The organism is Clostridium sp. D5 (assembly GCF_000190355.1).
GTDB lineage: Bacteria > Bacillota > Clostridia > Lachnospirales > Lachnospiraceae > Faecalicatena > Faecalicatena fissicatena_A.
Map to the genome: position 1 here is coordinate 43,933 of NZ_GL870823.1, position 57,671 is coordinate 101,603.

Annotated in this window: 52 protein-coding genes and 1 pseudogene (1 of these 53 running past the window's edge); 51 read left to right on the forward strand and 2 right to left on the reverse strand. The window is 46.7% G+C overall.

The genetic code is table 11. The features are described 5' to 3' along the window. Positions 1 to 219, reverse strand: a 219-nt coding sequence (locus tag HMPREF0240_RS22290) for a helix-turn-helix domain-containing protein (protein WP_035312600.1), incomplete at its 3' end; no start/stop codon positions are given. 203 nt (positions 220 to 422) lie between these two features. Between HMPREF0240_RS22290 and ilvN the strand changes: the two genes are divergently transcribed. From ilvN to HMPREF0240_RS22310, 4 genes are all read left to right on the forward strand, one after another. Then, the gene (gene ilvN, locus HMPREF0240_RS22295; protein WP_009005654.1) at positions 423 to 923 is read left to right on the forward strand and encodes an acetolactate synthase small subunit; all 501 of its coding nucleotides are present in this window, start codon (positions 423 to 425) and stop codon (positions 921 to 923) included. Positions 924 to 1,349: 426 nt separating this feature from the next. Next, a complete protein-coding gene (gene ilvC / locus HMPREF0240_RS22300; protein ID WP_009005655.1) occupies positions 1,350 to 2,369 on the forward strand; it encodes a ketol-acid reductoisomerase in 1,020 nt (339 codons plus the stop codon). A gap of 147 nt (positions 2,370 to 2,516) precedes the next feature. Next, entirely contained in the window at positions 2,517 to 3,896 is a 1,380-nt protein-coding gene (locus tag HMPREF0240_RS22305) for an MATE family efflux transporter (RefSeq protein ID WP_009005656.1), read from the forward strand. A gap of 97 nt (positions 3,897 to 3,993) precedes the next feature. Beyond that, entirely contained in the window at positions 3,994 to 4,635 is a 642-nt protein-coding gene (locus tag HMPREF0240_RS22310) for an orotate phosphoribosyltransferase (protein ID WP_009005657.1), read from the forward strand. Between the two features lie 191 nt (positions 4,636 to 4,826). Here the strand turns inward: HMPREF0240_RS22310 and rpsT are convergent, their stop codons facing one another. Further along, positions 4,827 to 5,090: a 30S ribosomal protein S20 gene (rpsT, locus tag HMPREF0240_RS22315; protein WP_035314642.1), complete on the reverse strand. Its 264-nt coding sequence runs from the start codon at positions 5,088 to 5,090 to the stop codon at positions 4,827 to 4,829. A gap of 195 nt (positions 5,091 to 5,285) precedes the next feature. Between rpsT and gpr the strand changes: the two genes are divergently transcribed. The 47 genes and pseudogenes from gpr to gdhA all read left to right on the forward strand — a co-directional run. Then, positions 5,286 to 6,266: a GPR endopeptidase gene (gene gpr / locus HMPREF0240_RS22320; protein WP_009005659.1), complete on the forward strand. Its 981-nt coding sequence runs from the start codon at positions 5,286 to 5,288 to the stop codon at positions 6,264 to 6,266. A 155-nt stretch (positions 6,267 to 6,421) separates the two neighbouring features. Next, positions 6,422 to 7,603 carry a stage II sporulation protein P gene (gene spoIIP / locus HMPREF0240_RS22325; RefSeq protein WP_009005660.1) on the forward strand — a complete coding sequence of 394 codons (1,182 nt, stop codon included), beginning with the start codon at positions 6,422 to 6,424 and terminating at the stop codon, positions 7,601 to 7,603. A gap of 64 nt (positions 7,604 to 7,667) precedes the next feature. Beyond that, a complete protein-coding gene (locus HMPREF0240_RS22330) occupies positions 7,668 to 9,590 on the forward strand; it encodes a DNA gyrase subunit B (protein WP_009005661.1) in 1,923 nt (640 codons plus the stop codon). Between the two features lie 17 nt (positions 9,591 to 9,607). Next, a complete protein-coding gene (locus tag HMPREF0240_RS22335) occupies positions 9,608 to 11,854 on the forward strand; it encodes a DNA topoisomerase (ATP-hydrolyzing) (protein ID WP_009005662.1) in 2,247 nt (748 codons plus the stop codon). 473 nt (positions 11,855 to 12,327) lie between these two features. Continuing rightward, complete coding sequence (locus HMPREF0240_RS22340; protein WP_035314644.1) at positions 12,328 to 12,705, forward strand: hypothetical protein; 378 nt, start codon at positions 12,328 to 12,330, stop codon at positions 12,703 to 12,705. Between the two features lie 374 nt (positions 12,706 to 13,079). Then, positions 13,080 to 13,547: a ribosome maturation factor RimP gene (rimP, locus tag HMPREF0240_RS22345; RefSeq protein ID WP_009005664.1), complete on the forward strand. Its 468-nt coding sequence runs from the start codon at positions 13,080 to 13,082 to the stop codon at positions 13,545 to 13,547. 17 nt (positions 13,548 to 13,564) lie between these two features. Then, positions 13,565 to 14,788 carry a transcription termination factor NusA gene (nusA, locus tag HMPREF0240_RS22350; protein ID WP_009005665.1) on the forward strand — a complete coding sequence of 408 codons (1,224 nt, stop codon included), beginning with the start codon at positions 13,565 to 13,567 and terminating at the stop codon, positions 14,786 to 14,788. Positions 14,789 to 14,811: 23 nt separating this feature from the next. Next, positions 14,812 to 15,087, forward strand: coding sequence for a YlxR family protein (locus HMPREF0240_RS22355; protein WP_035314647.1), 276 nt, complete (start codon positions 14,812 to 14,814; stop codon positions 15,085 to 15,087). Next, a complete protein-coding gene (locus tag HMPREF0240_RS22360; protein WP_035314648.1) occupies positions 15,068 to 15,397 on the forward strand; it encodes a ribosomal L7Ae/L30e/S12e/Gadd45 family protein in 330 nt (109 codons plus the stop codon). Before HMPREF0240_RS22355 ends, HMPREF0240_RS22360 begins: the two co-directional genes overlap by 20 nt. Before the next feature lie 15 nt (positions 15,398 to 15,412). Further along, the gene (gene infB, locus HMPREF0240_RS22365) at positions 15,413 to 18,400 is read left to right on the forward strand and encodes a translation initiation factor IF-2 (protein ID WP_009005668.1); all 2,988 of its coding nucleotides are present in this window, start codon (positions 15,413 to 15,415) and stop codon (positions 18,398 to 18,400) included. A 38-nt stretch (positions 18,401 to 18,438) separates the two neighbouring features. Further along, positions 18,439 to 18,810 (forward strand): 30S ribosome-binding factor RbfA, encoded by a 372-nt coding sequence (gene rbfA, locus HMPREF0240_RS22370; RefSeq protein ID WP_009005669.1) that lies wholly within the window; start codon positions 18,439 to 18,441, stop codon positions 18,808 to 18,810. A 1-nt stretch (position 18,811) separates the two neighbouring features. After that, entirely contained in the window at positions 18,812 to 19,849 is a 1,038-nt protein-coding gene (locus HMPREF0240_RS22375) for a bifunctional oligoribonuclease/PAP phosphatase NrnA (protein ID WP_347462640.1), read from the forward strand. A gap of 6 nt (positions 19,850 to 19,855) precedes the next feature. Beyond that, the gene (gene truB / locus HMPREF0240_RS22380) at positions 19,856 to 20,776 is read left to right on the forward strand and encodes a tRNA pseudouridine(55) synthase TruB (protein WP_009005671.1); all 921 of its coding nucleotides are present in this window, start codon (positions 19,856 to 19,858) and stop codon (positions 20,774 to 20,776) included. 35 nt (positions 20,777 to 20,811) lie between these two features. After that, positions 20,812 to 21,723: a bifunctional riboflavin kinase/FAD synthetase gene (locus HMPREF0240_RS22385; protein ID WP_009005672.1), complete on the forward strand. Its 912-nt coding sequence runs from the start codon at positions 20,812 to 20,814 to the stop codon at positions 21,721 to 21,723. 23 nt (positions 21,724 to 21,746) lie between these two features. Further along, positions 21,747 to 23,399, forward strand: coding sequence for a Na/Pi cotransporter family protein (locus tag HMPREF0240_RS22390; protein WP_009005673.1), 1,653 nt, complete (start codon positions 21,747 to 21,749; stop codon positions 23,397 to 23,399). Between the two features lie 159 nt (positions 23,400 to 23,558). Then, complete coding sequence (gene rpsO / locus HMPREF0240_RS22395) at positions 23,559 to 23,825, forward strand: 30S ribosomal protein S15 (RefSeq protein WP_009005674.1); 267 nt, start codon at positions 23,559 to 23,561, stop codon at positions 23,823 to 23,825. Between the two features lie 1,127 nt (positions 23,826 to 24,952). Beyond that, positions 24,953 to 27,040, forward strand: a complete 2,088-nt coding sequence (locus tag HMPREF0240_RS22410; RefSeq protein ID WP_009005675.1) for a polyribonucleotide nucleotidyltransferase — start codon at positions 24,953 to 24,955, stop codon at positions 27,038 to 27,040. Between the two features lie 593 nt (positions 27,041 to 27,633). Beyond that, entirely contained in the window at positions 27,634 to 28,578 is a 945-nt protein-coding gene (gene spoIIIAA / locus HMPREF0240_RS22420; protein WP_009005676.1) for a stage III sporulation protein AA, read from the forward strand. Further along, entirely contained in the window at positions 28,563 to 29,081 is a 519-nt protein-coding gene (locus HMPREF0240_RS22425; RefSeq protein ID WP_035314655.1) for a stage III sporulation protein AB, read from the forward strand. The genes spoIIIAA and HMPREF0240_RS22425 overlap by 16 nt, the downstream gene beginning before the upstream one ends. Before the next feature lie 16 nt (positions 29,082 to 29,097). Next, positions 29,098 to 29,292, forward strand: coding sequence for a stage III sporulation protein AC (gene spoIIIAC / locus HMPREF0240_RS22430; RefSeq protein WP_009005678.1), 195 nt, complete (start codon positions 29,098 to 29,100; stop codon positions 29,290 to 29,292). Positions 29,293 to 29,369: 77 nt separating this feature from the next. After that, a complete protein-coding gene (locus tag HMPREF0240_RS22435; RefSeq protein ID WP_153917573.1) occupies positions 29,370 to 29,750 on the forward strand; it encodes a SpoIIIAC/SpoIIIAD family protein in 381 nt (126 codons plus the stop codon). Beyond that, positions 29,747 to 30,934: a stage III sporulation protein AE gene (locus HMPREF0240_RS22440; protein WP_009005680.1), complete on the forward strand. Its 1,188-nt coding sequence runs from the start codon at positions 29,747 to 29,749 to the stop codon at positions 30,932 to 30,934. The genes HMPREF0240_RS22435 and HMPREF0240_RS22440 overlap by 4 nt, the downstream gene beginning before the upstream one ends. A 19-nt stretch (positions 30,935 to 30,953) precedes the next feature. After that, entirely contained in the window at positions 30,954 to 31,316 is a 363-nt protein-coding gene (locus tag HMPREF0240_RS22445) for a stage III sporulation protein AF (protein WP_009005681.1), read from the forward strand. Continuing rightward, entirely contained in the window at positions 31,306 to 31,914 is a 609-nt protein-coding gene (locus tag HMPREF0240_RS22450) for a stage III sporulation protein AG (RefSeq protein WP_009005682.1), read from the forward strand. The genes HMPREF0240_RS22445 and HMPREF0240_RS22450 overlap by 11 nt, the downstream gene beginning before the upstream one ends. A 14-nt stretch (positions 31,915 to 31,928) precedes the next feature. Next, the gene (locus HMPREF0240_RS22455; protein ID WP_009005683.1) at positions 31,929 to 32,561 is read left to right on the forward strand and encodes a SpoIIIAH-like family protein; all 633 of its coding nucleotides are present in this window, start codon (positions 31,929 to 31,931) and stop codon (positions 32,559 to 32,561) included. Between the two features lie 211 nt (positions 32,562 to 32,772). Next, entirely contained in the window at positions 32,773 to 34,365 is a 1,593-nt protein-coding gene (locus HMPREF0240_RS22460) for a peptide chain release factor 3 (protein ID WP_009005684.1), read from the forward strand. Positions 34,366 to 34,437: 72 nt separating this feature from the next. Continuing rightward, positions 34,438 to 34,821, forward strand: coding sequence for an Asp23/Gls24 family envelope stress response protein (locus tag HMPREF0240_RS22465; RefSeq protein ID WP_009005685.1), 384 nt, complete (start codon positions 34,438 to 34,440; stop codon positions 34,819 to 34,821). 274 nt (positions 34,822 to 35,095) lie between these two features. After that, positions 35,096 to 35,494, forward strand: a complete 399-nt coding sequence (gene nusB, locus HMPREF0240_RS22470; RefSeq protein WP_009005686.1) for a transcription antitermination factor NusB — start codon at positions 35,096 to 35,098, stop codon at positions 35,492 to 35,494. Positions 35,495 to 35,504: 10 nt separating this feature from the next. Further along, positions 35,505 to 36,725: an exodeoxyribonuclease VII large subunit gene (xseA, locus tag HMPREF0240_RS22475; RefSeq protein WP_009005687.1), complete on the forward strand. Its 1,221-nt coding sequence runs from the start codon at positions 35,505 to 35,507 to the stop codon at positions 36,723 to 36,725. Beyond that, positions 36,706 to 36,936, forward strand: a complete 231-nt coding sequence (xseB, locus tag HMPREF0240_RS22480; RefSeq protein ID WP_009005688.1) for an exodeoxyribonuclease VII small subunit — start codon at positions 36,706 to 36,708, stop codon at positions 36,934 to 36,936. The genes xseA and xseB overlap by 20 nt, the downstream gene beginning before the upstream one ends. Beyond that, positions 36,926 to 37,816: a polyprenyl synthetase family protein gene (locus tag HMPREF0240_RS22485; protein WP_009005689.1), complete on the forward strand. Its 891-nt coding sequence runs from the start codon at positions 36,926 to 36,928 to the stop codon at positions 37,814 to 37,816. The genes xseB and HMPREF0240_RS22485 overlap by 11 nt, the downstream gene beginning before the upstream one ends. Positions 37,817 to 37,829: 13 nt before the next feature. Beyond that, a complete protein-coding gene (dxs, locus tag HMPREF0240_RS22490) occupies positions 37,830 to 39,704 on the forward strand; it encodes a 1-deoxy-D-xylulose-5-phosphate synthase (protein WP_009005690.1) in 1,875 nt (624 codons plus the stop codon). Position 39,705: 1 nt separating this feature from the next. Further along, on the forward strand, positions 39,706 to 40,509 hold the full coding sequence (locus tag HMPREF0240_RS22495; protein ID WP_009005691.1) for a TlyA family RNA methyltransferase: 804 nt from the start codon (positions 39,706 to 39,708) through the stop codon (positions 40,507 to 40,509). A gap of 10 nt (positions 40,510 to 40,519) precedes the next feature. Beyond that, positions 40,520 to 41,353 carry an NAD(+)/NADH kinase gene (locus HMPREF0240_RS22500; RefSeq protein ID WP_009005692.1) on the forward strand — a complete coding sequence of 278 codons (834 nt, stop codon included), beginning with the start codon at positions 40,520 to 40,522 and terminating at the stop codon, positions 41,351 to 41,353. A 4-nt stretch (positions 41,354 to 41,357) separates the two neighbouring features. Continuing rightward, positions 41,358 to 41,816, forward strand: a complete 459-nt coding sequence (gene argR / locus HMPREF0240_RS22505; protein WP_009005693.1) for an arginine repressor — start codon at positions 41,358 to 41,360, stop codon at positions 41,814 to 41,816. Positions 41,817 to 41,825: 9 nt separating this feature from the next. Beyond that, positions 41,826 to 43,502 (forward strand): DNA repair protein RecN, encoded by a 1,677-nt coding sequence (gene recN / locus HMPREF0240_RS22510; RefSeq protein WP_009005694.1) that lies wholly within the window; start codon positions 41,826 to 41,828, stop codon positions 43,500 to 43,502. A gap of 95 nt (positions 43,503 to 43,597) precedes the next feature. Then, positions 43,598 to 44,680, forward strand: a complete 1,083-nt coding sequence (gene spoIVB, locus HMPREF0240_RS22515) for a SpoIVB peptidase (protein ID WP_009005695.1) — start codon at positions 43,598 to 43,600, stop codon at positions 44,678 to 44,680. Between the two features lie 92 nt (positions 44,681 to 44,772). After that, on the forward strand, positions 44,773 to 45,567 hold the full coding sequence (gene spo0A / locus HMPREF0240_RS22520; protein WP_009005696.1) for a sporulation transcription factor Spo0A: 795 nt from the start codon (positions 44,773 to 44,775) through the stop codon (positions 45,565 to 45,567). 85 nt (positions 45,568 to 45,652) lie between these two features. After that, positions 45,653 to 47,102, forward strand: a pseudogene (gene glgA / locus HMPREF0240_RS22525) (glycogen synthase GlgA). A 64-nt stretch (positions 47,103 to 47,166) separates the two neighbouring features. Then, positions 47,167 to 48,036, forward strand: coding sequence for a methylenetetrahydrofolate reductase [NAD(P)H] (gene metF, locus HMPREF0240_RS22530; protein ID WP_009005699.1), 870 nt, complete (start codon positions 47,167 to 47,169; stop codon positions 48,034 to 48,036). Positions 48,037 to 48,048: 12 nt separating this feature from the next. Beyond that, entirely contained in the window at positions 48,049 to 48,699 is a 651-nt protein-coding gene (locus HMPREF0240_RS22535; RefSeq protein ID WP_009005700.1) for a vitamin B12 dependent-methionine synthase activation domain-containing protein, read from the forward strand. Continuing rightward, positions 48,696 to 51,089 (forward strand): homocysteine S-methyltransferase family protein, encoded by a 2,394-nt coding sequence (locus HMPREF0240_RS22540; RefSeq protein WP_009005701.1) that lies wholly within the window; start codon positions 48,696 to 48,698, stop codon positions 51,087 to 51,089. Before HMPREF0240_RS22535 ends, HMPREF0240_RS22540 begins: the two co-directional genes overlap by 4 nt. 133 nt (positions 51,090 to 51,222) lie before the next feature. Beyond that, complete coding sequence (locus HMPREF0240_RS22545) at positions 51,223 to 52,734, forward strand: 4Fe-4S dicluster domain-containing protein (protein WP_009005702.1); 1,512 nt, start codon at positions 51,223 to 51,225, stop codon at positions 52,732 to 52,734. Between the two features lie 161 nt (positions 52,735 to 52,895). Then, positions 52,896 to 55,535, forward strand: a complete 2,640-nt coding sequence (gene alaS / locus HMPREF0240_RS22550; protein WP_009005703.1) for an alanine--tRNA ligase — start codon at positions 52,896 to 52,898, stop codon at positions 55,533 to 55,535. A 125-nt stretch (positions 55,536 to 55,660) separates the two neighbouring features. Further along, on the forward strand, positions 55,661 to 55,837 hold the full coding sequence (rpsU, locus tag HMPREF0240_RS22555; RefSeq protein WP_004054229.1) for a 30S ribosomal protein S21: 177 nt from the start codon (positions 55,661 to 55,663) through the stop codon (positions 55,835 to 55,837). A gap of 310 nt (positions 55,838 to 56,147) precedes the next feature. Beyond that, positions 56,148 to 56,735 (forward strand): putative ABC transporter permease, encoded by a 588-nt coding sequence (locus HMPREF0240_RS22560; RefSeq protein ID WP_009005704.1) that lies wholly within the window; start codon positions 56,148 to 56,150, stop codon positions 56,733 to 56,735. A gap of 495 nt (positions 56,736 to 57,230) precedes the next feature. Beyond that, positions 57,231 to 57,671, forward strand: the start of a protein-coding gene (gene gdhA, locus HMPREF0240_RS22565) for an NADP-specific glutamate dehydrogenase (RefSeq protein ID WP_009005705.1). The gene runs 894 nt beyond the window's last position; the window shows 441 of its 1,335 coding nt (coding positions 1-441); its start codon is at positions 57,231 to 57,233; its stop codon lies beyond the right edge, outside the window.

Genomic DNA, 57,671 nt, shown 5'->3' on the forward strand with positions numbered 1-57,671 from the left:
TGTAAGTTTCCTATGGAGTTTGATCTCCTTTCCGATCGTAGATTTATCCTTACCAAGAGTCTGTGCGATAGCGGTCTTTGTAGAACCGTTGGTAATACCGGTAAGAATGATACGTCGTTCCTGCAGCGTCAAATGGGAAAAAGCATTTTTAGGATTCATATGTATACCAGCCTTTCCGGCGGCCGTCTCATATGATAAGTGTAAGACTAAATGCAACATTTGTGGAGATGGAAGTAGGAGAAAGACTAAAATCCACTTTGCCCCCTTCAAAGTGGAAATAAACTTTTCACTTCACCAATGAAAACAAATAATAAATAATTAAGAAAATCTCTTGACAAAGAAATGGGAAATTGATATGATTAAAAAACAGAACGCACTCTGTTTTTGCACTTCTTAAGTCTTATAGGAAAGTAGGGAAGCATATGAGAAGACAGGTTTATTCATTGCTGGTTGACAACAATCCCGGTGTTTTGAGCAGGATTGCGGGGCTTTTCAGCAGAAGGGGATACAGTATTGACAGTATCACGGCGGGAATGACGGCAGATCCCAGATTTACAAGGATTACGGTTGTTGCCAGCGGAGACGAACTGATTCTGTCTCAGATAGAAAAGCAAGTCCGCAAGCTGGAGGATGTCATTGAGATTAAGGTTCTGAAGGACGGTGAGTCCGTATACAGAGAGCTGATCATGGTGAAGGTACGCGCCGGTGCTTCGCAGCGCCCGGAAGTGATTTCTATCGCAGATATTTTCAGGGCAAAGGTAGTAGACGTTGAGAAGGAATCCATGATTATTGAATTGACGGGTGACCAGTCCAAGCTGGAGGCATTTTTGAATCTGCTGGACGGATACGAGATACTGGAGCTGGCAAGGACGGGAATTACAGGGCTTGCACGTGGAATTAAGGATGTTACATTTATAGACTGACAGACAGTACATAAAGACAGGAAGCTAGAGGCATACAGCCTTTAACTCATACCCGCAGGGCACCCAGCAGCACATGCCCTGCGGCGGGTCTGCGGCTTAGCCGCAGAATAATGTATACCCAAGGGCACCTCGTAACACATGCCCTGCGGGCGGCTCCGCAGTAAACTGCGGAATAAGGTACCTATTGGATTGCAGCTGTTCAGCAAGATAATTGAGGTTTCTCCCACCTCTACAGGTGGAGAGGAATCACTAAAAACAAGATGAACGGCAGTGGCGGGCGGAGAGGAATCGGTATCCCCCACTGACATGAGGTTAATCTACACATCTATATAAGATGTTGTCGTACTCTGTGAAATTACCGAGCGCGGGTTGCAAAATCATAAGATAAAGCATAATGGTGAAAGAAAAATTAGGAGGAATGTCAAGATGGCAGCAAAAATTTATTATCAGGAAGATTGCAATCTTTCCATGCTGGAAGGAAAAACAATCGCAATCATTGGTTACGGAAGCCAGGGTCATGCACATGCACTGAACCTGAAAGAATCAGGATGCAATGTGATCATCGGTCTGTATGAGGGAAGTAAGTCCTGGGCGAAAGCAGAATCCCAGGGATTTGAAGTATTTACAGCAGCAGATGCAGCTAAGAAAGCGGATATCATTATGATTCTGATCAACGATGAGAAACAGGCTGCAATGTATAAAAAAGATATTGAACCAAACCTGGAAGAGGGCAACATGCTGATGTTTGCACACGGTTTCGCAATCCACTTTGGCCAGATTGTACCGCCTCCGTATGTAGATGTAACAATGATCGCACCAAAGGGACCGGGACATACAGTTAGAAGTGAATATCAGGTTGGCAAGGGCGTTCCTTGCCTGGTAGCTGTACAGCAGGATGCAACAGGCAAGGCTCTGGACAAAGCACTTGCATATGCTCTGGGAATCGGCGGAGCGAGAGCAGGTGTGCTGGAGACAACATTCAGAACAGAGACAGAGACAGACCTGTTCGGCGAGCAGGCAGTCCTTTGCGGCGGTGTATGCGCACTGATGCAGGCAGGTTTCGAGACACTGGTTGAGGCCGGATATGATCCGAGAAATGCATACTTTGAGTGTATTCATGAGATGAAGCTGATCGTAGACCTGATCTATCAGTCAGGATTTGCAGGAATGAGATATTCTATCTCCAATACGGCTGAGTTTGGCGATTACATAACAGGACCTAAGATTATTACAGAAGAAACAAAGAAGACAATGAAGAAGATCCTGAGTGATATCCAGGATGGTTCTTTTGCAAAAGAATTCCTGCTTGATATGTCAGATGCAGGCGGTCAGGCTCATTTCAGAGCAATGAGAAAGCTTGCTGCAGAACATCCGGCAGAAAAGATCGGTGAAGAAGTAAGAAAACTTTACAGCTGGAGCGATGAAGACAAGTTGATCAACAACTAATCACAGAGACAGCACAGAAATCATAAGATAAGAACCCCGGCGTTTCTGCAGACGCGCCGGGGTTTTCCCATATTCCTACGGGATTATCCTGTTGCACGGCGGAATATGAGAGGGCGGACGAATTTATTATGGCGAGGAGAGATTTTTTTGACAGATAAGAATGATTTCAGCCAGGGCAGTATTGCACGGAATATTATGGGGTTGGCACTGCCCATGACACTGGCCCAGCTGATTAATGTACTTTACAGTATTGTGGATAGAATTTACATCGGCCATATACCGCATACTTCGGCGGAGGCACTGACTGGAATCGGTCTGACTCTGCCTGTAATAACGATTATTACAGCGTTTGCCAATCTGTTCGGAATGGGCGGTGCACCACTGTGTTCGATTGCTCGCGGCGGACATGAGGAGGAGAAGGCCAGAAAGGTCATGGGCAATTCCTTTTCCATGCTTTTGCTGTCTGGAGCGGCTTTAATGGCAGGGTGTCTGCTGTTCAAAAAGCCGTTGTTGTATCTGTTCGGGGCAAGTGAGGTGACCTTTCCCTATGCAGATGCCTATATTACGGTCTACTTGTTCGGGACCCTGTTCGTCATGGTCAGCCTGGGGATGAACAACTTTATCAATGCCCAGGGGTTCGGGAAGATGGGCATGCTGACGGTTACTCTGGGGGCTGTGACGAATATTGTACTGGATCCGCTGCTGATTTTTGTATTCCATATGGGCGTCAGGGGTGCGGCCATCGCAACCGTCATATCGCAGGGGCTGTCTGCCCTCTGGGTTTTGCGTTTTCTGACAGGGAAAAAGGCCATCCTGAAGCTGGACCGGGAGTCTATGCGGCTGGACAAAGGGCTTGTGAAGGAAATTACTGCGCTGGGGACATCAGGATTTGTGATGTCTGTGACAAACGGGGCTGTACAGATCGTGTGTAACTCTACGCTGTATCGTTACGGAGGCGATCTGTATGTAGGGGTTATGACCGTGATTAATTCTGTAAGGGAGATTATAACAATGCCTGTCACAGGCCTTACATCGGGCGCCCAGCCTGTGATTGGATATAATTACGGGGCAGGATGTTATGACAGGGTGAAGTCGGCTGTAAAATTTATGTCCTGGAGCTGTATTGTCTTTACCTTTCTGGTGTGGGCAGTTCTCTTTTTTGAACCGGCATTTTTCCTGCGGCTTTTTACAAGCGAGACAGAACTGATTCAGGCCGGTGTGCCGGCTATGAGGATCTATTTCTGCGGAATATTTATGATGGCGCTGCAGTTTGCGGGGCAGTCTACCTATGTGGCTCTGAACCGGGCGAAGCAGGCAGTCTTTTTCTCACTGTTCAGGAAAGTGATTATTGTCATTCCACTGACGCTGTTGTTTCCAATGATTGGAAATCTGGGGACTGCGGGAGTGTTCTGGGCGGAACCCGTGTCCAACGTGATCGGCGGGACGGCAAGTTTTGTGACAATGCTGATTACAGTATGGCCTGCATTAAAGGAAAAAAATGGGAACGTTGTCAGAAAATTGGAATAAACAAAAATGATTATACTGCATATTGGACTCTAATGTGGTAAAATAAGAACAACAATAGCACGGATGTTTTTCGTTTTATCAGAAGGGAGATGGCAGTATGGATGACAGGTTAACAAATCTTCGGTCAACGAAGAATCCCAAAGCCCGTATCAAAATTATGAGCGGTCATTTTGCAACGAGACATTCACATGTCAATACATATATTGATATGTCTACGGTCAAGACCCGCCACAACAATGCACGGGAGACGGCCAGAACACTGGCGGCAGAATATCTGACGAATACGATGGTGGATACGATTGTATGCCTCAAGAACACAGAAGTGATCGGTGGATTTATGGCGGAAGCATTGTCGGACAGTTCAAATGTATCCATGAGCGGAGGAAATAATATCTCTGTTGTAACCCCGGAATTTGATTCTTCCGGGCAGATCTTGTTCCGCGATAACAATCAGAGGATGATCGAAGGAAAGCAGGTACTGATACTCACGGATTCCCTTGCAACAGGGGCTCTTGCCTATCAGGCTATAGAATCGGTGCTTTACTATGGAGGCACTGTCTGCGGGATCTGTGCGGTGTTTAGCGCAATCTCGAAGGTTGCTGGATTGGAAGTTAAGACCATATTCACCAGTTCCGACCTGCCGGATTATCATGTGTACAATTCCTATGAATGCCCGATGTGCAGGGCGGGTCAGAAACTGGAAGGCATCATCAACAGTTTTGGGTATGCGAAACTGTAGCCGGGGTGGATAAATGTAAGAATGAAGGGCGGGATCCGTCTGGATAAAAGAGGACGAAAAAGAGGGGAAGCCCTCTGGTTAAAGAAAAAAATATATATGGATGGAGAAGGAGGCGTCTGTGGAGACACGGACGTCTTCCTTTGCGTAAAAAAACATCCGCCTGACGGGAGCGGATGTCTTGCTTTTATTTATTATGCAATGTCGTTAACTGCTTTTGATAAACGGGAAATTTTTCTTGCAACTGTGTTTTTGTGATAAACGCCTTTGCTTCCTGCTTTTGAAATCTCTGTAATAGCAGCCTGTAATGCTGTCTTTGCAGATGCTGCGTCTTTCTGTGCTACGGCAGTCTCAACTTTCTTTACAGATGTTTTTACTTTAGATTTGATTGATTTGTTTCTTGCGGCTTTTGTTTCGTTAACTAAAATTCTTTTTTTAGCAGATTTAATGTTAGCCAATCTGTACACCTCCAAATATGTGAAATTTTCAAATAGTGAATTCATGATTCCGTTAAAATCGGACACGGACGTTTAAACGGAACATACTCATTCATTTTATGATAAGGAACAATGGTTGTCAATACATATTTCTCAAAATATTGCAAAAACTACCTGTAAATTCTAATGATGTTAAGAAAAAGTGAGGACTTGAAGATGGTGGAAAAGTATAGTATTAGGACTGACCTTGCACTTGAGGAAAAAGAACGGTTTGAATCAGATAATGTGGAGGTCCAGGGTGTTGTTCTGGAGGAGGAGTTCGATGAGGAACGGGAAATACGTATCTCTCGGGTCCGCATTGAGACGGAAAAGGGCGCTAAGGTCATGGGCAAGCCGGTCGGTACTTATCTTACTGTGGAGGCCCCGAATCTGGGTGTTCCGGATGAAGGCTATCACAGGGAGATTTCAGAGGAGCTTTCTGGTTATATCAAGGAGCTGATAGAGAAGCTGGGTCTGCTTGACAAAGTGGATTTATCTGTTCTGATCGTGGGCCTCGGAAACCGTCAGGTGACGCCGGATGCGCTGGGACCTTATGTCGTGGAGAATCTTTGTGTGACCAGACATATAGTGAAGGAATACGGGAAGTATGCAATGGGGATGGAGCATGCCAATCTGGTCAGTGCCATCGTACCGGGAGTTATGGGACAGACAGGTATGGAAACCCTGGAGATTGTCAAAGGCGTTGTGGATGAAACCGAGCCGGATCTGGTGATAGCCATAGATGCCCTGGCAGCCAGAAACAGCAGAAGGCTGAACCGCACGGTTCAGATTGCTGATACCGGAATCCATCCTGGTTCGGGAGTAGGCAATCACCGCAGCGGGCTTACAAAAGAATCTCTGGGAGTTCCTGTGATCGGCATCGGCGTTCCAACGGTAGTTGACGCTGCAACCATAGTCAATGATACCATGGAGAATCTGATCAATGCGCTGGAAACATCTGAAATGTTAAAAGGTGTGGGAGATGTACTGCGCACTTACAGCGCAGCCGAGAAGTATGAACTGGTAAAAGAATTGATTTCCCCTCATCTGAATGGAATGTTTATGACTCCGAAAGATGTGGATGACATGGTGAAGCAGATCAGTTATACCATCTCAGAGGGGCTGAACATATTGTTTACCAATGCAGGGCAGGCATAATACGCATCCTGGGCTCATATATATGAAAAGGTAACAAAAGGGATGGGCAAGGGGAGAGTGTAAGGGGGTCTGACCCCTCTGACAGAGGGGTCAGACCCCCTTACCCATCCCTTTTTAACTGTCACGGAAATGTTTCTTTTGAAAGAAGGCGGTATATGAAGCAATCGGCATTAATACGGGTGGTGCTTGCTGCCCTTGGAGGTATAGCATGTATCAGCCTGGTCTGTATAAGCGGCAGAGGAATTATGAAAGAATGGAGATATGACAGCCAGGAGGCTGTTTTGAAATATACAGAAGAAATGTACATGCCGGGCCTGGCCTATATGAAAGAGGATCCAGATCCTACAGCAGTTCAGTGGATTAAGAAAAACGCGATGTCCTGGCTTCCTCTTGTTCAGTATGTGGAACAGAAGAAACCTTATGATTCTGTGATGGAGGATGAAGAGACCATCGCAAAGATTCTGGAGAATCAGGCAAATGACGAGAATATGATAGATGAAAACGGCAATCTGGTGGGGGACAATGCGCTGGATTCCCAGGTGCCGTCTACGGAGCAGGGGCAGTCACCGATCGATATGTCAATAGAAAGGCTGCGGGATTTTGACTACCTGATCAGTAATTTTTATATCGTTGACGGTACGACAATGATCGGGCCGGAGCAGCTGAATGTGGATGACCTTTTGGGCAGAAGCATGAAAATTGACCAGAGTACGGGGGGACCCAAAGTTCTGATCTTCCATACTCATTCCCAGGAAACGTTTGTGGACTCCACGCCGGGAGATACAAATACAAGTATTGTGGGAGTGGGCGAGTATCTTTCGAAGCTGTTAAATGAAAAAGGAATAGAGACTATCCATGACACTGGTGTATATGATATTATCAATGGGCAGCTCGACAGGAGCAATGCTTATGAAAATGCTGAGGCATCCATCCGCCCGATTCTGGAAGCCAATCCGTCGGTTGAAGTAGTCATTGATCTCCATCGTGATGGTGTGGCGGAAGACACGCATCTGGTAACAGAGGTAAATGGTAAACAGACAGCGAAGATCATGTATTTTAATGGATTGAGCCGAACGAGGACAAATGGAGACATCGCCTACCTTTATAATCCTTATATTCAGGATAATCTGGCGTTCTCCCTGCAGATGGAACTGGAGTCCGAGAGCAGTTATCCGGGATTCACCCGGCATATCTATCTGGGTGGCTACAGATACAACCTTCATCTGGTTCCAAAATCCCTTTTGATAGAAGCTGGAGCACAGACAAATACTGTGGGAGAAATGATGAATGCCATGGAAGTCCTGGCAGATACACTACATCATGTACTGACAGAATAACTTTTATTTGAATAACCCTACATTTTGTGATAATATGAAATGAATGTAAAAAGGAGAGGGACGAATGGGAAATAAAAATACATATGATGCGGATAGTATTTCTGTATTAGAGGGACTTGAAGCGGTCAGAAAAAGACCCGGTATGTATATTGGAAGCGTTTCAACAAAAGGGCTTAATCATCTGATTTATGAGATTGTAGATAACGCTGTTGATGAGCATCTTGCCGGTTACTGTACACAGATTCATGTTACACTTGAAAAGGACGGCTCGGCTACCATTGAAGACAATGGCCGGGGCGTCCCTGTCGGTATGCACAAAAAAGGGGTGTCTGCGGAGCGTATTGTATACACCACACTGCATGCAGGGGGGAAATTTGACGATTCTGCGTATAAAACTAGTGGAGGCCTCCATGGTGTGGGATCTTCCGTAGTAAATGCTCTTTCTACCTATATGGATGTACAGGTCAGTAGAGAAGGTGCGGTCCATCACGATAGATTCGAGCGGGGAATTCCAGTGATTGAGCTGGAGGACGGGCTTCTGCCGGTGATCGGAAAAACAAGAAAGACAGGGACAAAGGTGAATTTCCTGCCGGATGATACGATTTTCGAAAAAACAAGGTTCCGTGCCGAGGAAGTAAAAAGCCGTCTGCATGAGACCGCTTATCTGAATCCGGATCTGACGATTATCTTTGATGATAAGAGAATGGAATCTCCGGAGCACATTGTGTATCATGAACCGGATGGGATTCTGGGGTTCATTAAGGACCTGAACCAGAAAAAGGAAACACTTCATGAGCCGATTTATTATAAAGGGGAGTCAGAAGGTATTGAAGTGGAAGTTGCGCTGCAGTATGTGAACGAATTTCATGAAAATGTACTTGGATTCTGTAACAATATCTACAATGCCGAAGGGGGTACGCATCTTACCGGATTTAAGACTACATTCACAACGGTAATGAATCAATACGCACGTGAACTAGGCATCCTCAAAGAGAAAGACGCCAACTTTACAGGTGCAGATATCCGTAATGGAATGACTGCCATCGTATCCATCAAACATCCGGACCCAAGATTTGAAGGGCAGACAAAGACGAAGCTGGACAACCCTGATGCTGCAAAAGCTACTGGTAAAGTGACCGGAGACGAGATTGTCCTGTACTTTGACCGGAATCTGGAAACATTGAAATCAGTACTGTCCTGTGCAGAAAAAGCAGCTAAAATCCGTAAGACAGAAGAAAAGGCAAAGACAAATCTTCTGACGAAACAGAAGTATTCCTTTGACAGCAACGGAAAGCTGGCAAACTGCGAAAGCCGGGATGCAACAAAATGCGAGATATTTATCGTAGAGGGGGATTCCGCGGGGGGATCTGCAAAGACAGCCCGTAACAGAAATTATCAGGCGATCCTGCCGATCCGCGGTAAAATACTGAACGTAGAAAAGGCTAGTATTGATAAAGTACTGGCTAATGCAGAGATTAAAACAATGATCAATGCATTTGGCTGCGGGTTTTCAGAAGGCTACGGCAATGATTTCGATATAACAAAGCTGCGTTATGATAAGATTATTATTATGGCGGATGCTGATGTGGACGGTGCGCATATATCTACGCTGCTCCTGACGTTATTTTACCGGTTTATGCCGGAACTGATTTATGAGGGACATGTATATATTGCAATGCCGCCCCTGTATAAGGTGATGCCGAAGAAGGGCGAGGAAGAGTACCTGTACGACGACAAGGCACTGGAGAAGTACAGAAGGATGCATGATGGACCGTTTACCCTGCAGAGATACAAAGGTCTGGGAGAGATGGATGCACAGCAGCTCTGGGAGACAACTCTGGATCCGGAGACAAGGCTTTTAAAACTCGTGGAGATTGAGGATGCACGGATGGCATCCAGCGTAACTGAGATGTTGATGGGCACTGAGGTACCGCCGAGGCGGATGTTTATTTACGAAAATGCTGCAGATGCAGAGCTGGATATATAGGTAAGAGGAGATAAAGAATGAGCAGTAGTGAATCACAGATTATCAGAACCGAATATTCTGAGGTTATGAAGAAATCTTATATTGATTACGCCATGAGCGTTATCATCGCCAGAGCCCTGCCTGATGTGAGAGACGGCCTGAAGCCGGTTCAGCGCAGGACTTTGTACGATATGTATGAACTGGGAATCCGTTACGACAAGCCGTACAGGAAGTGTGCACGTATTGTCGGGGATACTATGGGTAAATACCATCCTCACGGCGACAGTTCCATATACGAATCACTCGTGGTTATGGCGCAGGATTTCAAAAAAGGAAAGATTCTTGTAGACGGGCACGGCAACTTTGGTTCCATCGAGGGAGACGGCGCTGCCGCCATGCGTTATACAGAGGCTAGGCTGACAAAGTTTACACAGGAAGCTTACCTGGGAGATCTGGACAAGAATATCGTTGATTTCGGGCCGAACTTTGACGAGACCGAAAAAGAGCCTCTTGTTCTGCCGGTGCGTGTACCGAATCTTCTGATCAACGGTGCTGAAGGTATTGCAGTCGGAATGGCAACCAGCATCCCGACCCACAATCTCAGCGAAGTGCTGGATGCCGTCAAGGCTTACATGAAGAACGACCAGATCAGTACAAAACAGCTGATGAGATATATCAAAGGACCTGATTTCCCGACCGGCGGCATTGTTGTCAACAAAGATGACCTGCTGAATATATACGAGACGGGTCAGGGGAAAATTAAAATCCGTGGAAAAGTAGAAGTGGAGGAACAAAAAGGCGGCAAAAAGCAGCTTGTTATTACTGAGATTCCCTACACAATGATCGGAAGTGGTATCGGAAAGTTTTTGAATGATGTATGCGGCCTGGTAGAGTCCAAGAAAACGAATGATATTGTAGATATTTCCAACCAGTCTTCAAAAGAAGGCATCCGGATTGTACTGGAGCTGAAAAAGGGCGCGGATGTCGAGAACCTGAAAAACATGCTCTATAAGAAGACAAGACTGGAAGATACTTTTGGCGTCAATATGCTTGCAGTAGCGAACGACAGACCGGAGACACTCGGGCTCAAAGCAATCATCGAACACCACGTGGATTTCCAGTTTGAACTGATGACCAGAAAGTATACCACCATGCTTGCTAAAGAGCAGGAAAGGAGCGAAGTACAGGAAGGTCTGATTAAAGCCTGCGATGTCATTGACCTGATTATAGAGATTCTGCGCGGAAGTAAATCCGTTAAGGATGCCCGTGCCTGTCTGGTAAGCGGTGTCACCGAGAACATTAAATTCAAGTCCAGCATTTCCAAGAAAATGGCTGCACTTCTGCGATTTACAGAACGCCAGGCGACAGCAATCCTGGAAATGCGTCTTTACAAGCTGATCGGTCTGGAAATTGAGGCGCTTCAGAAGGAACACGAGGAAACCTTAAAAAATATCTCGCGTTACGAAGACATACTGAACAATTACGATTCCATGGCAAATCTGATCATGGAAGAATTGGATTCTTATAAGAGGGAATACGGCAGAAAGCGCCGTACCGCAATCGAAAATGCCGAGGAGGCAGTTTTCGAGGAGAAGAAAATAGAAGAGCAGGAAGTGGTATTTCTGATGGACCGCTTCGGTTATGCCAAGACAATAGACGTAACTGCATATGAAAGAAACAAGGAGGCTGCTGACAGCGAGAACAAGTATGTAGTCCACTGTATGAACACAGGTAAAATCTGTATTTTTACAGATACCGGCAGGATGCATCAGGCCAAAGTCCTGGATCTTCCCTACGGAAAGTTCCGCGACAAGGGTACACCGATCGACAATCTGACCAACTATTCCAGCAGTGAGGAACAGATTGTAATGGTCTGCGATGCTGAACAGATGCGTTTTGCAAAACTGCTGTTTGCCACAAAACAGGGCATGATAAAAAAGGTAGAAGGAACTGAATTTCAGGTGGCAAAGCGGACGATAGCCGCCACGAAGCTACAGGAAGAAGACATCCTGATCAGTGTCAGTGTGGTAACCGAGAACCAGAATATCGTGCTTCAGACAAAGGGTGGATATTTTCTTAGATTTCCTGCTGAAGAAATACCTGAGAAGAAAAAGGGCGCAGTTGGCGTCCGTGGAATTAAGCTTCAGAAAAAGGACGAGCTGGAGAACGTGTACCTGTTTGAGGAAGGGACAGAAAAGAAGATAGTCTATGGTGAAAAAGAAGTAACGCTGAACCGGCTGAGACAGGCGAGGAGAGATACTTTGGGGACGAAAAACCGCAATTAAAGCTTAAACAAAGCTGCAAATATATGATAGAGTACTGGAAAGCTGATTTATTCACAGATTAAAGTGTGAGTGAATCAGCTTTTTTGAGGTACACCTGGCGGGCGCACTGCTGGAGCATTTTATATAACTTTAACTACCGGACAATACCATTGAAACAAATGAACGGATACCGGTTGGGATGAAGCAGGGCATCGTCCCAGGACAGGGAGAGAAGAGGATAAGGTGGTGGTCGGAAATCAGTGCTGCCTGATCGTGTATTCGATGATATTAAACTACAAACTGCTTGTCTGTGGACACTGCACATATTATAATTATAATATATTCTTGGGATGTAGTTGGAAAATTATTTATGGGTATGTCGAAAAGAAGATTACACAAAATAGTGTAATTATATCAGGCATGTTGAAGTGATGGGTATATCTATAAAACAATATGGTGTATTAAAAAAAAATTATAGTGAAAGGAAATTAATTATGGTGGAGAGAGAATTATTAAATGCAATATCGGATATGATGGATTCTAAATTTGAAGAATTTAAAGTTAATTTGGCAACGAAGGACGATATAGCCAATATGGCAACGAAGGATGATATAGCCAATATGGCAACGAAGGACGATATAGCCTGCATATGGAAAGAAATGGCGAATCTGGCTACAAAAGCCGATTTAAGGGAAGTGGAGAACAACGTTCTTACCGAAGTTGACAGAGTTCAGGAGATCGCTACAAGTCATTACAATGAAGTGAAGATGGAGATAAGCCAGCTGAGAGCAGAAGTCAGATCATACCAAATCGGGAGTTTAAAACTCAGGGTTGACAGATTGGAAGGTGATATGATTAAAAGTAAAAGATAGTTTCATATTTGCAATGTGTGCAAACGTGAATCAGTCGATAAGTTAGCCCCTCGTCACAGTCAATTAAAAATGTGCAGACGCTGTTGTTAATCCAGGCGTGACTTTGAATAATAGGCTTAATAGGCTTAAACGGCATATTTCTCAAAATCTTCCTTGCATTTACCAAAAAAAGGTGTTATACTCAATAACAGTTACATAAGGAACCCGGCAGAAGAGTGAACGAAAGTTCACTCTTCTTTGTTGCTGAGGAGGCAGCAGAGCAGTTTATACAAGACCGCTTATGACCGGAAAGCTTATTATAACGGTTTTGTTACCTTATTGAACATAAGCAGTTCAATAAGCATAGAAAACAATGCAGAGAAAGGGAGTTTAGCGTGTCAAGAAGAGAACAGTATGAACAGCAGACGGAGGAACTTTTGGAACCGATCGTTACAGGGGTCGGGTTTGAACTGGTAGATGTAGAATATGTAAAAGAGGCCGGAACATGGTACCTGCGCGCTTATATTGATAAGCCGGGGGGGATTACCGTGGATGACTGTGAGGCGGTCAGCAGGAAGTTCTCAGATATTCTGGATGAAAAAGATTATATTGAAGATACTTATATTTTTGAGGTGAGTTCTCCGGGGCTGGGAAGGCCGCTGAAGAAAGAGAAAGATTATAGACGCAGTCTGGGTGAGGAAGTCGAGATAAAGACATATCGGGCTATCGACAGACAGAAAGAATTCGTTGGAATATTGAAGGATTACGACAAAGATACTGTGACGATTGAATATGAAGATGAGACGACACAAGTATTTGAAAAAAGTGAAATTGCGCTTATCCGTTTAGCTTTGGATTTTTAATTTAGGAGGAAATAATAATGAATACAGAATTATTGGAAGCATTGAATATTCTTGAACAGGAAAAGAACATCAGTAAAGATACAATGATGGATGCAATCGAGAATTCTCTTATCAGTGCATGTAAGAACCATTTTGGAACGGCGGAAAACATAAAAGTAATCATGGACCGTGAGACCTGCGATTATGCAGTATATGCTGAAAAAGAAGTGGTTGAGGAAGTATTTGACCCGGCATTGGAAATTAGCCTGGAAGATGCGGAGCAGATTGATTCCGCGCTCCAGATCGGTGATATCGCGCAGATCCCGATTGAATCAAAGTCTTTCGGAAGAATTGCAACCCAGAATGCAAAGAACCTGATTCTTCAGAAAATCAGAGAAGAAGAGCGGAAAGTTGTTTACGATCAGTATTTTGAGAAAGAAAAAGATATTGTTACAGGTATCGTACAGCGCTATGTGGGAAGAAATATCAGCATTAACCTAGGAAGAGCAGATGCTATGCTGACAGAGAATGAACAGGTAAAAGGCGAGGTGTTCAAACCCACTGAAAGAATCAAACTCTATGTTGTAGAGGTTAAGAATACACCGAAGGGACCAAAGATCCTGGTATCCAGAACACATCCGGAACTTGTGAAGCGTCTGTTTGAGGCGGAAGTAGCCGAGGTCAAGGACGGCACAGTGGAGATAAAGAGCATCGCCCGCGAAGCCGGTTCCCGTACAAAGATGGCTGTCTGGTCAAACGACGAGAACGTGGATCCGGTCGGCGCATGTGTTGGAATGAACGGTGCGAGAGTTAATGCCGTTGTGAATGAGCTGCGAGGAGAGAAGATCGACATTATAAACTGGAGTGACAACCCGGCTTTACTTATTGAAAACGCATTGAGTCCGGCAAAGGTTATCTCTGTAATGGCAGATCCAGATGAAAAAGCCGCAAGCGTAATCGTGCCGGATTATCAGCTGTCACTGGCAATTGGAAAAGAAGGCCAGAACGCAAGACTTGCAGCCCGCCTGACAGGATATAAGATTGACATAAAGAGCGAGACACAGGCGATTGAATCAGGAGAACTTCCCGAGGATTACATGGAACAGATGGCAATGATGGAAGACGGATACGAAAGCGGATACGAGGAAGAATATCCGCAGGAGTATGAAGAAAACTATGAAGAGCCACTGCTGGAAGAAACAGAAGAAATGTCCGGTGATGACTATGAGGAAATAGAGTTCATTGAGACAGAGGATGAATAATAACCTTATGAGAGGTGGAATAATTGAGCAATAGAAAGATACCGATGCGCAAATGCGTTGGCTGCGGCGAGATGAAGCCGAAAAAAGAGATGCTGCGCGTTCTGCGGACTACAGAAGAGGAATTTGTACTTGATGCTACCGGTAAAAAGAACGGGCGCGGAGCCTATCTGTGCTGCTCGAATGAATGTTTTCAGAAAGCAGTAAAGAATAAAGGACTTGAGCGTTCTTTTAAGCAGGCAATTCCTGCGGAAGTATATGAGCGCCTGGAAAAGGAGATGAATGAGATTGATACAAAGTAAAGTCTTATCTCTTGTCGGGCTTGCTACAAAGGCAGGGAAGACAGTGAGCGGAGAATTCATGACTGAAAAGGAAGTAAAGTCAGGAAGAGCCGCACTTGTGATTGTCGCTGACGATGCATCAGATAATACGAAAAAGAAATTTCGTGATATGTGTGAATTTTACAAGGTTCCAATTTATTTTTATAGAGATAAAGATACCTTAGGGCATGCAATGGGAAAAGAATTCCGTGCATCTCTGGCGATATTGGACGAAGGATTTGCAAAAGGAATTCGAAAACATTTGGAAACGAAAGACAATACAATTGCATAAGGGAGGTAGTTGAATATGACAAAAATGAGAGTACATGAACTGGCCAGGGAGCTGGGAATGGACAATAAAGAACTGATGGATATGCTGGAAAAGAAGAATGTAGAGGTGAAGACCCATATGAGTTCTCTGGAAGACGATGTAGTAAATGACATCAGAAAAAATTCAAAGAAAGGCCAGGATGCAGGAAAATCCGTTGAAGCCGAAAAACAGGCTGACGTAAAACCGGCAGAAGAAGCACCTAAAAAGAAGAATATCGTGCAGGTGTTCCGCCCGCAGAATTCAAAGAGCGGCGGCCGTATGCAGCAGGGAAACCGCCAGGGGCAGCGTCCTCAGGGAAGTAACCAGGGGCAACGCCCGGGAGGTACCACACAGGGCCAGCGTCCACAGGGAGGACAGCGCCCGGCAGGTAGTGCACCAGCACAGCGTCCGGCAGGTACATCGCCAGCACAGCGCCCGACAGGTACCGCACCGGCACAGCGTCCAGCAGGTACATCACCAGCACAGCGTCCGTCAGGAACCACACCGGTACAGCGTCCGTCAGGAAACGCTCCTGTACAGCGTCCTATAGGAAATGCACAGGGTCAGCGTCCAGCAGGAAATGCACAGGGCCAGCGTCCAGCCGGAGGTGCACCAGTACAGCGCTCAGCGGGTAATACACAGGGTCAGCGTCCACAGGGAGGCCAGCGCCAGCCGTATCAGGGAGGCCAGCGTCCGCCGTATCAGGGAGGTCAGCGCCAGCCATATCAGGGCGGCCAGAGAAATTCCGTATCTTCACAGGAGACAAGGCAGAATGGAGGCAATTCCTCCGATCAGAGAAATAACGGTTATCAGAATCAGAGATATAACAATAATAATAATAATAATAGAGGACAGCGTCCGGCCGGCGGCCAGGGCGGAAACTTCGGCAGAAATCAGAATGGTGAAAGAAGTTATAACAATCAGGGCGGTGACAGAAACTACGGCGGCCAGGGTGGAAGAAATGCAGGAGGCGGCCAGCGAACCGGCAATGGTCCGTCCAGAGGAACAGAGCGCCGTGATGGCAGAAGAGATGACAGAGATACAGCTTCAACACCATTAGTAGAACAGCAGAAGGTTCAGAGGAATAAAGCAAAAGATAAAGAGAAAGACTATAAGAAAAAAGAATACAGAGACGGAGACTTTGACAGTAAGAACAAAAAAGGTAAACGCCAGAAACCGGCAGTGGAGGTTGCTAAGCCGCAGCCGAAACAGGTCGAGAAAAAGGAAGAGATCAAACAGATCATTATTCCGGAAGTTCTGACAATCAAAGAACTCGCAGATAAGATGAAAATCGTACCTGCTACCATTATCAAAAAACTTTTCCTTCAGGGCAAAGTTGTTACGGTGAACCAGGAAGTAGATTATGAAACAGCAGAAGAAATCGCAATGGAATTTGATGTTCTCTGCGAAAAAGAAGAAGTAATTGATGTAATCGAAGAACTTCTGAAAGAAGATGAAGAAGATGAAAGCGCTATGGTAAAACGTCCGCCGGTAGTATGTGTTATGGGCCATGTTGACCACGGTAAGACTTCACTTCTGGATGCAATCCGCCATACGAATGTAATCGGCCGTGAGGCAGGCGGAATTACGCAGCACATTGGTGCATATATCGTAGAAGCGAATGGTGAAAAAATCACATTCCTGGATACTCCTGGACATGAAGCGTTCACCGCCATGCGTATGCGCGGAGCTAATTCTACAGATATTGCGATACTGGTAGTAGCTGCTGATGACGGTGTGATGCCGCAGACCGTGGAGGCAATTAACCATGCAAAAGCAGCGGGCATTGAGATTATTGTTGCTATCAACAAGATTGATAAGCCAAGCGCAAACATTGACAGAGTAAAACAGGAACTGGCAGAATATGAACTGATTCCTGAGGACTGGGGCGGAAGCACCATCTTCGTACCGGTATCTGCCCACACAAAAGAAGGTATTACAGATCTGCTGGAGATGATTCTTCTGACAGCAGAGGTAATGGAACTTAAGGCAAATCCAGATCGTTTTGCAAGAGGTCTTGTTATTGAAGCAGAGCTGGATAAAGGGAAAGGTTCCGTTGCTACCGTTCTTGTACAGAAAGGTACTCTCCACGTAGGAGATGCCATCGCAGCAGGTTCTGCGCACGGCAAGGTGAGAGCCATGATGGATGACAAGGGCCGCAGAGTAAAAGAAGCGGGACCGTCACAGCCGGTTGAGATACTTGGTCTCAATGATGTACCGAATGCAGGTGAAGTATTCGTGGGATGTGAGACTGAAAAAGAGGCCAGAAACTTTGCGGATACATTCATTTCTCAGAACAGAGTAAAGATGCTGGATGATACCAAGGCTAAGATGTCACTGGATGATCTGTTTACGCAGATCAAAGAGGGAAATCTGAAAGAACTGAATATTGTTGTAAAAGCAGACGTACAGGGTTCTGTAGAAGCTTTGAAGCAGAGCCTTCTGAAGCTGTCCAATGATGAAGTTGTTATAAAAATCATCCACGGCGGTGTAGGTGCAATCAACGAGTCTGACGTAATACTGTCTTCCGCATCCAATGCAATTATTATTGGATTCAACGTAAGGCCGGATGCTACCGCAAAAGAGATCGCAGACCGTGAAGGTGTGGATCTGAGACTGTACAGAGTCATATACAATGCAATAGAGGATGTGGAAGCTGCCATGAAGGGTATGCTGGATCCGATTTTCGAGGAGAAAGTGCTTGGCCATGCGGAAGTACGTCAAACTTTCAAGGCTTCCGGCATCGGTACAATTGCAGGTTCCTATGTACTGGACGGAACATTTGAGAGAAACTGTTCTGTGCGTCTGACCCGCGATGGTATCGTAATATTCGATGGACCTCTGGCATCCCTGAAGCGTTTTAAAGATGACGTGAAGGAAGTAAGAACAGGTTACGAGTGTGGTTTTGTATTCGAGAACTTTAATGATATTAAGGAAGGCGATCTTGTAGAAGCGTACAAGATGGTAGAAATAGAAAGAAAATAGAACCGTAGATTTTACAGCGGTTATGTGAAGGAGCAGTTATGAGAAAAAACAGCATTAAGAATACACGGATTAATACAGAAGTCCAGCGTGAGCTGAGCAACATACTGCGGGGAGGTATCAAGGATCCGCGCGTGGCACCGATGACTTCCGTTGTGGCAGTAGAAGTGGCTCCTGACCTGAAAACCTGTAAAGCATATATCAGTGTGCTGGGAGACAAGAAGGCACAGGAGGATACAATCAAAGGACTCCAGAGCGCCGAAGGCTACATCAGGCGTGAACTGGCGCGCACAATCAATATGAGAAATACTCCGGAGATCCGTTTTATTATGGATCAGTCTATTGAGTACGGAGTAAACATGAGCAAAAAGATTGATGAGTTGACCAGAGATTTGAAAGACGAGGCTGAGTAATATGGAGAAACAATCTTCCGCAGCTGACTGCGGACCCACCCGCGGGGCATGCGTTATGGGGTGCCCGGAGGGGATAAATTTATCGGAAGTTCTGGCAGGAAAACAATCTGCCGCGCTGGGCGGACATATCCGTCCGGACGGAGACTGTGTTGGTTCCTGTATGGGGCTGTACATGTACCTCAGGGAGCAGTATCCTAATATGGAGATTGATGTATATCTGGAGGAGATTCCGGATGCATTCCGTATGATTCAAAGGACGGATGAGGCAAAAAATTATATTCCGGATGGAAAGCAGTATGATCTGTTTATCTGTCTGGACTGCGGAGACGAAAGGCGCCTCGGCTTTTCCTCGCCTCTGTTTCAGAATGCAAAGCAGACGCTGTGTATAGATCATCATGTGAGCAACGATGCATTTGCAGATATTAACTATATAATACCGGATGCAAGTTCCACATCTGAGCTTGTATTTGGCCTTCTTGAGAAGACAAAGATAAGCAGATCTGCGGCAGAAGCACTCTACATGGGAATCGCTCATGACACCGGTGTTTTCCAGTATTCCTGTACCTCACCGGAGACGATGGAGGCCGCTGCAGAACTTCTGCGAAAAGGAATCAATGGGAACGATATTATTGAAAAGACGTTCTATGAAAAGACCTATATACAGAATCAGATCCTGGGCAGAGCCCTTTTGGAGAGTATTCTGATTCTGGAGAAAAGGTGTATTGTATCCGCCGTAAGCAAAAGTGAAATGGAGTTTTATGAGGCAAAACCAAGTGATCTGGAAGGTATTGTCAGTCAGATGAAGCTGACCCAGGGAACCGAAGTGGCGTTTTTTATGTATGAATTAGAAACGCAGCACTTTAAAGTGAGTCTGCGCTCCAAGGGACGGGTGGATGTAAGTGTGATTGCCCAATATTTTGGCGGCGGCGGCCATGCAAGAGCGGCAGGATTCAGCATGAAAGGTACTTACCATGATGTGATCAACAATGTCAGCGCCCGGATTGCACTTCAGCTGGATCAGGAAGAAATGCAGGTATAACAGTCTATGATAAATGGAATCATTAATGTTTATAAAGAAAAAGGATATACATCCCATGATGTAGTTGCAAAACTCAGAGGAATCGTGGGCCAGAAAAAAATCGGACATACGGGAACTCTGGATCCGGATGCGGAAGGGGTTCTTCCGGTCTGTCTGGGGAGGGCAACCAAACTCTGTGATATGCTGACGGATAAAAATAAGACTTATGAGGCTGTACTGTTGTTTGGAAAAACAACAGATACGCAGGACATCACAGGGAAAGTGCTGGAAGAATGGGACATATCGTTTCTGACAGAAGAAAAAGTCAAAGATTGTATACAGGGGTACATCGGGGAATATGAACAGCTTCCGCCGATGTATTCTGCAGTGAAAGTAAATGGCAGAAAGTTATATGAGCTTGCACGGGAGGGCATCGAAGTAGAACGGAAAAAAAGAAAAGTCCGGATCTTTGATATTAAGATAAGCAAAATAGATCTTCCGCGTGTACATATGGAAGTCAAGTGTTCAAAAGGAACCTACATTCGTACACTATGCCATGATATTGGCCTGGAGACAGGTACAGGAGCCTGTATGGAAGCTCTGAAGAGGACAAAGGTGAGCTGCTTTGAAGCAGGGGACAGCCTGAAGCTATCCCAAATAGAGGAGTATAAAAATACAGGGAAGCTGATGGATTATGTTATACCAATAGACGCCATGTTTTCAGAACTGCCGGAAATGCTGGTTGCCCGGGAACATGCAGCACTGGCTTATAATGGAAATCCGCTGCGGCAGGAACACATGACAAAAGAGAAATCTTTCGGGGATGGACAAGCCGTGAGGGTATATGATGAAAAGAAGCAGTTTATAGGAATTTACCATTACCTCGCAGAGAAACAGGAATACCGTCTTGAGAAAATGTTTTTTGTATCAGGAGAAGAACAGACCTGAAGATGCAGGTGATAAGCAGGATTATGGGGAAAAGCATGCAGTATTATACAGATATTAATTCTTATCAGGGAACTGAGAGCACAGCCATTACTTTGGGCAAGTTTGACAGCCTTCACAGGGGACACCAGAAATTGATCAGCAGAGTAAGAGACAGTGCAGAGAAGGAAAAGCTAAAAAGCATTGTATTTGCATTTGACATGAAGAGAGATACACTGCTCACAAACAGGGAGCGCAGGCAGCATCTGAAACAGCAGGTGGACTGTATGATAGAGTGCCCCTTTACAAAGGAAATCAGGGAGATGGAAGCGGAGACATTCATTGAAGAAGTACTGGTGAATACGCTGCACGCCTCCCATATTGTCGTGGGAACAGATTTTGGATTCGGACACGGCAAACGGGGAGATGCCGGTATGCTCGCAGAGTATGCCGAAAAGTACAATTATCAGCTGGATGTTGTGGAAAAAGAGTTATACAATGGCAGGGAAATCAGCAGCACATATGTGCGGGAAGCTCTGGAAGCAGGCGATGTAAAACTGGCGAACCAGCTCCTTGGATATCCTTATCACATGTCGGGGCTTGTGGAGCACGGCCGCCGTCTGGGGCGCACCCTGGGGTTCCCGACAATGAATATCACACCCGCAGAGCGGAAGATTGTGCCAAGATTTGGTGTATATACCTGTGGCATACAGGTAGACGGCGTAAACTATCATGGAATCGGAAATGTGGGAATTAAACCGACAGTGACAGACGAACCGAGATTGCTGACCGAGGTATTTGTTTTCGGTTTTAAAGGCGATGCTTATGGAAAAGAGATCAGGGTAAAGTTCTGTTCTTTTGTGCGCCCGGAAACAAAATTTTGTTCTGTGGAAGAGCTGAAAAAGCAGGTGGACCGGGATATCGAATCCGGAAAGGAATATTTCCTCCGTGAGGAATGTGTGAGAATCTAAAGAAAGAGATTAGGTAAATACAAATGAGTATAACGACAATATTTCTGCTTCTGGGAGGACTGGGATTATTCCTGTTCGGAATGAAAATGATGAGTGACGGGCTGGAGCAGGTTGCAGGAGCCCGGATGAGATCCATCCTGGAGTTCTTCACACAGAACAGGTTTGTGGGGATGCTGGTCGGTATTCTGTTCACGGCGGTGGTACAGTCATCCAGTGCGACAACAGTCATGGTAGTAAGCTTTGTAAATTCAGGACTTATGAACCTCTTTCAGGCCGCAGGGGTAATCCTCGGTGCCAATATCGGTACAACAGTAACCGGACAGTTAATTGCTTTTAATCTTTCAGACATTGCACCACTCTTTGTCATCACGGGTGTTGTTATGTTTATGTTCAGCAAAAAGCAGAATGTCAGGAAGATCGGCGGGGTGATCCTGGGATTTGGTATTCTGTTTATGGGACTTAGTACCATGGGAGATGCCATGTCTTCCCTGCGGGAATCACCGCATGTCGTAGAGTTGCTCAAATCGCTGAGCAATCCGTTTGCGGCAATTCTGGTTGGATTTGCCATAACGGCAATTCTGCAAAGCTCCTCGGCTACCGTGGGGATTGTGATCCTGTTGGCGTCCCAGGGATTTCTCCATTTTACAATCTGCTTTTTCCTGATTCTGGGCTGTAATATGGGATCATGCGTTTCAGCGCTTCTCGCGAGCCTGGGTGGTAAAAAAGATGCAAAAAGAGCAGCGTGGATCCACTTCTTATTTAATATTATAGGGTCCGTGTTTATCTTTATAGTGCTGATGTTTGCGCTGGAGCCTATTGCAGATGCCATCATGAAGGTGTCCGGAGGTAATATGGGCAGAGCGGTTGCAAATGCCCACACATTGATTAAAATATGTGAGGTTATCATCCTCTTCCCATTTATGAAATGGGTGGTAAAGGCAACTTATGTTATTATACCGGGGAGAGATGCTTCGCCAGATGATGAGTATGAACTGAAATATATCGGAAACAGTACAATGATTACGCCTACGACGGCGGTTATTGAGGGGATTCGTGAGCTGGAGCATATGGGCGGACTGGCAATCGAAAATCTAAAAAGAGGGATGGATGCGCTCTGTACCCTGGATGAGAAAAAAATTAAAGAAGTATACCGGCAGGAGGCTTATATAGATTATCTGAACCGGGAGATTACCGACTATCTGGTCAGGATCAACAGTATGGAGATTCCTACCGCGGATGCAATGATGGTAGGCGGATTGTTTCATGTTGTGAATGATATAGAAAGGATCGGGGATCATGCGGAGAACTTTGCGGACTCCGCAAAAATGCGAATTGACAGACACGTCGCATTCAGTGAGAAAGGAATCCGTCAGCTTCAGGATATGATGGATCTTGTGGAAAAGACGCTGGTGTATTCGCTTGAAATGTTCTCCAACCGCAGCCAGGAGCACATGAAAGAGGTCATGGCGCTGGAGGATGAGGTGGATGATAGAGAGAAGAAGCTCCAGAGAGCACACATAAAACGTCTTACCAAGGGCAAGTGTTCACCCGAGGCAGGCATGATTTTCTCTGATACCATATCCGGTCTGGAACGTGTGGCCGATCATGCGACCAATATTGCGTTTGCTATACTGGAGCCGCAGAATACAGAAGGACCCGATGACGAGGAAGATTAGTTGGGAAGAATAGTTGGAAAAGTACCGCTTTACATAAGATTTAACTTGTGATATACTATCCAAGTATGAATTCAGCCGGTGTTCGGTAATAGGATGACTCCAACCGTTACTTAATACCAGGCGGTTTTATAAAAAGAAAATAAAAGGAGGAAACGTAAGATGATCGCAAAGGAAAAGAAACAGACAATCATTGCAGAGTATGGCAGAAGTGAGGGAGACACAGGATCTCCGGAAGTGCAGATCGCAATTCTTACAGCAAGAATCAACGAGCTGACAGATCACTTCAAAACAAACCCGAAGGATCACCACTCAAGAAGAGGACTTCTTAAGATGGTAGGACAGAGACGTGGTCTGCTTGCATACCTGAAAAAGACAGATATCGAAAGATATCGTTCTTTGATCGAAAGACTTGGATTAAGAAAATAATTTCAAATCCACAGGACCTTCCCGAGGGAGGGTCCTTTTTTTAGTTTGGCGGGAGGGGACGCCAAGGGGACTGTAAGCGGCAGGCCTTCCTGCATGCAAGGTCGGTTTAAAATCCTGCCCGCTTGACGAAGAAGATCTAATAGAACAGAAGGCGCCCAGAAGGGCACATCCGACATACAGCCAGAAAGCCAGATGCTTTCTGACTTTAGATCGGAATGACACTTGATTTTGGAAAATCAAGTGTCATCCCTTCTGGGCGCCTTCTGCTCTATAAGATCTTCTAATCGTCCGCTCTATGGAGTTTTAAACCGACCTTACATGCAGGAAGGCCTGCCGCTTACAGTCCCCTTGGCTGGCTCATCCGGCCGGAACGTAAAAAATCCTGTTCCAGGAGGCGCTTCAGAACGGGGGCAGTGAATGGTAATGGCTATACGGGATATACAGTCCCAGTTTAGTGTATCTGACACTAGTTTGATTTTCTTTTCTGAAGAAATATTAAAAATATAAAACTCTGAAACTTCAGCAAATTTACTATCGGTACGATTAAAGAAAATCATAGTCAATACAAATACGCTGTCCCGGTGTTGCCCCCTCCAGGCAATACGCTCCTAACTACCGGCAGGATGCACCAGCGAATGATAAGGGAAGGCCGGCATCTGGCGGGAGAATGTCTGCTGGTGAAATGTCCATAAAGCGAGCGTTAGAAGCTGTTGGAGAAAATGGAAGGAGAAAAGAGGGCAGAATTTGCCTTACCAGGCAAATTCTGTTGCCGCCGGCGGTGCGAATGCATCAGCATTCGGGCCAACTGCGGCAAATACCTCTTTTCTCCTTCCATTTTCTCCTACAGCTTCTTCGCGCAGTGTCAGGACATTTCACCAGCAGACATTCTCCCGCCAGATGCCGGCCTTCCCTTATCATTCGCGTCCCCCATCCGCGAATACCTCCAAAGCTTATTCCATAATCAAGTTCTTGCTTTAAGGGGGCGACTATGCTATAATATCTAAGATTGTGGTCAGGATAGCAGTACCCGAGACCACTGAAAAGGATATTAGCGGATTCTAATGTGTTTTTCAGTAGTTTCGGAGTCTCCTGCCCCGAATTATGTAAATAGATAAAAGGAGAACGATATGTTTAAAAAGTTTGAAATGGAACTTGCCGGCAGAACTCTGCGTGTAGATGTTGGCAGAGTCGCAAAACAGGCAAATGGAGCTGCTCTGATGCACTATGGGGATACAACAGTGCTTTGTACTGCAACCGCATCTGAAAAGCCGAGAGAAGGAATTGATTTCTTCCCTTTGAGTGTAGAATATAATGAGAGATTATATTCTGTAGGAAAGATTCCGGGAGGATTCAATAAGCGAGAAGGTAAGGCTTCAGAAAATGCAGTTCTGACATGCCGTGTCATCGACAGACCGATGAGACCTCTGTTCCCGAAGGATTACAGAAATGATGTAACACTGGAAAATCTGGTTATGTCTGTTGATCAGGACTGCAGTCCTGAGTTGACGGCTATGCTGGGTGCGGCGATTGCCACCAGCATTTCTGATATTCCGTTTGACGGCCCGATCTCTACGACACAGGTAGGCCTGGTAGACGGGGAGTTTGTATTTAACCCGACAGCAGCGCAGAAAGATATTTCTGACATGGCGCTGACCGTTGCTTCTACAAAGGAAAAGGTTATTATGATTGAGGCGGGCGCGAATGAAGTGCCAGAGGCTCAGATGATAGATGCCATTTTTGCAGCACACGAGCTGAATCAGAAAGTGATTGCTTTTATTGAGACGATCGTAGCAGAGTGCGGCAAGCCGAAACATTCTTATGAGAGCTGTGCAGTACCGGAAGAATTGTTTGAAGCAATCAAAGAGATTGTAACTCCGGCAGAGATGGAAGAGGCCGTATTTACAGATGACAAACAGACCAGAGAAGAGAATATCCGTCTGATTACTGCTAAGCTGGAAGAGGCTTTTGCAGAGAAGGAGGAATGGCTTGCAGTTCTGGGTGAGGCTGTATATCAGTATCAGAAGAAGACAGTAAGAAAGATGATCCTTAAGGATCAGAAGCGCCCTGATGGCCGTGCAATTGACCAGATCCGTGCTCTGAGCGCAGAGACAGATCTGATCCCGAGAGTTCATGGTTCCGCAATGTTTACACGCGGACAGACGCAGATCTGTACTGTGACAACTTTGGCTCCGCTGTCTGATGCACAGAGAATTGACGGGTTGGATGAGGCAGAGACTTCCAAGAGATATATGCACCACTACAATTTCCCGTCTTACTCTGTAGGAGAGACCAGACCGTCCAGGGGACCGGGACGCCGTGAAATCGGCCATGGTGCGCTTGCCGAGAGAGCGCTTATACCTGTACTCCCAAGCGAGTCAGAGTTCCCATATGCAATCCGTACAGTATCCGAGACATTTGAGTCCAACGGATCCACATCACAGGCAAGTATCTGTGCATCCAGTATGTCACTGATGGCTGCCGGTGTACCGATCAAAGCAGCAGTAGCAGGTATCTCTGCAGGACTTGTGACAGGTGATACAGACGACGATTATCTTGTTTTGACAGATATCCAGGGACTGGAAGACTTCTTCGGAGATATGGACTTTAAGGTTGCCGGAACCCACAAAGGTATTACAGCAATCCAGATGGATATCAAGATCCACGGACTGACAAGACCAATTATTGAGGAAGCAATCGCTACAACTAAGAAGGCAAGAACCTTTATCTTAGACGAGGTAATGAACAAGACAATTGCAGAGCCAAGACCGGAAGTAGGTCCATATGCTCCCAAGATCGTTCAGATGCAGATTGACCCGCAGAAGATCGGCGATGTAGTCGGCCAGCGCGGAAAGACAATCAACGCGATCATCGAGCAGACAGGCGTAAAGATAGACATCACAGATGACGGTGCAGTATCTGTCTGCGGAACAGAGCAGGCAGGCATGGATGAGGCAATGAAGATGATTGCAGTCATCACCACAGACTTCGAGGCCGGACAGGTATTTGAAGGAAAAGTCATCAGCATCAAAGAATTCGGTGCATTCCTCGAATTCGCACCTGGAAAAGAAGGAATGGTACACATTTCCAAGATTTCCAAAGAAAGAATCAACAAAGTAGAAGACGTACTCAAACTGGGAGACATCGTAAAAGTAGTCTGCTTAGGAAAAGACAAAATGGGCAGATTTAGTTTCAGTATGAGGGATGTAGCAGAATAGAGCTGGTATGGGGCCGCCGTCCCGGATACACCTGACAGTTTCCGGGGGCTGGCCGTTTGCGGGGAAGTACTAGCGGTAAAAAAGCAGAAGCGTATGGCGCGGTGGCATTCACTGAGAAATCTGATGATTTCTCAGCTCAGGCCGCCTTGAGGATTGATTCGGAATCAATCCTCAGCCATACGCTTCTGCTTTTTTACCGCAAGTACTTCCAGCCGCGCACTATAAAGCCCCCGGAAACTGTCAGGTGTATCCGGGACGGCTACGTACATCAGACTGCGGCGTTATTCTGCTGCACGGAAGGCTCAGGGCGGGAGCGGCGGATGTGATTGGGCCGAAATGTATAGTTGAACCAGTGTAAAGCTCCTGTAGAGACAGGAAGCTTTATAACAGAGGTTTAACCGATGTTCCTGTAAGCCAGTCCACATCCCCAGCCATTCCGGCCCAGAAACCATCCGACTTGAGCACACAAGCAGATGCAGGCACACATGGGGCGGTAAGGCTGTGTCTGCATCTGCGTCTCCCCCTGCACAAGTCCGGATTTTCAAGTCATAAATTTGGAAAGGGGACATATATTGTTTAAAGAGGTGGACAAGATGAATGAAGTTAACAGAAAGCAGCAGGTCCTGCAGGTGCTTGCGAAGTCGGTCCGTTCTGTTGTGGAAGCGGAGGGACTGGATTTTGAGAAGGTACAGGAAATCCGGATGCGGATTGAGAAGCCTCTTATTCTGATTTATGACAATGAGGAAAGGCGTCCTCCATCGGGAGAGCCGCAGGGGTACCTGATCACGAAAGAAGAGATACGGGAGACGCTGGAATATATCAGCCACTATTCACTGTATGCTTATGAACATGAGATGAGACAGGGATTTATTACGATTGAAGGAGGGCATCGCGTGGGTGTGATGGGAAAAGCGATACTGGAAGGCGATAAAGTGAAGAATTTGCAGTATATTTCTTCTGTGAACATAAGAATGTCCCATGAGATTCTGGGTTGTGCGGACAAGGTCATGCCCTATATTACAAAGAACCGCCAGGTATGCCATACTCTGGTGATTTCTCCGCCCTGTTGTGGAAAAACAACGCTGATACGGGATCTGATCCGGCAGATATCGGACGGAAATATGTATGTTAAGGGATGTACGGTGGGTGTTGTGGATGAACGTTCGGAGATCGGCGGCTGCTATCTGGGTGTTGCCCAGAATGAACTGGGAATGCGCACCGATGTACTGGACTGCTGTCCGAAGGCGGAGGGGATGATTATGCTGATACGTTCCATGGCACCCCAGGTGATTGCTGTGGACGAGATCGGTTCTCCGGAGGATGTACATGCTATTGAGTATGCGATGCAGTGCGGCTGCAAAATGATCGCAAGTGTACATGGTCTGTCAATGGATGAGGCGGCAGATAAGCCTGTGCTTGGCAAGCTGATCAGAGAACGCAGGTTTGAACGCTATATCATACTTGGCAATGAGAAAAGACCCGGGGAGGTGCGGGAAGTTTATAATGAACGGGGGAGCCTGCTATGCAGAGATTTATAGGATGCCTGTTAATCTTGGGGGCAACGACGGGGGCGGGGATCGCTTATGGAACAGAGCTCCAGCGGTATCTGGAAAAGCTTCTCTATATCAGGCATATTGTTTATATGCTGAAAGGAGAGCTGGAATATTCCAATGCACCACTGGGAGAGATATTCGGAAGAGTAGCAGTGAGGGTAAAAGAGCCTTACCGGAAATGGCTGCGGGTGATGGAACGACAGGTGGAAGAACGCGAGGAGGATGAGTTCGCAAAAATATGGAATCGGTCGATAGACCGATACCTCGGCGAGATTCATCTTAAGAGCGCCCATTCCATACAGCTGAAAGAACTGGGGACATTTCTGGGACAGCTGGATGGGGACACATCCAGCAGGACCATGCAGCTTTATTTGAACAGGCTGGAGTTGGAAATTGAAAAAGTAAGGGAAGGGATGGCAGCAAAGAAAAGAATCGGTAACTGTCTTGGCGTGATGGGAGGAATTTTTCTGGTTGTCATACTAATATAACTGACGGGAGGATTCCATGACCATAAATCTGATATTCAAAATTGCAGCTGTCGGAATACTGGTCTCTATTCTGAGCCAGGTGCTGAAGCACAGCGGGCGGGATGAACAGGCATTTCTTACAAGCTTTGCGGGGCTGATACTTGTACTGTCATGGGTACTGCCATACATATACGATTTATTTACATCCATTAAACAGTTGTTTTCTTTGTAGCTGCGGCAGCGTGCAGGAAAGGGGGGAACAGTTCAGACAAGTCTGAACTGTTACGAAAGGGGAGCTTATATGTGAGCATGATTCAGATCGGAATTATCGGCGTAATAGGCGCACTGCTGTCGATTCAGTTTAAAAGCGGCAAGTCGGAATATGGAATCTATATGAGTGTGGCTATCAGTATCCTTATTTTTGCCTGTATTGTAGACAGGCTTGAGCTGTTTGTACGGACGGTAGAACAGGTGAATCAGTATATAAAGATAGATACCAGCTATATCGCAACTATGCTGAAAATGATAGGAATCACCTACATAGCCGAGTTTTCTTCAAGCGTCTGCAAGGATGCCGGATATCAGACCATCGCAGTTCAGATTGAGATTTTCAGCAAGCTGACGATACTGGCTCTGGGTATGCCGGTATTGCTCGCACTTCTGGAGACTATCAGGGAGTTTCTGGCATGAAAGGGGGGAAGAAATGGCTGGGCTGCATACTGTTTTTGATATCGGTACTTCTGTCTGGTCTGGCTGGGACCTGCGGAAGTTGTATAACTGTACATGCTGAGGAGGAAACTGTAGACTATGAGGCTGTGGAAAGCGATACCGAGAACAGGCTGTTTTCGGAATTTGATTTTTCGGAGATAGATGACAGTCTTCAGAAAATATTCCCAGAAGAAAAAATGGATTTTAAGAGCCTGGTCAGCGCTCTGATAGATGGAGACGGTAAAAATGCAGGGGAATTGATTATGGAGTTTTTAGCAGATCAGTTTGCCTATGAGTTCAGGTATAACCGCCAGAATCTTGCATACATGCTGCTGATTGCCATTATTGCAGCAATTTTTACTAATTTTTCCAATGCGTTTCAGAACAAACAGGTGTCGGAGATCAGTTTTTATGTTTTATACATGCTTCTGATTACGATGTGCCTGAATGCCTTCCGCATTGCCATGAGCGGTATCGAAGGGCATCTGGAGACGCTTCTGGATTTTATGCGGGTGCTGTGCCCCAGCTATTTTCTGGCTGTCGCCATAGCCTCGGGAAGCAGCAGCTCGCTGATTTTTTATAACATTGTACTGTTTCTTATCTATATAGTGGAAGTACTGATTTTAAGGTTTCTGCTCCCGATTGTAAATATCTATATTATGGTGCAGGTGCTGAATTACCTGGCAGGGGAGGAATATCTTTCACAGTTTGCAGAACTTCTGAACAAGCTGGTGTCGTGGATATTAAAAACGCTTGTAACCTGCGTCATCGGAATCAATATCATCCAGGGAATGCTTGCTCCAGCTATAGATACGTTGAAGCGCAGTGCGATTACAAAGACAGCGGAGGCCATACCTGGAATTGGCAATGCAATCGGAGGTGTGACGGATGTAGTGCTGGGGACGGCGGTGTTGATTAAAAACGGGATTGGAATGGCGGGAGCTGCAGTCATGATTGCGATCTGTGCCGTACCGATTGTCCAGATGCTGCTGATGACACTTATGTATAAACTGACAGCCGCGCTGGTTCAGCCGGTGTCGGATAAACGGATCACGGGTTGCATCAGCAGCGTGAGCCAGGGGTATGAACTTCTTATGAAGGTCGTATTTTCCACGGGGCTTTTGTTCCTTCTGACCATCGCTGTTGTTACGGCAAGCACAACTTAAGCCGGGTAAAGGAGGACAGATGTTTGACTATATATATGAGTGGATACAGAACCTTGCATTTTATCTGGTGATCGTGACTGCCGTACTGCAGATCATACCGGGAAAGGGGTACAAAAAGTATGTACAGTTCTTTTCGGGAATGGTGATGATACTGCTGATGCTTACTCCTATACTGAAGCTGACGGGGATAGAAACCAGATTTTATGATCTTTACCACAGCCAGGAATACGAGATGGAGAGGAAAGAAATAGAAAAGCAGAAGAGCTATTTTGAAGACCTGGATATTTTGGATTTTCTTCCGGAAGAGTACGGGCAGGAGGAACAAAAGGCGGAAGGTGACAAAAACGGAATAGAAGTGGAGGAGATACAGGTTGGAGAATAAATGGAAAGATATCCTGAGCAAAATAAAGGGTAAGAAGATGCTTCCACAGAAAAACCAGCTGCTGATCCTTCTTCTGGTCGGGATTCTTCTGGTAGTAATTGCAATTCCTACATCCAATAAAAAGAAGGGAAGCGCCTCGGATGACAGTAAGGACAGCGGAAACGACAGTGCTGCTTCTTATGTAAATACAGATGAGGAATACGAGCAGTACCTTGAAAAACGGGTTGCGAGAGCACTGGAATATGTACAGGGGGTGGGAAAGGCAGAGGTGATGATAACGCTGAAATCTTCCGGTCAGAAGATCGTGGAGAAGGATCAGCAGAGCAGCAGCCAGAATTCGGAGGAGGAAGACAGCTCCGGGGGCATCCGGAATGTGGAAGAAAGGACGACGGATAAGACGAGCATTTATGAACAGGGATCGGACGGTTCCCAGTCACCTTATGTGAGCAAGGAACTGACTCCGGAAATAGCCGGGGTGCTCGTGGTTGCAGAGGGGGGAGACAATGCGGTTGTAGTGCAGAATATAACTGAGGCAATCCAGGCATTATTCGGTGTAGAGGCGCATAAAATAAAAATAATGAAAAGGACTGATACATAAAAGGAGGATTCCAAGTGAAGCGTTTATTTAAGAAGAATCAGATCATCATTACCACACTGGCAGTTATGATTGCCATCGCCGGATACCTGAATTACTCAGGACGGCTGTTTGGACAGTCAGACAAAGGTACGACAGAGGCAAATGCAGACCTGGCAAATAAGGAGCTGCTCGATATTTCGGAGGAAGACCTGGAAACAGGCTCCGGCGACATTGCAAGCAATGATTCCGAAATAGAAGGAACACCCGGCGAGGCCGTGCTGACAAACAGCGGTGCTGACACCACGGTTGCACAGGCCAAAGTAGCCAGAGAACAGGTGCGCGCCCAGAACAAAGAAACTTTGCAGTCGATCATCGATAACACGAATATCAGCGATGAAGAGAAGCAGGATGCGATTGCACAGATGGTTAAGATGACAGAGCTGTCTGAGCAGGAGGTTGCTGTTGAGACACTGATGGCTTCCAAAGGATTTTCAGATGCAGTTGTAAGCCTTACGGCAGATTCTGCGGACATTGTTGTGGACAGCGCAGAATTGACGGATGCAAACCGGGCCCAGATCGAAGATATCATCACGAGAAAGACCGATATTGCACCTGAAAATGTTGTAATCACGCCGATTCACGAAGGCGGAACAGCAGAAGGCGAGTAAGAGGTTGCCGCACAGATACATATGCTGCCTGTAAATCAGGATATTTTTTGAAACAGGCAGTATAATTCTGGAAAAGTGGGAAGAATATTTCCAGTAAACAATTGCAGGTGATTCCGTCTTATGTTAAACTTATTTAATGTGCTGAAATGTGACAAAACAACGGATAAAAGAGCAGGTTACATAAAAGAGACGAAAACAGGAGATTACAGATATGTCAGAGATTACAAATGAAATAAAAAAGAGAAGGACGTTCGCGATTATATCCCACCCGGATGCGGGAAAGACGACGCTGACCGAAAAGTTCCTGCTGTACGGCGGGGCAATTAACCAGGCAGGGTCCGTAAAGGGGAAAGCGACGGCAAAGCATGCGGTGTCAGACTGGATGGAGATTGAGAAGGAGAGAGGTATTTCGGTCACTTCTTCCGTTCTTCAGTTTAATTACGGCGGATACTGTATCAATATCCTGGATACCCCGGGACATCAGGATTTCTCTGAAGATACGTACCGGACACTGATGGCCGCGGATTCTGCGGTGATGGTGATCGATGCTTCCAAGGGTGTGGAGGCTCAGACCAGAAAGCTTTTTAAGGTCTGCGTCATGAGACATATCCCGATTTTTACGTTTATCAATAAGATGGACAGAGAAGCAAAGGATACCTTCGATCTGCTGGATGATATCGAGAAAGAGCTGGGAATTGCAACATGCCCTGTGAACTGGCCGATCGGCTCGGGCAAGGCATTTAAAGGCGTATATGACAGGCAGAAGATGGAAGTGGAACTGTTCTCTGATACGAATAAGGGGACGACCGTTGGGGAAGTGAAAAAGATAGATGCAAAGAATCCGGAGCTGGACTGGATACTTGGGACAGAGGCGAAGGTGACACTGGAGGAGGAGATAGAACTCCTGGACGGCGCAGCAGCAGAGTTTGACCAGGAGCTGGTCAGCAAAGGCGAGCTTTCACCGGTTTTCTTCGGCTCTGCCCTTACCAATTTTGGTGTTGAGACGTTTCTGAAGCATTTTCTTGGGATGACCAGCTCTCCGCTTCCGAGAATGTCTGACCATGGGGAGATTGACCCCATGACAGAGAAAGACTTTTCCGCCTTTGTTTTCAAGATACAGGCGAATATGAATAAGGCACACAGGGACAGGATTGCTTTTATGCGGATCTGTTCCGGTGAATTTGAGGCGGGTATGTCTGTCACCCATATTCAGGGAGGGAAAGAAGTGCGCCTCTCTCAGCCGCAGCAGATGATGGCCAGCGAGCGGAAGATGATCGAAAAAGCGTACGGCGGTGATATCATCGGAGTATTTGATCCGGGCATTTTTTCAATCGGCGATACGCTGACGACTTCCAAAGAAAAGTTTGCCTATGAGGGGATCCCCACATTTGCACCAGAGCATTTTGCAAGAGTGCGGCAGGTGGATACAATGAAGCGGAAACAGTTTGTAAAAGGGATCAACCAGATCGCGCAGGAAGGCGCCATACAGATCTTCCAGGAGTTCAATACCGGTATGGAAGAGATTATCGTCGGCGTGGTCGGCGTTCTGCAGTTTGATGTCCTGAAATACCGTCTGGAGAATGAATACAACGTGGAGATCAGGCTGGAAAACCTGCCCTATGAACATATCCGCTGGATTGAGAATGAAGAGGTGGATATGGACAGGCTGATCGGCACCTCTGATATGAAGAAAATCAAAGACTTAAAGGACAGGCCGCTGCTGCTCTTTGCACATGAATGGAGCATTCGGATGACCCTGGACAGAAACAAGGACCTGAAGCTCTCCGAATTTGGGCGTTCCTGATATTTCCCTTTGCAAACAGGGGGATATTTGTTATAATGTTTAAAGAGATTAAACCAACAGGAGGTTTTTACGATGGCAAAGGACGAAAGAAATACTTATACAATACAGAACGATTCCAACATGGGAGAAGTCAAGATTGCAGATGAAGTGGTCGCAATCATTGCGGCACTTGCGGCTACAGAAGTGGAAGGCGTGGCGTCCATGGCAGGCAACATCACCAATGAGCTGGTCAGCAAACTGGGGATGAAGAATCTTTCCAAAGGTGTGAAGGTGGACGTGCTGGAAGGCGTGGTTACGGTTTCCCTGGCATTGAACCTGAAGTACAATTACAGCATCATGGAGATTTCTACCAAAGTGCAGGAAAAGGTCAAGAATGCTGTTGAGAACATGACCGGACTGGAAGTGGCCGATGTGAACATTAAGGTTGCAGGTGTGGAAATGGAAAGCCAGGAATAACCTTTTCGTTGCAAAGAATGGCAGGTGTGTAGTATAATAAAGGATGTCGTAAGGCATCCTTTTCTTTATCTTATAGGAAGTTCACCTATAAGATAAAAAAGCCCTCCGGGCGGGATGCGTACTGCGGCGTATGAGGTAGACATCACTATGCGACCGCCGCAGGCGCGAGTTTCGCAAGCAAAACTCTATTTAATGGACCGAAGCAGGGCAGCGCCGGAAAGCGGCTGTACATTGCGGCTGCAGAGTTTGGGGATGTCAGTTGAAAGGAGCCAATATGGTAAGAAGAGAACTTAGAGAGCATATTTTTAAGATGCTGTTTCAGATAGAATTTAACGAGATGGAAGATATGCCGGAGCATCTGGCGTTATACTTTGAGAATCTGTCAAGTGCTACAGAAGAAGATAAAGAATACATAACGAAAAAATTTGAAGCAATTGTAAAAAAAGTACCAGAGATTGACGCGATTTTGAATGAGAAGACGACTGGGTGGAAGACTACAAGAATGAGCAAGGTGGATCTGACAATCCTTCGTCTTGCAACTTATGAGATGAAGTGGGATGAGGATGTTCCTGAAGGCGTTGCAATCAACGAAGCCGTCGAGCTGGCGAAGAGATTCAGCGGTGAAGAGGGTCCTTCTTTTGTGAACGGAGTACTTGCAAAACTGACAGACTAGGAGGCAGGGCATGCGTAATGTCTATACGGTAAAGCAGGTAAATGCGTATATCAAAAATATGTTTACCCAGGACTTCATGCTGAACAGAATTTATGTAAAGGGTGAAGTGTCCAATTGTAAATATCATACATCAGGGCATATATATTTTTCTTTGAAAGATGAGTCCGGCACGATGGCCTGTGTCATGTTCGCAGGCTCACGGTCAGGGCTTTCTTTTCGTATGCAGGAAGGCCAGCAGGTAATTGTGCTGGGATCCGTCAGTGTTTATGAGAGGGACGGCAGGTACCAGCTTTATGCAAAAGAAATCATTCTGGACGGGGCAGGACTCTTATATGAAAAGTTTGAGGCCCTGAAGCGGGAACTGCAGGAGATGGGAATGTTTGCCCGGGAGTATAAGCAGCCCATACCTGCATATGTGAGAACAGTGGGGATCGTAACGGCTCCTACGGGTGCAGCCGTCCGGGATATTATTAATATTGCCACGCGGCGGAATCCGTATGTGCAACTGATCCTGTATCCAGCGCAGGTGCAGGGGGAAGGAGCGGCGGCGAGCATCGTCCGGGGCATTGAGACGCTGGAGAAGAAGGGCGTTGACGTTATGATTGTAGGGCGCGGCGGCGGATCCATAGAAGATCTGTGGGCGTTCAATGAAGAAGAAGTAGCACGTGCTGTCTTTCACTGCCGTGTGCCGGTGATATCGGCTGTAGGCCATGAGACGGATACAACCATTACGGATTATGTGGCAGACCTGCGGGCACCCACACCATCTGCGGCTGCAGAACTGGCCGTATATGAGTATCTGGGAACGGCTGGCGCCATGCGTGAATACGAGGCCCGGCTGAGACGGTCTATGATGCAGAGGATATCTCAGGAACGGGTGAACAGCAGACAGGCGGCCATGAAGCTGAAGCTTGCGCATCCGCGCCAAAAGCTGCTGGAAAAGCGCCAGAGGGCTGTGGACCTGGAGCAGAGGCTCCGGATTCTGATGGAGGGCTGCCTTGAGAAAAGGCGGCACCAGTTTGCGATCTATGTTGAGCAGATGAAAGGTCTGTCCCCCCTGGCAAAACTGAACCAGGGATATTCCTATGTGCAAGGGGACAGAGGCATTAATATAAAGTCTGTCCGCCAGGTAAAGCAGGGCGACAGCATCAGAGTTTATATGACGGATGGAAGTGTGCAGGCAGAAGTCCGGGAAATCGAGGAGGAACCAGATGGCAGAAAAGAAGAATAAGACAGAAGCAAAGCAGCCTTCTCTGGAAGAGCTTTTTGAAGGACTGGACGAGGTGGTTGCAAGACTGGAAGGAGAGGACATTACTCTGGAAGAGTCTTTCCAGCTCTACCAGAAGGGAATGAACATGCTGAAGCAGTGCAATGAGACAATTGATACTGTCGAGAAAAAAGTGCAGATACTGGATGAGGATGGAGAAACCCATGAATTTTAAAGAAACGTATCAGACCAAAGTTGAAGCGATTGAAAGGATACTTAAGGCATATCTTCCCGCTGGTGAAGGATATCAAACAGTCATCATGGAGGCAATGGAATATGCCCTTATGGCCGGTGGCAAGCGGCTGCGTCCGATGCTGATGCAGGAGACGTACCGTCTGTTCGGAGGCTGCGGAACCAGGATCGAGCCGTTTATGGCTGCAATTGAGATGATCCATACCTATTCCCTGGTGCACGATGACCTGCCGGCCATGGACAATGACGACTACCGCCGGGGAAGAAAGACAACGCATGTGATGTATGGGGAGGATATAGGCATTCTGACAGGGGATGCCTTGCTGAACTGTGCTTTTGAGACAGCTGCCAAAGCCTTTGACATGGAACCGGAGAAGAGCCTGCAGACAGGAAAAGCCCTGCAGATCCTGGCGGGAAAGGCCGGGATATACGGTATGATTGGTGGACAGGTAGTAGATGTGAAGTCTACAGGAGATCAGATTTCCGGTGAAAAGCTGAATTTTATTTACAAGCTGAAAACAGGGGCACTGATTGAGGCTTCCATGATGATCGGGGCAGTGCTGGCGGGCGCCGCCCGGGAGCAGGTGAATGCAGTGGAAGAGATTGCAGGTAAAGTAGGCCTGGCTTTCCAGATCCAGGATGATATTCTGGATGTGACCAGTACCGCTGAAGAGCTGGGCAAACCGATACACAGTGATGAGAAGAACGAAAAAACAACTTATGTGACATGGAAGGGAATCGACGGTGCAAAAGCGCTGTCTGAAAAGATTTCCCGCGAGGCGCTGCAGCAGCTGGAGAGCCTGGGGGCTCCGGACGAGTATCTCGCACAACTGCTGGAGTCTCTGATAAACAGAAGCAGATAGAGAGGGATTCCTTATGATATTAGAAAAGATTCAAAAGGAAAATGATATAAAAGAGCTGGGGCCTGAGGATCTGGATCAGCTGGCAGAAGAGATCCGGGAGTTCCTGATCCAGAAGATCAGCAGGACAGGCGGCCATCTGGCCTCCAATCTGGGCGTTGTGGAACTGACGATGGCCCTGCATCTGGCGTTTGATCTGCCCGGGGACAAGCTGATCTGGGACGTGGGACACCAGGCGTATACTCATAAGCTCCTGACCGGACGCAGGGCAGGATTTGACGACCTGCGCAAGTACGGCGGCATGAGTGGCTTTCCTAAGCGCAAGGAAAGTGAATGTGACGCATTTGATACCGGACACAGCTCCACATCTATTTCCGCCGGATTGGGCTATGTGGCGGCCAGAGATATTCTGGGGGAAGAGCATTATGTTGTTTCCATCATCGGAGACGGTGCGATGACAGGCGGGATGGCATATGAGGCGCTGAACAATGCCTCCAGGCTGAAAAGCAATTTTATTATTGTACTGAATGACAACAACATGTCCATATCGGAAAATGTGGGAGGCATGTCCAGATATCTGAACGGTCTGCGCACAGCAGAGGCCTATACAGGGCTGAAAAAAGGTGTGGAGGATACACTGCTGAAGATTCCGGTACAGGGCGAGAAGATCGTAAACCAGATGAAAAAGACAAAGAGCGGCATCAAACAGCTGATTGTGCCGGGCATGTTTTTTGAGGATATGGGAATCACCTATCTGGGACCGGTGGACGGACATGATGTAAAAAAGCTGTATAAGACACTGAACGAGGCAAAGCGTGTGGACCATGCCGTGCTTATTCATGTGCTGACTAAAAAAGGCAAAGGATATGAGCCGGCGGAAGAGAATCCGGCACTTTATCATGGGACGGGCCCTTTTGACGTGGAGACCGGCAAGGCAAAAGATGCTGCGGTAAAGGACAGTTATACAGACGTATTTTCCAAGGTGATCTGTGATATTGCCAGACATGACAATAAAGTGGCGGCTATCACTGCAGCTATGGCTGACGGAACCGGGCTGCACCGTTTTCAGAAGTATTATCCGGAACGTTTTTTTGATGTGGGTATTGCGGAGGAGCATGCCCTGACTTTTGCGGCGGGGCTTGCGGCGGGCGGCATGAAGCCGGTTGTGGCGCTTTATTCTTCTTTCCTGCAGAGGGCTTACGATCAGGCGATCCACGATATCTGCCTGCAGAAACTGCCGGTGGTGCTGGCTGTGGACAGAGGCGGTCTGGTGGGGAGCGATGGAGAGACGCACCAGGGGCTTTTTGACCTGTCTTTTCTTGCGACGATTCCGAATATGACTATTATGTCTCCGAAGAACCGGTGGGAGATGGCCGACATGGTCAGATATGCGGTGGATTTTGGATATCCCATTGCCCTGCGGTATCCGAGAGGAGAGGCCTATGAGGGCCTGAAAGAATTCCGTGCGCCTGTCGTATATGGGAAGAGCGAGGTCCTCTTTGAGGAAGAGGATATTGTTCTTTTCTTTGTGGGGCATATGGCGGCTGTGGCGGAGGCAGTACGCTTAAGCTTGAAGGATATAGGTTATAGCTGCAGCCTTGTGAATGCCCGTTTTGTAAAACCGCTGGATACAGAGATGCTGGAGCGGATGGCAGAAGAGCATGAGCTGTTTGTTACGATTGAGGAGAATGTGTTATCCGGCGGCTATGGTGAGCGCGTGCTGGAGTATGCGTCACGCGCGCGTTTGGGTGTACACGTTCTTAACATCGGGATACCCGACGATTATGTGGAGCACGGGAATGTGGAAGTCCTGCGCCATGAGGTCGGGCTGGACTGCGAGAGCATCGTAAAACAGGTGATTACAGACTATGTGACGATAAGGAATGAGTAAGATGAAAGAACGATTAGATGTGTTACTGGTAAAAAGGAATCTGGCAGAGTCCAGGGAAAAGGCAAAGGCCATTATTATGGCGGGCAGTGTTTTCGTGGATGGGCAGAGAGAAGATAAGGCCGGCTCTTCTTTCCAGGAGGATGTTCAGATCGAGGTTAAGGGGCATACTCTGCCCTATGTCAGCCGCGGTGGGCTGAAGCTGGAAAAGGCCCTTGCTGAATTTGACGTAACTGTGGAAGGAAAGGTCTGTACGGATGTGGGATCTTCCACAGGAGGATTTACAGACTGCATGCTGCAGAACGGTGCGGTAAAAGTGTATGCCATAGATGTGGGGCGCGGCCAGCTGGATTGGAAGCTGCGGCAGGATGACCGGGTTGTCTGCATGGAGAAGACCAACATCCGCTATGTGACACCGGAGGATATAGGGGAGCCTGTGGATTTTTCATCCATAGACGTGTCTTTTATATCACTGACAAAAGTACTGGAACCGATCCGCCGTTATCTGAAGGCGGATGGGGAGATCGTGGCACTGATCAAACCGCAGTTTGAGGCCGGCCGGGAGAAGGTTGGCAAAAAAGGGGTGGTACGGGAAAAAAGCACGCACCATGAGGTGATAGAGAAGGTGGCAGGATATGCGAATGCCATTGGATTCGAAGTGCTGAATATTAATTTCTCGCCGATTAAGGGACCGGAAGGTAATATTGAATACCTGCTGCACCTGCGCAAATGCGAGGGGGATCCGCCTGCGATTGGGGTGGACCTTGTGACTGTAGTTGATAAGGCATTTAAGACATTGGCCAAGTAAGAGGAGTACCATGGATAATTTTTACGTTATTACGAATAAGCTGAAGGATGCTGACTACAGCATCACAAAAGAAATCCTGGATTATCTGGAGCAGAATGGAAGAACAGGCATACTCTCCCAGAAGGATGAGGATGGCCATATTATTCCGGGGACTGTTCCGGAAGGGATGGAATGCGCGCTTGTCCTGGGCGGGGACGGAACGCTGATTCGTGCGGCCAGAGAACTGGAAGGGTACAATATCCCTCTTCTCGGCATCAATCTTGGTACGTTGGGATATCTGACTGAGGTGGAACTGCGTGACTTCAAAAGCGCTTTGGACAGACTGTTTGATACAAAACCCGAAATCGAAGAGCGCATGATGATGCACGGCAGTGTGGAAGGCCGCCTGAATGATGTTGCCATGAATGATATTGTCGTGACAAGAGAGGGCGGGCTCCGGGTGATTCATTTTACGATCTCCGTAAACGGGGAACTGCTCAACACTTATCAGGCGGACGGGGTCATCATATCCACGCCTACGGGGACAACCGGTTACAACCTTTCAGCCGGGGGTCCGATTGTGGAGCCGACCGCGAGCATGTTTGTCATTACCCCAATTTGTTCCCATGCCCTGAACACCAGCAGTATTGTACTGTCGGCAGAGGACATCATCGAAGTGGAGATCAGTGAGGGACGTTACGGCAAGATTGAGCATGCCACCGTTACGTTTGACGGTGCCAGTACCGTACCGCTGGTGACCGGTGACAAGATCACGATCGAAAAGTCGGGGGAGACCACAAAACTGATTAAACTCAGCAAGGAAAGTTTTATGAAGACAATGCGCAAGAAAATGAAAGGAAATTAGAACTATGAAAGTCAGTCGTCATGCAAAAATAATCGAATTAATCAGCCAGAATGATATCGAAACCCAGGAGGAGCTGGCAGAGCGTCTGAATAATGCAGGTTTTAAGGTGACTCAGGCGACGGTGTCCAGAGATATCAGGGATTTGAAGCTTACAAAAGTATCCGTGGACGGCGGCAGGCAGAAGTATGTAGTCCTGAAGCCGGAGGAAGACGGAATGAGCGAGAAGTACATCCGTGTATTAAAAGACGGCTATATTTCCATGGATATGGCGCAGAATATTCTCGTGATTAAAACGGTATCAGGCATGGCTATGGCCGTAGCTGCCGCAGTAGATGCCATGAAGTGGAAAGAGGTTGTGGGGTGCATAGCGGGGGACGATACCATTATGTGTGCGGTCCGCAGCGTGGATGAGACAGTAGCTGTTATGGATAAGATTCGGAAGATTGTGTCTAAAGGGAATTAGGAAAAACATATGTTGCAAAATCTGCATGTTAAAAATTTGGCGTTAATTGATGAAATTGAAGTAGAATTCCAGCCGGGACTCAATATCCTGACTGGTGAGACGGGAGCCGGGAAATCCATTATTCTGGGCTCTGTAGGCCTTGCTCTGGGGGGCAGATACAGTGCGGATATGCTGCGCAAGGGCGCTCAGTTCGGGCTGGTAGAACTTGCCTTTACTGTGGAGGACGAGGCGGTCCGGACACAGCTGGAAGCACTGGACATATTCCCGGAAGAGGGTATGCTGATCCTGTCCAGAAAACTGATGGAAGGGCGCAGCATCAGTAAGATCAACGGGGAGACTGTCAACATGGGCGTGCTCAAAGACGTGGCGAGTATGCTGATAGATATCCACGGACAGCACGAGCATCAGACGCTGCTGCATAAAAAGAACCATCTGGCGCTTCTGGACGTCTATGCCAGGGATAAGGTGGAAAGTTTAAAAAAATCGGTTGCAGCGGCATTTAAAGAGTATACAGGGTGCAGGAAAGCATTGGAAGAGTCCGGGATGGATGAAAAAAGCCGGAAGAAGGAAATTTCTCTCGCCGAATTTGAGATCGGTGAGATTGAAGAGGCCAGTCTGCAGGAAGGCGAGGATGATGAACTGGAAGCTCTGTATCAGCGTATGACAGAGAGCCGCCGTTTTACGGAAAGCATTGCGGAGGCCTACCAGTTTACGAGCGAATCTGCCCAGGGCAATGCCAGTGATCTGCTGAGCCGGGCAATCCGTGCGTTCCAGGATGTGGAGGAATGTGATGAACAGGGAGCGGCCCTCTACGGACAGCTGCTGGAGATTGACAGCCTCCTGAATGATTTTAACCGTGAATTATCAGAATATGCGAAAAGTTTTGAGTTTTCCGAGGAAGAATACTACGAGACGGAAAACAGGCTGAATCTTGTCAATCATTTAAAAGCAAAATATGGAAATACTGTAAGCGATATACTGGAATACTGCAGTACAAAAAGAGAGAGACTAAATGAACTGAAAGATTATGAGAGCTATATTGCAGATCTGGAAGAAAAATACAGACAGAGTGAAAAAAAATTAAAGAAGTATTCGGATGCCCTGAGCAAAGCAAGAAAAGAAGCTTCAAAAACTTTTGTGGAAGAGATTAAGCAGGGGCTGACTGATCTCAATTTTTTGGACGTAAAGTTTGAAATGAGAGTGGGCAGGCTGGAAGGTTATACCTCAAATGGTATGGACGAAGGCGAGTTCTATATCTCAACAAACCCGGGTGAACCTGTGAAACAACTGGCAAATGTGGCGTCAGGTGGTGAGCTTTCCAGAATCATGCTGGCAGTGAAAGCAGTGCTGGCAGATAAGGAAGACACACCGACTTTGATTTTTGACGAAATAGATACAGGAATCAGCGGAATCACAGCCGGCCGTGTAGCGGAGAAGATGCATATGATCGGCCGGAGCAGGCAGGTAATCTGTATTACGCATCTGCCACAAATAGCTGCCATGGCCGATGCACATTATCTGATACAAAAACAGGCAGAGTCGAATATGACAAAAACAGAAATACTCTTTCTGGAAGAACAGGAATCCGTTGGAGAGCTTGCAAGGCTTCTGGGCGGTGCAAAAGTGACCGGAAAGATCATGGAAAGCGCGGCCGAGATGAAAGAAATGGCAAAGCGTGAAATATAATACCAGTGTGAAAAAGAGCATGCAATCACATACTAAAACGGATACCAAATTGGTATCTGTTTTTTATTTTTCGGAGGAAGAAAGGGTGTGGTTGCATGGAGAAACACTGGCAGAACAGAGCACTTGTGCTTCTGTCCGCATTGCTGTTATCTGCCTGTTCAGGTTATTTCGGGTGGATTGCGGCGGACGCGGTAGAGAAGACAGAAGTCAGTACAGAAACGATCAGTGAAGATACAGTTCTTGTCGGAGGAATGCCGGTGGGAATTTATATGGAGACAGATGGTGTTATGGTGCTGGATACAGATCATGTTAAGGGCGCAGACGGAGTGGAATATGAACCGGCCAGCCATCTGGTCAGGAGCGGGGATTATATTACCGGAATCAATGGAGAAGCCGTTGAAAACAAAAAGGAACTGATGGAAGTTCTAAGCAATCTGAATGAGGATGAGGTTGTCCTACAGCTCAGAAGAGAGGAGGAAACCATAGATGTAAAAATAAAGCCGGTGGAATGCGGGCCAGACGAGTATAAACTGGGAATCTGGGTGAGAGATAATGTGCAGGGACTTGGCACAATTACTTTTCTGACGGGCAACAGTGAATTCGGCGCTCTCGGACATGGAATCCACGATACGGATACAAACGTGCTACTGTCTATTGCAGACGGTACGCTTTACAAGACCAGTATTCATTCGATTAAAAAGGGGGAGAATGGTATTCCTGGCAGCATGGAGGGGATTATTGTATACAATGGATATAATAAACTGGGAACCATAAATAAGAACACAGATGCGGGAATTTATGGTACAGTAGATAAGATAGAAGAATTATTCACAGAACAGATACCGGTGCAGGTTGCATCCAAAGATGAGATAGAAATTGGAGATGCGACGATACGTTGCTTTGTCGACAATGAAGTCAAGGAATATAACATAAAGGTGACAGATATCGACTATTCTGGACACGAAGTAAACAAGGGACTTGTCATACAGGTGACAGACCCCGCACTCCTTGAAAAGACTGGCGGAATCATACAGGGAATGAGTGGAAGCCCCATTCTGCAGAATGGAAAACTGATCGGTGCGGTGACCCACGTTTTCGTTCAGGATTCCACAAAAGGCTACGGCATTTTCATCGAAAATATGCTGGAGAATGTTGGAGGTCACACTTTGTCGAATTAGAGCAACAAATTACCCTTGATTATGCAATCATTGACAGATATAATAATCGAGTGGCGTATCTCAGTCCGGGTCCTTTAGAGGAGAGAGGGATTATGGAACATTTAAACGTGGCCATCGCTGATGATAATGAGAGAATTTTGGATTTACTTGAAGAAATTATCAACATGGACAAGGAACTGAATGTGGTGGGAAAGGCTAAAAACGGTGAGGAGATGTGTCAAATCATCAAGAATCAACAGCCAGACGTGGTTCTTCTTGATCTAATTATGCCGAAAATGGACGGATTAACCGTTATGGAACGCATAAATCAAGACAAGACCATGACAAAACGCCCTGATTTCATTGTCGTAACAGCGGTTGGACAGGAGAAAATTACAGAAGACGCTTTCAACAAAGGCGCAAATTACTACATCATGAAACCTTTTAATAATGAGATGTTGTTGAATCGTATAAAAACTGTAAGAAAAGTGTTCCGAAACCACGATAAGAAAAATGAAGAATTATCGGGAAGCACAAATACCTCTATCAGAGAAGAGGACCTGGAAAATCGTGTAACAAACATGCTGCATGAGATTGGGATACCGGCTCATATCAAAGGATATCATTATCTGAGGGATGCCATAATGATGGCAGTCGGGGATATGGATGTTCTGAATGCAATCACAAAGGTATTATACCCAACGGTTGCCAAAAAGTACCAGACAACATCAAGTCGCGTAGAACGCGCAATCCGACATGCAATTGAAGTTGCATGGAACCGCGGAAAATTAGACACTTTGGACGAATTATTCGGCTATACGGTAAGTACCGGCAAGGGAAAACCGACAAATTCTGAGTTTATCGCACTGATTGCAGATACCATTCAATTAGAGTATAAGCACAGATAATTCTTTCCTTTGGTCAGGAAATGGGTTATAATAGTCAATAATAAATGGCTAGAAAAGAACTCAAGGAAAGTGGAGGGTTTCGTTTATGAAAAATATTTTATTTGCATCTTCAGAGTGTGTTCCGTTTATAAAGACTGGTGGATTAGCAGATGTTGTCGGCTCATTGCCCAAGTATTTTGATAAAAAAAAGTAATGATGTAAGGGTAGTGCTGCCAAAGTATAGCTGCATGAAGCAGGAATGGAAAGATATGCTGGAATATGTTGATCATTTTTATATGGATATAGCAGGAATGGATCAATATGTCGGAATTTTAAAGTGTGTGTATGACAAGATTACTTTTTATTTTGTCGACAACGAATATTTTTTCAGCGGTTTTGCTCCTTATGACGGGGATCCGAAGTGGAATATCGAGAAGTATGCATTTTTTTCAAAGGCGGTTTTAAGCATTCTTCCAGTCATTGGGTTCCGCCCCGATCTGATTCACTGCCACGACTGGCAGACCGGACTGATACCGGTATACCTGGATAATTTCCGTTATCTTGGAGAGTATTACAGGGGAATCAAAACAGTCATGACAATACATAACCTGAAGTTCCAGGGCGTGTGGGATACTAAGACTGTACGCAGTATTACGGGGCTGCCGGAGTACTATTTTGTTCCTGACAAGATGGAAGCATACAAAGACGCGAACCTGTTGAAGGGCGGGATCGTTTATGCTGACAAGGTAACAACTGTAAGCCAGACTTATGCAGAAGAGATTAAAACACCATTTTACGGAGAGGCCCTTGATGGCCTGATGAGAGCCAGAGATAATGCACTGTGCGGAATTGTGAACGGTCTTGACTATGAAGAATACTGTCCGTTCCTGGATTCCAGGATTGCCAAGAAGTTTACGGTCGATACATTCCGTAAGAATAAAGTGGCAAACAAGCTGGCCCTTCAGGAGGAACTGGGATTGAATAAGGATTCCAGGACAATGTTGATCGGTATGGTATCCAGACTTACCGACCAGAAGGGATTTGACCTTGTAGATTACATTATGGATGAATTGTGTCAGGATGCGGTGCAGATTGTCGTACTCGGTACCGGAGATGCAAGATACGAGAATATGTTCCGTCATTTTGCGTGGAAATACTCAGGGAAAGTTTCAGCGAATATCTTTTATTCTGAGGACTTGTCCCATAGGATTTATGCATCCTGCGATGCGTTCCTGATGCCGTCACTGTTTGAACCATGCGGATTGAGCCAGCTTATGAGCCTTCGATACGGCACCATTCCGATCGTGAGGGAGACAGGGGGACTGAAGGACACAGTAGAACCGTACAATGAATTTGAAAAAACCGGAACGGGATTCAGTTTTACTAATTATAATGCGAATGAGATGCTGAATACCATCCGTTATGCAGAACGTATCTATTACGATAAGAAACGTGACTGGAATAAAATTGTAGAGCGTGCCATGAACAAAGATTTTTCATGGAAAAACTCTGCAAGACAGTATGATGAATTATACAAAAGCCTGATCGGAGAATAAAGCGTATGGCTGCCCTTTTAAGGGCGGCCGCAGGCCTTTTAGTATACAGGAGAATAAGCGCAATATGAAGATAAAGGACAGACTGAATGAGAACGGTATACATATATCATTTGAGGTGTTTCCGCCCAAGACGGATGCCGGATATGAGAAGGTGCAGGAGGCCACAGACAGGATAGCCGCCCTGAAGCCGAATTTCATAAGCGTCACATACGGAGCGGGCGGCGGAACCAGTAAAAACACCGCAAAAATTGCAGAACATATCAAAGAGGAACTGGAAATTGAAAGCCTGGCTCATCTTACATGTGCGTCCTCCACAAAGGATGAGGTAAGGTGTGTAATTGAGAACCTGAAGGAACTGGGAATTGAGAATATTCTGGCGCTACGGGGAGATATTCCGACCGGTATGCAGTTTCCCTCAGAGGACCGTTTTCATTATGCATGGGAGCTTGTAGAAGAGATCCGAAGACATGGAGATTTCTGTATCGGCGCAGCCTGTTATCCGGAAGGCCACGTAGAGAATGAACATAAAGCAGATGACATCAGGTATCTGAAAGAGAAAGTAGACAGTGGTGTGGATTTTCTTACAACGCAGATGTTTTTTGAAAATGACATCCACTACAATTTTCTGTATCGGATTCGTGAAGCCGGCATTACCGTACCTGTACTGCCGGGAATTATGCCCATAACAAGCGCGAAACAGATGAAGCGCAGCTGCGAACTCTCGGGAACCGTATTTCCGAGGCGGTTTCAGGCCATTCTGGACCGATTTGGTGACTGCCCGGGAGCGATGGAGCAGGCCGGGATTGCATATGCTACGGACCAGATTATTGACCTGCTGGCCAATGGTGTGAGGAATATTCACATTTATTCCATGAACAAACCAGAAGTTGCAGAGGCGATTATGAGTAATTTATCGGAAATTATTAAATGCTAGGAGTTATAACAGATGGATCATATGACAAAAGAAGCCATCCGTTATCTGGGATATGGAAAACATGCGGTAGATGATAAGACGTTTGCGCTGGTTGAAGATTCCTTCAGGGATCTGGAGGACGCGGCAGGCAGAAAATCCATCTATCGCATCTTTGATTTACAGCAGACGGCGGATGACAGATTTACAATAGGAACGGTGGAAATGCAGAGCAGAAACCTGGGACGATATTTAGGAGGGTGCTGCAGGATCATTCTGTTTGGGGCAACGCTTGGGACGGCAGTTGACAGGATGCTGGCCCGCCTGTCGATAACGGATATGGCAAAGGCGGTGGTTATGCAGTCCTGTGCAGCGGCTATGCTGGAAGAGTACTGCGACGAGTGCCAGGCAGAGATTGCCGGCAGAGTTTCAGAGGAGGGGCTTTTTCTGAGGCCCAGGTTCAGCCCGGGGTACGGTGATTTTGATATCAGATACCAGGCGCCGCTGATGCAGATGCTGGACTGTGCAAAGACCATCGGCCTGACAATGACGGACAGTTATATGATGACCCCGACAAAGTCTGTGACAGCGGTGATAGGTGCCAGCAGGACAGAAGAAAAATGCCACATTAAGGGCTGTGAGGCCTGTGAAAAGAAGGACTGTACTTACAGAAGGGATAAGGTATGATTTTAGACAGATTAGGAAAAGAACTGCTGTTTTTTGACGGCGGAATGGGAACATTGCTGCAGGCGGGCGGATTAAAACCCGGAGAACTGCCGGAGACCTGGAATATGACACATCCTGAGAAAATTACCGGGATTCACAGGAAATATATCGAAGCCGGCAGCGATATTATACTGACGAACACGTTTGGAGCCAATGCGCTGAAGTTCCATGATGACAGCTGTTCCCTGTGTGATATTGTGACTTCCGCAGTGGGACATGTAAAAAGAGCAGCAGAACAGGCGGAGTTAAACGGACGCCAGGTGTATACTGCGCTGGATATCGGACCTACGGGGAAGCTTCTTAAGCCTATGGGAGACCTGGAGTTTGAGGAAGCCTATGAGGCATTCCGCGAGGTTGTAAGATACGGGGCTGAGGCAGGAGCAGATCTGATACATATTGAAACAATGAGTGATACTTATGAATTGAAGGCTGCGGTGCTTGCCGCGAAGGAAAATACAGACCTTCCGGTATTTGTGACAACGATTTTTGATGAGCGGGGAAAGCTTCTCACAGGAGCGGATGTACCGGCGGTTGTGGCCCTGCTGGAAGGTCTGCGGGTGGATGCCCTGGGAATCAACTGCGGACTGGGGCCAGGCCAGATGCTTCCGATTCTGGAACAGATCCTGGAATATACGTCCCTGCCGGTAATCGTGAAGCCGAATGCAGGACTTCCCAAACAGGTAGAGAGAGAGACTGTCTACGATGTACTGCCACAGGACTTTGCAATGACCATGCAGAAGATTATAGGGCAGGGCGCGGCCGTGGCAGGCGGATGCTGCGGCACAACACCGGAACATATAAAGTCTATGGTGGATCTCTGCCGCGGGATGGAGCCTCTGCCCATTATACAGAAAGATATAACGATAGTCTCTTCTTATGGCAAGTCGGTCTGTCTGGGGACTGGTTCAAAGATTATCGGAGAGCGGATCAACCCGACGGGAAAGAAAAAGTTCCGTCAGGCGCTGAAAGAGCACGACATGGATTATATTCTGAGAGAAGGTATCATGCAGCAGGATATGGGGGCCCATATTCTGGATGTAAATGTGGGACTGCCGGATATAGATGAGGCGTCCATGATGCAGGATGTCCTTGTGGAACTGCAGAGCGTGACCAGCCTGCCGCTGCAGATCGATACCGTGGATACAAAAGCCATGGAAGCCGCGCTGCGTATCTATAATGGTAAGGCCATGGTGAATTCTGTCAGCGGGAAACAGGAGTCCATGGATGCCGTATTTCCTCTGATCCAGAAGTATGGAGGCGTAGTCATCGGCCTTACGCTGGATGAGAGTGGTATTCCAGATACTGCAGAGGGACGAGTGGAGATTGCCCGCCACATCATAGAAGAGGCAGCTAAATATGGAATTCAAAAAAAAGACATTGTTATCGACGTTCTGGCTATGACGATCAGTTCGGATCCTGAAGGGGCAAAAGTGACACTGGAAGCGCTGAAAAAAGTGCGTTACGGTCTTGGCGTCAATACAGTGCTTGGTGTATCCAATATTTCATTCGGGCTGCCCAGCCGTACGGTCATCAATGCGAACTTCTATACAATGGCTATGCAGAACGGGCTGAGCGCCGGGATCATTAACCCTTCTTCCGAGGAAATGATGAAGTCCTATTATGCGTACCACGCACTGATGAATCTGGACAGCAACTGCGAGGCTTACATTGCAAAATATGCGGGTCAGGCCGCGGAGTCCTCCGCATCCCCGGCTGTTTCCGGGGACATGCCGCTGAACCGGGCGATCGAAAAAGGTCTGAAGGAAGAGGCACATCATATTACGGGACTGCTTGTAAAGGAGCAGGCTCCGCTGGATATTATCAATACCTATCTGATTCCTGCGCTGGACAATGTGGGGAAAGGTTTTGAGAAGGGAACTGTATTTCTTCCCCAGCTCCTGATGAGCGCCGAGGCGGCAAAAGCGGCATTTACGATTCTGAAGGAATCTCTGGCGGCAACAGGACAGCAGGATGAGAAGAAAGAGAAAGTGGTGCTTGCCACGGTCAAAGGGGATATTCATGATATCGGTAAGAATATTGTCAAAGTACTGCTTGAAAATTATGGATTTGACGTGATTGACCTTGGTAAAGATGTTGCACCGGGATTGGTTGTAGAAAAGGTACTGGCGGAAGATGTGCATCTGGTAGGGCTGAGTGCTCTTATGACAACAACTGTTGTCAGCATGGAGGAGACGATACAGCAGCTTAGGCAAAAGGCGCCCGGCTGCAGAGTGATGGTCGGAGGGGCTGTCCTGAATCAGGAGTATGCGGATATGATCGGAGCAGACTTTTATGGGAAGGATGCAATGCAGTCCGTTTATTACGCTCAGAAACTGCTTCAAAATAAGTAAAAAGTAATGTACCTCTTTTTATACAAGGAACCGTGTTGACTATTTTTTTACAAAAGGGTATAGTGGTAATGCAAATCAAAGAACACGGCGGTAAATCGCCGTTTATGGAGAAAATTCAGGAGGAAGAGAACCTATGATGAGAGGACTGCAGACACCGGTCCGTGCGATACGGAGAAGAGTGTTTACGGAAGTTGCAAAATTGGGATTTAAAGCCAGCGCGGATACGCTTCTGGCAGATATGGAAGCGATACCCTATGAGATTGTAAATGATGATACGGAAAAATACCGTGAGAGTACTTACCGCTCACGTGCGATCGTTAGAGAGCGCCTGAGGCTGGCCATGGGCCTGTCCCTGCGCCCGGAGAATAAACCGGTACATCTGACTGCCGGCGTGGAAGCCAGCAATATTTCAGAAAAGTACTATGAGCCGCCGCTTATGCAGGTAATTCCATCGGCCTGTGAGAGCTGTGAAGAAAATAAATACGAGGTGAGTAACATATGTAAAGGATGTCTGGCCCACCCGTGCCAGGAGGTGTGTCCGAAAGGAGCAATTTCCTTCGTAAACGGAAAGTCCTTTATTGACCAGGAAAAATGTATCAAGTGTGGCAAATGTAAGTCAGTCTGTCCGTATGACGCCATCGCAAAGAAAGAAAGACCCTGCAAAAATGCCTGTGGTGTCAGTGCAATCGGCTCAGACAAATACGGCAGAGCTTTTATTGATCCGGAAAAATGTGTATCATGCGGTATGTGTATGGTAAGCTGCCCATTTGGAGCTATTTCCGATAAATCACAGATCTTCCAGCTGACTAATGCGCTGCAGGAGGGCGGGGAGATTGTAGCTGAGATTGCTCCGGCGTTTGTCGGACAGTTCGGGGATAATATCACTCCGAGAAACATCAAGGCCGCCCTGCAGGAGCTGGGATTCTCCGAAGTGTATGAGGTGGCACTGGGAGCGGATATCGGTGCGATCGCAGAGGCTCACCACTATGTGGATAAAGTGGTATCGGGGGAGCTTCCTTTCCTGCTGACATCCTGCTGCCCGTCCTGGGCCGTGATGGCGAAGAAGTTTTTCCCGGATCTGATTGATCAGATCTCTCAGGAGCTGACCCCTATGGTGGCGACAGCCAGAACAATTAAGCAGGAACATCCGAATGCAAGAGTAGTATTCATTGGGCCCTGTGCAGCTAAGAAGCTGGAGGCGTCCAGAAGAACGGTCCGCAGCGATGTGGATTTTGTTGTGACATACGAAGAAGTACAGGCCATGTTTGATGCGAAAAACATTGACCTGAGCAAATACGAGGCGGAGTCCTCTTTCCACGATGCTACTGGAGCGGGCCGCGGTTATGCCTGCGCGGGCGGTGTGGCAGAGGCCATCGAAAACTGCATCAACGAGTATTATCCGGATGTGGAAGTGAATATCGAGCATGCAGAGGGACTTGCAGAATGCAAGAAGATCCTGACGCTGGCAAAAGCCGGTCGGATGAACGGATGCCTGATCGAGGGAATGGGCTGTCCTGGAGGCTGTATTGCCGGTGCAGGTACAAACATACCAGTACCAAGAGCAAAGCGGGCGCTTGCCAATTATGTGAAGAATTCTTCCAACAATATTCCGCCTAAGGAACTGGCGGAAATCGAGCTAAAATAATATTTGAAAAACCGTATCAGCTATGGTATGATAGGTTAGAAATGCAGAGTGGATACATATCCACTCTGTTTCTGTTGACTATACACTTTATGGCAGATTATGGGAAAATACCCACCGGCAGTATCACTGCCGCAGATAAAGAAACCGGGAGGAATAAGGTTATGCAACCATATGGAGTGAACCAATTAAGAAAGATGTTTTTGGAGTTCTTTGAGAGCAAAGGACACCTGGCAATGAAGAGCTTCTCTTTAGTGCCGCACAATGACAAGAGCCTTCTGCTCATCAATTCAGGAATGGCACCACTGAAGCCGTATTTTACAGGGCAGGAGATACCGCCGAGAAAAAGAGTGACAACATGTCAGAAGTGCATTCGTACAGGAGATATTGAAAATGTCGGTAAGACGGCGCGCCACGGCACATTTTTTGAGATGCTGGGCAACTTCTCTTTCGGCGACTATTTTAAGGATGACGCGATCAAATGGTCATGGGAGTTTCTGACAGAGGTGGTAGGACTGGATCCTGACAGGCTGTATCCGTCCGTTTATCTCGATGATGACGAAGCATTTGAGATCTGGAATAAAAAGATGGGAATTCCGGCGGAACGTATCTTTAAGTTCGGAAAGGAAGATAATTTCTGGGAGCATGGCTCAGGCCCATGCGGCCCCTGTTCAGAGATCTACTATGACAGAGGTGAAAAGTATGGCTGCGGCAGTCCGGACTGTACAGTGGGATGTGAGTGCGACCGCTATATGGAGATCTGGAACAATGTCTTTACCCAGTTTGACAATGACGGCAAGGGAAACTACGTTGAACTGGAACAGAAGAATATAGACACAGGTATGGGACTGGAAAGACTGGCTTCCGTTGTGCAGGATGTGGATTCTATTTTTGATGTGGATACAATCAAGGCGCTGCGCGACCATGTCTGCAGGCTGGCAGATGCTGCTTACGGCAATGAGGACAATACAGATGTTTCCATCCGAGTCATTACAGACCATGTACGTTCCGTAACATTTATGATATCTGATGGTATTATGCCGTCTAATGAGGGAAGAGGATATGTCCTGCGCCGTCTGCTCAGAAGAGCATGCCGTCATGGAAGGCTTCTGAATATTGAAGGTAATTTCCTGCCGGCACTGGCGGAGACGGTAATCGAAGGCTCAAAGGATGGCTACCCGGAGCTGGAAGAAAAGAAAGACTTTATTTTGAAAGTCATTGCAAAGGAAGAGGAGCAGTTCAATAATACGATCGACCAGGGACTTGTTATTTTATCAGACATGATTGCTGGTATGGAGAAGCGCGGGGAGATAACACTTTCCGGAGACGATGCGTTTAAACTCTATGATACTTATGGATTCCCCATTGACCTGACAAAAGAGATTCTGGAAGAAAAGGAAATGAATGTGGATGAAGAAGGGTTCCATGCAGCTATGGAGATCCAGAGAAAGACGGCCAGAGCTGCCCGTGGTGTGACAAACTACATGGGGGCAGACGTGACAGTCTACGAATCCATTGACCCGAGTATAACCAGTACATTTGTAGGATATGATAATCTTGTATATGAATCAGAGATTACGGTGCTGACGAGCGAGACGGAAGTGGCGGAAGCTCTTTCAGATGGAGAGCGCGGAACAATTTTTGTGAAAGAGACTCCGTTCTATGCCACCAGTGGTGGGCAGGAGGCCGATTCAGGCGTTATTCGTACACCAGAGGGAGAATTTAAGGTAGAAGATACGATTAAGCTTCTGGGCGGCAAAATCGGCCATGTGGGACATGTTGTTAAGGGCATGGTGAAGACCGGAGACAAAGCAGAACTGGCTGTGGATGCCAGAAAGCGTTCTTTGTCTGCAAGAAACCACAGCGCAACCCATCTGCTTCAGAAAGCGCTCAGAACCGTGCTGGGTACCCATGTGGAGCAGGCTGGATCCAGTGTCAACGAAGACCGGCTGCGTTTTGACTTCACACATTTCTCTGCGCTGAGCCAGGAAGAACTGAAACAGGTGGAGAATATCGTAAATGAGCATATTGCAGAAGCTCTTCCGGTAGATATCCAGAACATGCCGATAGAGGAAGCCAGAAAGACCGGCGCACAGGCGCTGTTCGGCGAAAAATACGGCGATATTGTACGTGTTGTGAATATGGGTGGATTCTCAATTGAGTTCTGCGGCGGAACACACGTAAAGAATACAAGCGAGATTATGGCGTTTAAGATTATATCTGAGACAGGCGTGGCTGCTGGGGTACGTCGTATAGAGGCACTGACATCCCAGGGCCTTCTGGACTATTATGATGCCCTGGAAGTGAAGATGAATGAAGCTGCGAAGCTGCTGAAAGCTTCATCGGACAACCTGGCCGAGAAGATCACACATGTGATGGCTGAGAATAAGACTCTTCATTCAGAGGTGGAAAGTCTGAAGAGCAGACTTGCACAGGATGCAATGGGCGATGTGATGGATCAGGTTCGTGAAGTAAAAGGCGTGAAGCTTCTGGCTGCAGAAGTGGACGGCGTTGATATGAACGGACTCCGTGACCTGGGAGACCAGATGAAGGAGAAACTGGGAGAAGGCGTAGTCGTTCTTGCATCAGGAAGCGACGGTAAAGTCAGCCTTATGGTGACAGCCACAGACGGTGCGATGAAGCAGGGAGCCCATGCCGGTAACCTTGTCAAGGCAATTGCCGGACTTGTAGGCGGAGGCGGCGGAGGCCGTCCGAACATGGCACAGGCGGGCGGAAAGAATCCGGCAGGCATCAAAGATGCCTTGGCGAAGGCCGCAGAAGCGCTTGAAGGACAACTTTCTTAGTTTTTTTGCAGGAAACAGTTGACGTTTAGTGAAAATATGATATAATCTTTTGTAGTGCAATAAATATACCCGAACAGTCGTATGATGCACAATACAAGGCTGGAGGGGAGGTTAGGTGTGAGACTATGTCAAATGTAATCGTTAAAGAAAACGAGACGTTAGATAGCGCTTTACGCAGATTCAAAAGAAACTGTGCAAAGGCGGGCATTCAGCAGGAGATTCGTAAAAGAGAACATTACGAAAAGCCAAGCGTAAGACGTAAGAAAAAATCTGAAGCTGCTAGAAAACGTAAATATAATTAATATGTGCAGATAAATAGAGTGTTGAAAAACACTCTATTTTTGTGCGCCGATACACGGAGTACGGCACAGCAGATGGGGAAAATCTGCTGGGAAGATAATCCATTTGGATCTCAGGCTTGACTTCTTAGCTGCTTCTATATTAATATCTTATTTGCAGCTTTTGGGTAATCCACTTGTTTACTTTATGAACTCTTATATTATTTAAGATTTGATTAAGACTTTCCAAAGTTCATGGTAATGTTTTCGCAGCTGTGATATGATAACCGATGTAAACTAGTGGGACATAAACATAAGATGGAGAGATGAGGATATGTGGGATAAGGTGATATTTGGAAGAGATTTATATCATGTAGTATTATGGTTCCTTACTTACAGCGTTCTCGGTTGGGTAGTAGAATCTATTTACATGTCCATTTGTAACAAGAAGTGGACAAACCGGGGATTCTCAAAAGGACCGATTTGCCCGATCTATGGGGTGGGTGCTCTGACGGTGTATTTTGTGCTGAGCCCATACAGCCACAACAGAGTACTGTTGTTTTTCCTGGGCGCGATTCTGGCGACCACGATTGAATGGGTAACAGCGAGGATTATGGAGCGTGTATTCGGGGAGATTTGGTGGGACTATACGGACAAGCCATTTAACTATAAAGGAATTCTTTGCCTTGAGAGCACGCTGGCATGGGGGCTTTATACTTTAATTTTATTTGGGGTGCTGCATGGATTTGTAGAGCGGATTGTGAATGCGATTCCTTTCCATGTGGGCAGAATTGCAGGTGGCCTGCTGATTCTGCTATACATTGTAGATTTTGCGTTTTCCTTCTATAAAGAAAAGCGGGAGGATCTGCCGGGATCACTTAGTGAGATAAAAAACCGCTTCTGGAATCGGATCTGGCGTTAATTTTTGCTTGACGGCAGGAAAAAACTGGTATATACTAAACGAGTAAAATGACAAAGGCGTCATAGACATAGGTCTATGGCGTCTTTTTATGCTTTTTCATGTGATCTGCAGCATATTTATCAGGGCTGGACTTCTGATACCAGAGGTATCTGACTTGAATTGGAAAAAGTGGGAAAATGAATTATCAAATGATAATTCTTGCAAAAGCGTCATTTTCGCTAGAACCAGGGGATAAGACTGCCCGGACAGCTGACACTGTTTGGATAAAAGCAAATACTGCGCTAAAACCGCGAGAAAATTTAAAAAGTTTGAAAGCATATTGCAGCATTTTTTGCCGGATTTGATAATGCACAACACTAAAATTGTAAAAATTATGAAACTTATGATTGACAAAGTTGCAGGTAGCTTTTAAAATAAACGAGTAGACAAAGTTGTCATTATGCGGGGCAGTTTGTCACCCCGCCATTTTTATATTATTTCAGGAGGTAGAAAAGGATGTCATACGTTGACGAGGTAATTGAATTAGTAGTGAAAAAGAACCCGGCTGAACCGGAGTTCCACCAGGCAGTAAAGGAAGTGCTGGAGTCCCTTAGATCCGTTGTTGAGGCAAATGAGGAGAAGTTCCGAAGAGACGCTCTTCTGGAAAGACTTGTGGAGCCGGAGAGACAGTTAAAGTTCCGCGTACCGTGGGTAGATGACAATGGTCAGGTGCAGGTTAACACCGGATACCGTGTTCAGTTCAACAGTGCAATTGGACCATACAAAGGAGGTCTTCGTCTGCATCCTTCAGTAAACCTTGGTATTATCAAATTCCTGGGATTTGAACAGATCTTTAAGAACTCCCTGACAGGCCTTCCGATCGGTGGCGGAAAAGGCGGTTCAGATTTCGATCCGAAGGGGAAATCAGACAGAGAAGTTATGGCATTCTGCCAGAGC

What these genes read in the sequence shown, in the direction of transcription:
- dxs (WP_009005690.1), top strand. Translation starts at nt 37,830, where the DNA reads ATGATATTAGAAAAGATTCAAAAGGAAAATGATATAAAAGAGCTGGGG.
- ilvN (WP_009005654.1), top strand. Translation starts at nt 423, where the DNA reads ATGAGAAGACAGGTTTATTCATTGCTGGTTGACAACAATCCCGGTGTT.
- HMPREF0240_RS22360 (WP_035314648.1), top strand. Translation starts at nt 15,068, where the DNA reads ATGAGATTGATACAAAGTAAAGTCTTATCTCTTGTCGGGCTTGCTACA.
- HMPREF0240_RS22460 (WP_009005684.1), top strand. Translation starts at nt 32,773, where the DNA reads ATGTCAGAGATTACAAATGAAATAAAAAAGAGAAGGACGTTCGCGATT.
- metF (WP_009005699.1), top strand. Translation starts at nt 47,167, where the DNA reads ATGAAGATAAAGGACAGACTGAATGAGAACGGTATACATATATCATTT.
- spoIIP (WP_009005660.1), top strand. Translation starts at nt 6,422, where the DNA reads ATGAAGCAATCGGCATTAATACGGGTGGTGCTTGCTGCCCTTGGAGGT.
- spoIVB (WP_009005695.1), top strand. Translation starts at nt 43,598, where the DNA reads ATGGAGAAACACTGGCAGAACAGAGCACTTGTGCTTCTGTCCGCATTG.
- argR (WP_009005693.1), top strand. Translation starts at nt 41,358, where the DNA reads ATGAAAGTCAGTCGTCATGCAAAAATAATCGAATTAATCAGCCAGAAT.
- HMPREF0240_RS22390 (WP_009005673.1), top strand. Translation starts at nt 21,747, where the DNA reads ATGAGTATAACGACAATATTTCTGCTTCTGGGAGGACTGGGATTATTC.
- HMPREF0240_RS22545 (WP_009005702.1), top strand. Translation starts at nt 51,223, where the DNA reads ATGATGAGAGGACTGCAGACACCGGTCCGTGCGATACGGAGAAGAGTG.
- HMPREF0240_RS22495 (WP_009005691.1), top strand. Translation starts at nt 39,706, where the DNA reads ATGAAAGAACGATTAGATGTGTTACTGGTAAAAAGGAATCTGGCAGAG.
- HMPREF0240_RS22310 (WP_009005657.1), top strand. Translation starts at nt 3,994, where the DNA reads ATGGATGACAGGTTAACAAATCTTCGGTCAACGAAGAATCCCAAAGCC.
- truB (WP_009005671.1), top strand. Translation starts at nt 19,856, where the DNA reads ATGATAAATGGAATCATTAATGTTTATAAAGAAAAAGGATATACATCC.
- HMPREF0240_RS22340 (WP_035314644.1), top strand. Translation starts at nt 12,328, where the DNA reads ATGGTGGAGAGAGAATTATTAAATGCAATATCGGATATGATGGATTCT.
- xseB (WP_009005688.1), top strand. Translation starts at nt 36,706, where the DNA reads ATGGCAGAAAAGAAGAATAAGACAGAAGCAAAGCAGCCTTCTCTGGAA.
- HMPREF0240_RS22425 (WP_035314655.1), top strand. Translation starts at nt 28,563, where the DNA reads ATGCAGAGATTTATAGGATGCCTGTTAATCTTGGGGGCAACGACGGGG.
- xseA (WP_009005687.1), top strand. Translation starts at nt 35,505, where the DNA reads ATGCGTAATGTCTATACGGTAAAGCAGGTAAATGCGTATATCAAAAAT.
- rbfA (WP_009005669.1), top strand. Translation starts at nt 18,439, where the DNA reads ATGAGAAAAAACAGCATTAAGAATACACGGATTAATACAGAAGTCCAG.
- ilvC (WP_009005655.1), top strand. Translation starts at nt 1,350, where the DNA reads ATGGCAGCAAAAATTTATTATCAGGAAGATTGCAATCTTTCCATGCTG.
- HMPREF0240_RS22410 (WP_009005675.1), top strand. Translation starts at nt 24,953, where the DNA reads ATGTTTAAAAAGTTTGAAATGGAACTTGCCGGCAGAACTCTGCGTGTA.
- HMPREF0240_RS22465 (WP_009005685.1), top strand. Translation starts at nt 34,438, where the DNA reads ATGGCAAAGGACGAAAGAAATACTTATACAATACAGAACGATTCCAAC.
- rpsU (WP_004054229.1), top strand. Translation starts at nt 55,661, where the DNA reads ATGTCAAATGTAATCGTTAAAGAAAACGAGACGTTAGATAGCGCTTTA.
- recN (WP_009005694.1), top strand. Translation starts at nt 41,826, where the DNA reads ATGTTGCAAAATCTGCATGTTAAAAATTTGGCGTTAATTGATGAAATT.
- alaS (WP_009005703.1), top strand. Translation starts at nt 52,896, where the DNA reads ATGCAACCATATGGAGTGAACCAATTAAGAAAGATGTTTTTGGAGTTC.
- spoIIIAA (WP_009005676.1), top strand. Translation starts at nt 27,634, where the DNA reads ATGAATGAAGTTAACAGAAAGCAGCAGGTCCTGCAGGTGCTTGCGAAG.
- HMPREF0240_RS22440 (WP_009005680.1), top strand. Translation starts at nt 29,747, where the DNA reads ATGAAAGGGGGGAAGAAATGGCTGGGCTGCATACTGTTTTTGATATCG.
- nusB (WP_009005686.1), top strand. Translation starts at nt 35,096, where the DNA reads ATGGTAAGAAGAGAACTTAGAGAGCATATTTTTAAGATGCTGTTTCAG.
- rpsO (WP_009005674.1), top strand. Translation starts at nt 23,559, where the DNA reads ATGATCGCAAAGGAAAAGAAACAGACAATCATTGCAGAGTATGGCAGA.
- spo0A (WP_009005696.1), top strand. Translation starts at nt 44,773, where the DNA reads ATGGAACATTTAAACGTGGCCATCGCTGATGATAATGAGAGAATTTTG.
- HMPREF0240_RS22500 (WP_009005692.1), top strand. Translation starts at nt 40,520, where the DNA reads ATGGATAATTTTTACGTTATTACGAATAAGCTGAAGGATGCTGACTAC.
- HMPREF0240_RS22335 (WP_009005662.1), top strand. Translation starts at nt 9,608, where the DNA reads ATGAGCAGTAGTGAATCACAGATTATCAGAACCGAATATTCTGAGGTT.
- HMPREF0240_RS22385 (WP_009005672.1), top strand. Translation starts at nt 20,812, where the DNA reads ATGCAGTATTATACAGATATTAATTCTTATCAGGGAACTGAGAGCACA.
- nusA (WP_009005665.1), top strand. Translation starts at nt 13,565, where the DNA reads ATGAATACAGAATTATTGGAAGCATTGAATATTCTTGAACAGGAAAAG.
- HMPREF0240_RS22560 (WP_009005704.1), top strand. Translation starts at nt 56,148, where the DNA reads ATGTGGGATAAGGTGATATTTGGAAGAGATTTATATCATGTAGTATTA.
- HMPREF0240_RS22435 (WP_153917573.1), top strand. Translation starts at nt 29,370, where the DNA reads ATGATTCAGATCGGAATTATCGGCGTAATAGGCGCACTGCTGTCGATT.
- HMPREF0240_RS22445 (WP_009005681.1), top strand. Translation starts at nt 30,954, where the DNA reads ATGTTTGACTATATATATGAGTGGATACAGAACCTTGCATTTTATCTG.
- HMPREF0240_RS22540 (WP_009005701.1), top strand. Translation starts at nt 48,696, where the DNA reads ATGATTTTAGACAGATTAGGAAAAGAACTGCTGTTTTTTGACGGCGGA.
- HMPREF0240_RS22330 (WP_009005661.1), top strand. Translation starts at nt 7,668, where the DNA reads ATGGGAAATAAAAATACATATGATGCGGATAGTATTTCTGTATTAGAG.
- HMPREF0240_RS22375 (WP_347462640.1), top strand. Translation starts at nt 18,812, where the DNA reads ATGGAGAAACAATCTTCCGCAGCTGACTGCGGACCCACCCGCGGGGCA.
- HMPREF0240_RS22485 (WP_009005689.1), top strand. Translation starts at nt 36,926, where the DNA reads ATGAATTTTAAAGAAACGTATCAGACCAAAGTTGAAGCGATTGAAAGG.
- spoIIIAC (WP_009005678.1), top strand. Translation starts at nt 29,098, where the DNA reads ATGACCATAAATCTGATATTCAAAATTGCAGCTGTCGGAATACTGGTC.
- HMPREF0240_RS22535 (WP_009005700.1), top strand. Translation starts at nt 48,049, where the DNA reads ATGGATCATATGACAAAAGAAGCCATCCGTTATCTGGGATATGGAAAA.
- infB (WP_009005668.1), top strand. Translation starts at nt 15,413, where the DNA reads ATGACAAAAATGAGAGTACATGAACTGGCCAGGGAGCTGGGAATGGAC.
- gpr (WP_009005659.1), top strand. Translation starts at nt 5,286, where the DNA reads ATGGTGGAAAAGTATAGTATTAGGACTGACCTTGCACTTGAGGAAAAA.